38 protein-coding genes, 3 tRNA genes and 1 riboswitch are annotated in these 41,274 nt (G+C 63.8%); of the genes, 11 read left to right on the plus strand and 30 right to left on the minus strand.

The genetic code is table 11. The annotated features are described in order from the left end of the window. Positions 1-97 precede the first annotated feature (97 nt). Both EG19_RS06825 and EG19_RS06830 read left to right on the plus strand, forming a co-directional pair. A tRNA-Val gene (locus tag EG19_RS06825) sits at positions 98-173 on the plus strand. A gap of 29 nt (positions 174-202) precedes the next feature. Next, a tRNA-Asp gene (locus EG19_RS06830) sits at positions 203-279 on the plus strand. 459 nt (positions 280-738) lie between these two features. Here the strand turns inward: EG19_RS06830 and EG19_RS06835 are convergent. Both EG19_RS06835 and EG19_RS06840 read right to left on the minus strand, forming a co-directional pair. Continuing rightward, complete coding sequence (locus EG19_RS06835) at positions 739-1,665, minus strand: lysophospholipid acyltransferase family protein (protein WP_038049004.1); 927 nt, start codon at positions 1,663-1,665, stop codon at positions 739-741. Between the two features lie 9 nt (positions 1,666-1,674). Beyond that, positions 1,675-2,292, minus strand: coding sequence for a thiamine diphosphokinase (locus EG19_RS06840; RefSeq protein ID WP_038049006.1), 618 nt, complete (start codon positions 2,290-2,292; stop codon positions 1,675-1,677). A gap of 51 nt (positions 2,293-2,343) precedes the next feature. On the opposite strand from EG19_RS06840, the gene EG19_RS06845 reads away from it, so the two are divergent. Further along, the gene (locus EG19_RS06845; RefSeq protein ID WP_053335029.1) at positions 2,344-2,709 is read left to right on the plus strand and encodes a gamma-butyrobetaine hydroxylase-like domain-containing protein; all 366 of its coding nucleotides are present in this window, start codon (positions 2,344-2,346) and stop codon (positions 2,707-2,709) included. Further along, positions 2,693-3,244: an inorganic diphosphatase gene (locus EG19_RS06850; RefSeq protein WP_038049008.1), complete on the plus strand. Its 552-nt coding sequence runs from the start codon at positions 2,693-2,695 to the stop codon at positions 3,242-3,244. Before EG19_RS06845 ends, EG19_RS06850 begins: the two co-directional genes overlap by 17 nt. Positions 3,245-3,292: 48 nt before the next feature. Here EG19_RS06850 and EG19_RS06855 read toward each other — a convergent pair whose 3' ends face one another. The 3 genes from EG19_RS06855 to EG19_RS12605 form a co-directional block, all read right to left on the minus strand. After that, positions 3,293-3,601, minus strand: coding sequence for a helix-turn-helix domain-containing protein (locus EG19_RS06855; RefSeq protein ID WP_038049010.1), 309 nt, complete (start codon positions 3,599-3,601; stop codon positions 3,293-3,295). 646 nt (positions 3,602-4,247) lie between these two features. Next, on the minus strand, positions 4,248-4,502 hold the full coding sequence (locus EG19_RS14540) for an AAA-type ATPase lid domain-containing protein (protein ID WP_456119745.1): 255 nt from the start codon (positions 4,500-4,502) through the stop codon (positions 4,248-4,250). A 166-nt stretch (positions 4,503-4,668) separates the two neighbouring features. Beyond that, on the minus strand, positions 4,669-4,899 hold the full coding sequence (locus tag EG19_RS12605; RefSeq protein WP_053335031.1) for a sigma 54-interacting transcriptional regulator: 231 nt from the start codon (positions 4,897-4,899) through the stop codon (positions 4,669-4,671). 750 nt (positions 4,900-5,649) lie between these two features. On the opposite strand from EG19_RS12605, the gene EG19_RS06870 reads away from it, so the two are divergent. From EG19_RS06870 to EG19_RS06880, 3 genes are all read left to right on the plus strand, one after another. Then, positions 5,650-7,689 (plus strand): carboxypeptidase-like regulatory domain-containing protein, encoded by a 2,040-nt coding sequence (locus EG19_RS06870; protein ID WP_038049015.1) that lies wholly within the window; start codon positions 5,650-5,652, stop codon positions 7,687-7,689. A gap of 402 nt (positions 7,690-8,091) precedes the next feature. Next, positions 8,092-8,451, plus strand: coding sequence for a hypothetical protein (locus EG19_RS06875; protein WP_038049017.1), 360 nt, complete (start codon positions 8,092-8,094; stop codon positions 8,449-8,451). 140 nt (positions 8,452-8,591) lie between these two features. Further along, the gene (locus EG19_RS06880) at positions 8,592-8,849 is read left to right on the plus strand and encodes a hypothetical protein (RefSeq protein WP_038049019.1); all 258 of its coding nucleotides are present in this window, start codon (positions 8,592-8,594) and stop codon (positions 8,847-8,849) included. Positions 8,850-8,990: 141 nt separating this feature from the next. Here the strand turns inward: EG19_RS06880 and EG19_RS06885 are convergent, their stop codons facing one another. Genes EG19_RS06885 through EG19_RS06905 form a run of 5 tightly spaced genes read right to left on the minus strand, consistent with a single transcriptional unit; the run spans position 8,991 to position 14,982 of the window. Beyond that, positions 8,991-10,391 carry an undecaprenyl-phosphate glucose phosphotransferase gene (locus tag EG19_RS06885; RefSeq protein ID WP_038049021.1) on the minus strand — a complete coding sequence of 467 codons (1,401 nt, stop codon included), beginning with the start codon at positions 10,389-10,391 and terminating at the stop codon, positions 8,991-8,993. After that, entirely contained in the window at positions 10,388-11,473 is a 1,086-nt protein-coding gene (locus EG19_RS06890; protein WP_038049024.1) for a glycosyltransferase, read from the minus strand. The genes EG19_RS06885 and EG19_RS06890 overlap by 4 nt, the downstream gene beginning before the upstream one ends. Continuing rightward, complete coding sequence (locus tag EG19_RS06895; protein ID WP_053335032.1) at positions 11,470-12,591, minus strand: glycosyltransferase family 4 protein; 1,122 nt, start codon at positions 12,589-12,591, stop codon at positions 11,470-11,472. The genes EG19_RS06890 and EG19_RS06895 overlap by 4 nt, the downstream gene beginning before the upstream one ends. Positions 12,592-12,602: 11 nt before the next feature. After that, complete coding sequence (locus EG19_RS12610) at positions 12,603-13,709, minus strand: glycosyltransferase family 4 protein (RefSeq protein WP_053335033.1); 1,107 nt, start codon at positions 13,707-13,709, stop codon at positions 12,603-12,605. Further along, positions 13,693-14,982 carry a glycosyltransferase family 4 protein gene (locus tag EG19_RS06905; protein ID WP_081800003.1) on the minus strand — a complete coding sequence of 430 codons (1,290 nt, stop codon included), beginning with the start codon at positions 14,980-14,982 and terminating at the stop codon, positions 13,693-13,695. Before EG19_RS06905 ends, EG19_RS12610 begins: the two co-directional genes overlap by 17 nt. Positions 14,983-15,026: 44 nt before the next feature. Here EG19_RS06905 and EG19_RS06910 point away from each other — a divergent pair, with 44 nt between their 5' ends. Next, positions 15,027-15,800 carry an enoyl-CoA hydratase/isomerase family protein gene (locus EG19_RS06910; RefSeq protein WP_038049026.1) on the plus strand — a complete coding sequence of 258 codons (774 nt, stop codon included), beginning with the start codon at positions 15,027-15,029 and terminating at the stop codon, positions 15,798-15,800. Here the strand turns inward: EG19_RS06910 and EG19_RS13400 are convergent. The 6 genes from EG19_RS13400 to moaA all read right to left on the minus strand — a co-directional run bounded on the left by EG19_RS13400 (position 15,795) and on the right by moaA (position 20,782). Continuing rightward, positions 15,795-16,889, minus strand: a complete 1,095-nt coding sequence (locus tag EG19_RS13400; protein WP_053335035.1) for an ABC transporter ATP-binding protein — start codon at positions 16,887-16,889, stop codon at positions 15,795-15,797. The genes EG19_RS06910 and EG19_RS13400 overlap by 6 nt on opposite strands. Next, positions 16,886-17,710, minus strand: coding sequence for a molybdate ABC transporter permease subunit (locus EG19_RS06920; protein ID WP_081800005.1), 825 nt, complete (start codon positions 17,708-17,710; stop codon positions 16,886-16,888). Before EG19_RS06920 ends, EG19_RS13400 begins: the two co-directional genes overlap by 4 nt. After that, positions 17,647-18,375, minus strand: coding sequence for a molybdate ABC transporter substrate-binding protein (gene modA, locus EG19_RS06925; protein ID WP_053335036.1), 729 nt, complete (start codon positions 18,373-18,375; stop codon positions 17,647-17,649). Before modA ends, EG19_RS06920 begins: the two co-directional genes overlap by 64 nt. After that, complete coding sequence (locus tag EG19_RS06930; RefSeq protein WP_038049030.1) at positions 18,375-19,337, minus strand: MOSC domain-containing protein; 963 nt, start codon at positions 19,335-19,337, stop codon at positions 18,375-18,377. Before EG19_RS06930 ends, modA begins: the two co-directional genes overlap by 1 nt. Then, positions 19,327-19,812, minus strand: coding sequence for a cyclic pyranopterin monophosphate synthase MoaC (moaC, locus tag EG19_RS06935; protein WP_038049033.1), 486 nt, complete (start codon positions 19,810-19,812; stop codon positions 19,327-19,329). Before moaC ends, EG19_RS06930 begins: the two co-directional genes overlap by 11 nt. A gap of 1 nt (position 19,813) precedes the next feature. Then, positions 19,814-20,782: a GTP 3',8-cyclase MoaA gene (gene moaA / locus EG19_RS06940; RefSeq protein ID WP_038049035.1), complete on the minus strand. Its 969-nt coding sequence runs from the start codon at positions 20,780-20,782 to the stop codon at positions 19,814-19,816. Further along, positions 20,772-20,922, minus strand: a riboswitch (molybdenum cofactor riboswitch). It overlaps the preceding gene by 11 nt. Before the next feature lie 538 nt (positions 20,923-21,460). Here moaA and EG19_RS06945 point away from each other — a divergent pair. Beyond that, positions 21,461-22,555, plus strand: coding sequence for a hypothetical protein (locus tag EG19_RS06945; protein ID WP_038049038.1), 1,095 nt, complete (start codon positions 21,461-21,463; stop codon positions 22,553-22,555). Here the strand turns inward: EG19_RS06945 and EG19_RS06950 are convergent. From EG19_RS06950 to EG19_RS07015, 14 genes are all read right to left on the minus strand, one after another. After that, positions 22,540-23,730, minus strand: coding sequence for a molybdopterin molybdotransferase MoeA (locus EG19_RS06950; protein WP_038049041.1), 1,191 nt, complete (start codon positions 23,728-23,730; stop codon positions 22,540-22,542). The genes EG19_RS06945 and EG19_RS06950 overlap by 16 nt on opposite strands. Continuing rightward, positions 23,727-25,391, minus strand: coding sequence for a M28 family metallopeptidase (locus tag EG19_RS06955; RefSeq protein WP_038049082.1), 1,665 nt, complete (start codon positions 25,389-25,391; stop codon positions 23,727-23,729). The genes EG19_RS06950 and EG19_RS06955 overlap by 4 nt, the downstream gene beginning before the upstream one ends. Before the next feature lie 13 nt (positions 25,392-25,404). Then, complete coding sequence (locus EG19_RS06960) at positions 25,405-26,901, minus strand: B12-binding domain-containing radical SAM protein (protein ID WP_038049043.1); 1,497 nt, start codon at positions 26,899-26,901, stop codon at positions 25,405-25,407. A 286-nt stretch (positions 26,902-27,187) separates the two neighbouring features. Further along, positions 27,188-27,281: transfer RNA gene (locus tag EG19_RS06965), tRNA-Ser, on the minus strand. 51 nt (positions 27,282-27,332) lie between these two features. Further along, positions 27,333-27,818 carry a DinB family protein gene (locus EG19_RS06970; RefSeq protein WP_038049046.1) on the minus strand — a complete coding sequence of 162 codons (486 nt, stop codon included), beginning with the start codon at positions 27,816-27,818 and terminating at the stop codon, positions 27,333-27,335. Between the two features lie 26 nt (positions 27,819-27,844). Continuing rightward, positions 27,845-28,822, minus strand: coding sequence for a fatty acid desaturase family protein (locus tag EG19_RS06975; RefSeq protein ID WP_038049048.1), 978 nt, complete (start codon positions 28,820-28,822; stop codon positions 27,845-27,847). Between the two features lie 39 nt (positions 28,823-28,861). Beyond that, on the minus strand, positions 28,862-30,955 hold the full coding sequence (locus tag EG19_RS06980) for a S9 family peptidase (protein ID WP_038049051.1): 2,094 nt from the start codon (positions 30,953-30,955) through the stop codon (positions 28,862-28,864). 10 nt (positions 30,956-30,965) lie between these two features. After that, the gene (locus tag EG19_RS06985) at positions 30,966-32,435 is read right to left on the minus strand and encodes an Rne/Rng family ribonuclease (RefSeq protein WP_038049054.1); all 1,470 of its coding nucleotides are present in this window, start codon (positions 32,433-32,435) and stop codon (positions 30,966-30,968) included. Between the two features lie 33 nt (positions 32,436-32,468). Continuing rightward, a complete protein-coding gene (gene rodA, locus EG19_RS06990) occupies positions 32,469-33,545 on the minus strand; it encodes a rod shape-determining protein RodA (protein WP_038049055.1) in 1,077 nt (358 codons plus the stop codon). Continuing rightward, entirely contained in the window at positions 33,542-35,383 is a 1,842-nt protein-coding gene (gene mrdA / locus EG19_RS06995) for a penicillin-binding protein 2 (protein WP_053335038.1), read from the minus strand. Before mrdA ends, rodA begins: the two co-directional genes overlap by 4 nt. Further along, positions 35,380-35,883: a hypothetical protein gene (locus EG19_RS07000; protein WP_038049056.1), complete on the minus strand. Its 504-nt coding sequence runs from the start codon at positions 35,881-35,883 to the stop codon at positions 35,380-35,382. Before EG19_RS07000 ends, mrdA begins: the two co-directional genes overlap by 4 nt. Further along, positions 35,880-36,683 carry a rod shape-determining protein MreC gene (mreC, locus tag EG19_RS07005; protein WP_038049057.1) on the minus strand — a complete coding sequence of 268 codons (804 nt, stop codon included), beginning with the start codon at positions 36,681-36,683 and terminating at the stop codon, positions 35,880-35,882. Before mreC ends, EG19_RS07000 begins: the two co-directional genes overlap by 4 nt. A 1-nt stretch (position 36,684) precedes the next feature. After that, entirely contained in the window at positions 36,685-37,710 is a 1,026-nt protein-coding gene (locus tag EG19_RS07010) for a rod shape-determining protein (protein WP_053335039.1), read from the minus strand. A 4-nt stretch (positions 37,711-37,714) separates the two neighbouring features. After that, the gene (locus tag EG19_RS07015; protein WP_152543966.1) at positions 37,715-39,166 is read right to left on the minus strand and encodes a FecR domain-containing protein; all 1,452 of its coding nucleotides are present in this window, start codon (positions 39,164-39,166) and stop codon (positions 37,715-37,717) included. Positions 39,167-39,266: 100 nt separating this feature from the next. Here EG19_RS07015 and EG19_RS07020 point away from each other — a divergent pair, with 100 nt between their 5' ends. Both EG19_RS07020 and EG19_RS14435 read left to right on the plus strand, forming a co-directional pair. After that, positions 39,267-41,198 (plus strand): SurA N-terminal domain-containing protein, encoded by a 1,932-nt coding sequence (locus EG19_RS07020; RefSeq protein ID WP_038049064.1) that lies wholly within the window; start codon positions 39,267-39,269, stop codon positions 41,196-41,198. Further along, positions 41,195-41,274, plus strand: an 80-nt coding sequence (locus EG19_RS14435) for an OB-fold domain-containing protein (RefSeq protein ID WP_200867126.1), incomplete at its 3' end; no start/stop codon positions are given. The genes EG19_RS07020 and EG19_RS14435, both read left to right, overlap by 4 nt.

The raw sequence follows: 41,274 nt of genomic DNA on the forward strand, positions 1-41,274 counted from the left end.
CGCGAGCGGCCCCCCGCGTCGAATGTGGTGCCGCCGCTCCTGCGGCGGGTTGACAGCTTTTGCGGAAGCAGGTACATTCATGGTGGGCAGGCTGCGCGGGAGGTTAGCTCAGTGGTTAGAGCACCTGCCTTACACGCAGGGGGTCGCGGGTTCGAGTCCCTCACCTCCCACCACCCGCGGCAGTTCTGCGAACCCCACGGGCGGGGTCGTAGTTCAGTTGGTTAGAACGCCGGCCTGTCACGCCGGAGGTCGCGAGTTCGAGTCTCGTCGGCCCCGCCATGCCTTCTTCTTCGAATAAGGCCAGAGCGCCGAGCCTCGTTCTTGGCCCCCCGACCGCCCTCCCGCCAAGTGGCGAGTCTCGTCGGCCCCGCCATGCCTTCTTCTTCGAATAAGGCCAAAACGCCGGGCCTCGTTTTTGGCCCCCTGAGTCCGCTCCTTTACCGCCGGCAAAGCAGCATGCTGGCTTTCTGTGGGGCCGGCGCTCCTGCGCCGGCTTAAAAAAACACCCGTGCCGGACGCAGGCCCTACGGTCCTCTTTCATTGTGTCTCTGTGGCACGCGCGCCGCGCGTGCATTAATGGCTTTGCCAGAAGCAGGTCCCCCGGCCCTCTGGCCCTCGGAATAACAGCAAGCTGCTTCCGAGTGGGGGGTTCCAAGAGCCGTTGGGGAAAGCCAGTGGAAAGGCCCTGATTTTGGCTGTTGATTTCTTGGCCCGGCGCCGGCCCATGCGCCAGGTCGTTTATTGGGAACCCCAAAACGGGTAAAAGCAGTACCACTGCTCGGGGTAGGTACGCACGTAGCGCTCGAGGATTGCCACCCAGCGCTCCAGGTAGGGGCGAAGCGCTGTTTCTGAAACGTCCTCGGGCACCTCGAAAGGCTCCTCGTAAATCACCCGAAAGCGGCGGTCGGGCTCCACCAAGAAAAACGTGGGGATCACCAAGGCCCTGCCGCGAGCTGCCAGGAAAAAAGGTCCCGGCGGGAACTTGGTTTCCTTACCAAAAAAGACCACCGGCCAGCCTTGGTCGTTAAAATCGCGGTCGCCGTGGCAGGCCAAAATGCCCCCGGAGCGCAAAACCCGAAGCGCTGGAACCACCGACAGCGGCGAAGCGTCCACCGGAATGCCGCGGACGTTCCCCAAAAGGCGCATGCGGGTGCGAAACTCCTCAGCTTTTTCAAAGCGGTCCCGCCAGTACAGCACGTGTACCGGTTCCACGTGCTTGCCCAGGGCAATGGCCCCCACTTCGGGGTTTCCCATATGAGCCGTGAGAAGGAGCGTGCCGCGCCCGCTTTGACGGGCCTGCTGAAAAAAGTCCCAACCTTCTAAGCAGGCAATGTGCTCTTCCACCTTTTCTGGGGGCAGCTGCGCGTAGCGGAAAAAGTCAATCCAGTGGTAGGCGTGCTCCCACATCATATGCCAGGCGGCACGGCGCACCTGGGGGTGCTCAGGGGGTAGGCCCAAAATCCGGCTGAGGTTGCCGCTCACCGCCCGCATGTACTTGGGCCGCACCAGCACAAACGGGGCAATCACCAGCCATCGGGCCATCCAGTACATGAGCGAAAGCGGCCACCAGGTGGCCGCCCAGGCCAAAGCGGGAATCCAGAAGGCAAAGTACGCCCGGTAAAAGGCCTGAAGCCAGCGCGGGGAACCAGCCATTTTGAACTGCACGTCCCTATCCTAACAGGGCAGAAACGCCAGGAGCACCCCTCCCTCGACCTTCACGTGCACTTCAGGCTCCACCGCCCGGTTAGAAAGCGAAGTGCGGGAGACTAAGCTCAAGGGCTCCCCCGCCAAAGGCCAGGCCAAGCCCGAAAGCCACACCCGGGCACAGTGGCCCAGCGGCATGACGGACACAGTGGCCCCCACGGGAACGGCAAAGCTCGCCTGGGAAAACACCGGCACGATCCGCGTTTTTTCCTCCCGGATTTCGCAGGCCAGCCGCTCCCCGTAGCGGCCCAAAAGCCCCAGGTTTTCCAGGGCATGGTCGAGGCGTCCGCCGGTGGCCGCCAGGATGAGCACGCGGGAAGCCCCTTGTTCCAGGGCAAACAGCAGGGTTTTCTCCAAATCCGTGTGGTCTTGATCGGGACGCGGCACCACCCGTTCTTCCCCAATCCACGCCCGCACCTCGGGCGACACCGAATCCAAATCGCCCACCACAAAATGCGGGCGCAAGCCTACGTTGGCCAGGTGGTTTGCCCCGCCATCGGCGGCCAAAAGCAACCCGGCCTGCCGGGCCCGCCTCACGGCTTCAGGCCAAAACCGAAATGGGGCGTTGGCGACAATCACCGCGTCCATGCTTCCCTCGCCTCGCCGGAAACATTACCATGGTGGCGTTTGGAGATGGGGATGAAGGATCCCAAGTTTTCGGTGGAGCAAGCTCTGGTGGTGGGCCACGAGGTGGTGGTGCGGTGGCGGGACGGGCACGAGTCCTACTTCCCCGGGGACATGCTGCGCAAAGCTTGCCCCTGTGCTGGCTGCAAGGGGGAAAAGCACCTTTTCGGCAAAGCCACCTTGCCCACCCTCAAGCCCATGTCGGCCCAAGCATTTGTGCCGGTTGCGGTGCGGTTGGTGGGCAACTACGGCGTGCAGGTGGTGTGGGCCGACGGCCACGACCACGGCATTTACCACGTGGAGAACCTGCGCCGCCTGTGCCCTTGTCCCCAGTGCGGGGGCAGCCAAAACGAGGAGGAGCCCGATGCACCCCTGGCATGATGTGTACGTGGACGACCATGTCATTGAAAAGGCGTTTCCCGTGGTCATTGAAGTGCCCATGGGCAGCAAAAACAAGTACGAACTGGACAAGGAATCGGGTTTTCTGCGGCTGGATCGGGTGCTTTACAGCGCGGTGTATTACCCGGCCAATTACGGCTTTATTCCCCGCACGTTTTGCGACGACGGTGATCCTTTAGATGCACTGGTGCTTATGCAGGAGCCGGTGCATCCCCTCACCGTGGTGCAAGCGCGGGCCATTGGCGCCATGCGCATGCGGGATGAAAAGGGCCTGGATGACAAAATCCTGGCGGTGGCGGTGGACGATCCGGCCTTTGCCGACTACACCCATCACGGCCAGCTTCCCGCCCACACGTTGCGGGAAATCAAGCGGTTTTTCCAGGATTACAAGGCCCTGGAAAACAAAGAAGTGGTGGTAGAAGAGTTCATGGGGCCGGAGGAAGCGCTGGGCATTCTCCGGGAAAGCCTGGACCTTTACCGCCGTTTGCGCCGGGGGGAGCTTCCCCGCAAAGCGTAAATCTCGAACTTTGCCATGATCCGTGGGCGGTTTTGGGCCCGGCGGTTTTCAAAAGCGAGCGCTTGACTTCGCATCTGGGGAATGCTTTTCCAGCTTGCATTTAAGGGTGGAATGAGAAAGGCCCAGCACCCTGGCTGCGGCACGCAAGCTTCCGGTTTTTTCCATGGCCACGAAAATGGCTTTACTTTCTAATTCCTCCAGGGTTTCCGGAAGAGAAGCCTTGCCGGCGAGGATTTCGGCAACGAGTCGGTCCACCAACTCCCCCGGGGAGTGGTCGCCCTTTGCATGGGTGTGCTTGTCTTCGCGGATGCCCAAACCCGGATCGGTGGCAGGAAGGCCCAGGTGTGGAGCTTCCACGATTCCGCTTTTGCATTGACTTACGGCTGCCTCCAGGCCAAGGAATTCGTTCTGGGGGTAATGAGCCTTAGCGAGGAAACGTTCCGGGAGCTCAGCATCGCGCGGCTTCGCGAGCTCCTCAAAGGGGGAACATCCGAGAGGTGGGTTTAATGCCTCGGCGCTTACGTTTTCGAACTGTATCGGCGCCGTATTGAATCAAATTGATGCAGGGGAATCTTTGGTGACGGGGTGTGGGACCCCGCTATGCGGGCCGTACTATTATTATTGTTGCGGGGGTGCGGTTGCTTGGTACGCATCCGCGTTTATAGGGACTTGGAACGCATGTTCATGACGGATCCTTTGATCGCTTCATGGTCGCATTTCCTAGCTTTAGCGATCCCACTCGGGCTCGCAATCGAACGTATCGCCCACTTCAGGCAACGTGGAGCCAAGGCCTGGCTTATGGGTCTACCACCGGGACTGGGGAGCCTTGTCGGCGCATTCGACTTGGCTTTCTCAATCTCAGTGGGGGTGCTAGAAAAGGCTGTTGCTGGCCTGCTCGCGGTGGTTTGCGGCGTGGCCGCGGGGCTCTACCTCAGCGATTGGCCTCGCCTCGGCGGTAAAGAATGAACGACCCAGGCCTGAGAGAATTAAGGACGTTTTTTGTTCAAACCGTGGTGGCTAGCCAGCCACCCCTTGCTTTCTGGCCTTGAGGGCAAGCCAAGGCGCTGCGGTTCCATGCTCCCCTTTGTGAATTGACTAAGGCTTGCCTGTAGGCGATGAAAAACTCCCGGAAGTTGCCGGGCCAGGGGTGTTGGAGCATCAACTTTTCGGTCTCAGAGGAAAGCGCGATTTGCTTGCCGGTCATCTTCTCCAGCCACTGCCGTGCCACGATGAGCACGTCTTCACGCCGCTCGCGCAGCGGCGGTAGGCGGAGCGTGTGTCACCGCAGCCGGAAAAAAGTTTTCGCGGAAACTTCTTTCTGCGCCTTTTTCCTTGAGGTCCGTTCTGGCCGTTGCAATGAACCCGTGATCCACTGACTCAAACCGCTAGGTATCTCAGGGTCGCACGATTTCGGCTGCCAGAAGCTACAGAAGGCAGGCTTGCACGTCCAGTGGCACGTCGCCGATTTCGTCCAAAAACAACGTGCCGCCGTTGGCTGCCCGCACCAAGCCCTCATGCTCCTGGGCGCCGGTAAAGGCCCCTTTCTTGCACCCAAAAAGCTCGGAGTGGACCAGAAAAGAACGGTCGGTTCCGAGATCCACCGCCACCAAAGGGCCTCCCGCCCGCGGGGTTTGTTGGTGGATGAGCCGAGCCAAATGGCTTTAGCCGGTCCCGGTTTCCCCCAAAAGCAGCACGGGGAGGTGGGTTGTTGCCGCATCGGCCACAAAAGCTCTTTTTTTTTGCGTTGTTTCATGCACGAATGTGGCGGGACCTTTCCGCGTCAAGCCAAGCTTTGGGTATAAGCATCTGGGACTCGGTCTCAGCGTAGCTTGACAAGCAAAAAAAGCTTTCATCCCCGCGACACCAAACCCCGCGCCCGGACGCGGGGGGAAGGGAGGGTTGACAATCAGAAGAATGCGCCTGAGCAACTTGCGTTCCTTAGGACTTGGCTGGCTCCTAGCAGTGGCCTTGTTACTGCCACAGAAAGTGGCCGGGCAGGTCTGTTCGGCCTGCGGGCAGGACAAGTATTTGCCTGGTGGCCCGACGGTTGGAGCGCGAGGAATTTGTGAGCCGGCTTTTTCTGGTTTCGCGAGTTGCGATGCGGGAGAGCGATGCACCGTCAAAACGATCACGACCGAAAAGCCCGACCCAGCCAACCCTGGTAACACCATTAAAGAGACAAGGCAAATCAGGGAGTGCATTCCTCGTTGCAATGTTGAAGGGCTTTGCGGCAGCGGCGGGGGTGATGGTGGTACGGCGGCGCGGTTTGTTAACATGTGGGACGGAGGTCTGAGTTCTTGGTTTTGTCCTGCCGAGTATGCGGCTTGGCAGTGCGCGTAAATTTTTGGACGCTTGAGACCAATAGGCCCCTCCCGCACGAGGGGCCTTGCGTTTTGGAGGGTTTTATGAGGGCGGTTGTGTGGTTGTCAGCGGCGGTGCTTACCCTTGGTTTTGCAGCGGCAGGTGCTGTGGAAGTGGAGATCACCTTCTCCAGTTCAGGTACGGACATCGCCGGAAAAACTCGTTACGCAGCGGTGCTTCAGGGTAGAGCCCTGGTGGCGGAAGTGGAGCTGCCACCGGGGGAGGTTTCCTGGAAGCTTCGCCTTGAGCCGGGCGAATACACGGTAGCCTGTGGCGCCGAGGGGTACGGCAACAAGAGCCTCAGGATGGTCGTACAAGAGGGGAAGCAGCAAGCGGTGCGGTGTGGATTGCTGCCTTTGGTGGCGGTGAAGGGGCGGCTTGTTTCCAAGATCAACGGCAAACCCATAGCCGGTGGCACGGTAGGTCCCGCGTTTCTCGCTCTCCACGAGCTTCCCTTTGAAAGCAAGCTCCTCGAGAGGCACCTGCGCTTAAAACACGAAGGCGTAAGCGATGAGGAAGGGCGGTTTTCCTTTGGGCTTCTTCCCGGCGATAACGTTGTTCTCGTGGCCACAGCAGCGGAGCATGGGTTTCGCGTGATGGGCCCGCTGGTGGTGGGCTCCCAGGGGCTTGATTTGGGTGATGTGGCGCTGGAGGGTGGGGGGCGGGTGAGGGTGCGGGTGGAGCCCTGGGGACAGGACTTTGCCCAAGGGAAGTGGTGGGTGGATTTGGTTCCCTCCGGCCAGCTTCAGGAAAGCAGCTCGCGGCTATTGGATCCGCAAAGTGTAATTATGGCTTTGCTTTCCAAGCCCTTAGGCGAAAACGGCGAGGTCTCCTTTGAGGCGGTACCTGCGGGAACCTACGTGGCGCTTTTGAGCACGTTGCCGGAAAGGCTTTTGCGGCGCAGCGGCGGAAGCATTCCCGAAGGGATGACCTACCGGCCTTCCCATAGCACGTCGCCTTTTGTGGTGGCGGCTGGCAGTTTCCAAGAGGTCCTGTTGAGGCCCACGCGTTGGGAGGTGACGGTGAGCGTTTCGGGCCTTGAAAAGGGCCGCTGTGCGGACTTCGAACCCTGGGCGTTTTCTCCAGTGGTGAATTACACCGTTTCCGGCCATTGGGAAAACCAGAATGCTTGTGAGTTTTCGGTCCTTCTTGAGGCTTCCGGGCCGTGGATTTTGGGGTTGAGGCGGCGGGGAGGGGCGGGGGAAAGCGCTGTTCCCCTGGGAACGGTGGATATCCCGGAGGGCTCAGGGAAAAAGGAAGTTCAACTGACGGTTGCTATCCGGTCGGTGGAAGGAAAGGTTGTGGATGCTGCCGGTAACCCCGTGCCTTTCGCCGAAGTTCGCCTGAGCAACTCGCTTTCTTGCAGCAATCGAGGATTCAGTTGGCGCGGCAAGACAGACCGAAACGGGAGCTTCCTGTGCCCCGCAGCCCCGGCAGAGCCGCTGGTCGTCTGGGCGTATCGCTCGGATCTGGGCTGGGCCATGGAAGAAAAGGTCATGGACGAACCACTGGTCCTGCGCCTGGTGGCGGGCAAACAGGTGAGCCTTCGGGTGCTCAATGAGGAAGGAAACCCGGTGAGCGCCCAGCTTCAGTTTTCGCCCCAAGGCGCCGAGGGGCTTACGGTTGGTGTGCTGGACGAAAAAGGCGAAGCTGTCATCCGCCATATGCCCACTGTGGATGGCTCGCTTTTGGTGGCTCTGCTGAGCCCGGATGCCGAGGCAAAAAGCCTGGGTCATTTCAAGCTGTTTGTGCCGGCGGAAAAGCGCGGCTTTTTGGGGGTGTATCAAGCTCTACCCGGTGCCAAGGTGAGCTGGTGGCCCGGGAATTTGCCGAAAGGCGGTGCTTTTTGCGCGCTGGAAACGGAAGATGGCGCCATACTGGGCACGGATGCCTTTGAGGTTTTGACCTTTGGTAGCGATGCCTCCCGCCCCGGGTTGGTCTCCAAGCGGTGGGAGAGGTTGGCGCCAGGGCGTTTCCGGCCGGTGGTGACCGACGAAGCCTGCAAACCGATTTGGCGGGGCAAGTGGTTTGTGGTAGGCGCCGGTGAAACCGTTGAGCTCAGGGAAAAAGCACAGTTGCAGTAAGGCAAACGGTTCATTGTGCACTGGCACAATTGACCGTTGCGTTTTCTCGAAGTTTCGACTCCAAGCGGATGAAACCGAAAGGTTGTCCTTCCGTTTTTCACCCGGTGCCGGAGCTGGCTTGAGGTTTCCAGCTATGGGCGGTTGTCAAGTTCTTGCCGACAAGTTTTGGCGAACTTCAGAAGTGGTAATTGGTCTGGTGTTTTGCTGTGCGTGATTCGTTGATGGCGACCACTCCGTGGCTGTTGTTGGCAACGGCGGGAACGTAAGCGCACAACGCTCCGCCCCGTACGGAAGAAGGAGGATTGCTGGTACGAAGCGTGGTCCTTGGCCGGCGCGTTTTCTTGGTATTCTTGCCACCGCGATGCGAAGTGCGGCAATGCTGAATTCCGGAGGGTTGCTCCCATGTCAGTGCGCGGCTTGGGGTTGACCTCGGCGCTTCTGGCAGCGGTTGGTGTTTTGGGTGTTGCCGGGAAGGAAAGTGTTGGCTTTTGGGCATGGGCCTGTCTGGCTGTGGCCTTGGGGTTGGCGATGGCCATCCTGGTGGTGCAAGCAGCTCGGGATCCCTTGCTTCCTCGGAAACTTCTCGTGCTGGTGCTGGTAGCGCCGCTTTTTGCCGGCGGCTACGGGCTGGGTCGGATGCTGTGGGGTAAGGCTGTGAGCTTGGAGCAGTTGCTGGAGCTTACTGGGCTTTGGTTCCTGCTGTTTGGGGCGTTGGCCGTGGCTTTTCTGATGCTCAGAAAAACCTCGGCGAGGCCATCATGAAACTTGCAATTTTTTTCAGCCTCGCGATGGCGTTTTTATACTGGGCGAGGTGGCTGCAACTGCCCGTGGAACCGTGAACATGGCGCGCGTGTACTTTTCCTCAGGCCCTTGGGTCTGGGATTTCAAGGGAGGAGGTGCCCATGAGCATTGGAACCCCTGAATTGGCCCTGATGGTGCTCTTGGCCCTGGCGGGATTCATTTTCTTCCGTCGGCGTTCCCACCGGCGTTCATGGGTAGTCACTGTGCTGGTTGTGGCGTTTTGCCTTGTAAGTCTCGCCATTTCCCAGCTCTTTCCTGAGCGTCGTGTGCTCGCCGTGGGCTTTCTCCTGGCAGCCATAGCCACAGGGCTGGTGGGTGGGTTCTTGCGGTTTTCAGCTGGGCAAACCCAAAAGCAATAAGCGCGCTTTTTTGCCTCAAAAGGACGGCAGGCTAGGAACGTTTCATTCCGAGCGAAGCGAGGAGTCTGCTTTGCCTTTGCCGTGCAGCTCTGTTTCGATCAGGCTGCTTTTTTACCGGGTTAACTTGGATACACGAAAGCCTCAATAGGCATGGCGGTGGCGCCAAAAGCGCAAAAGTGTGAGCATCAAGATTTTGAAATCAAGGGCCAGCGACCAGTTGTCAATGTAGTAAAGGTCGTAAGCGATGCGCTTGCGCAGGGAGGATTGGCCCCGCAGGTCGTGCACCTGCGCCCAGCCGGTAATGCCCGCCTTCACGCGATGGCGGGCCATGTACTCGGGGTAGCGGGCGCGGAAGCGGGCCACAAACTCCGGTCGCTCGGGCCGCGGCCCCACCAGCGACATTTCGCCTTTGAGCACGTTCCAAAGCTGAGGCAGCTCGTCCAGAGAGTAGCGGCGGAGGAAGGCCCCCAGCGGAGTGACCCGCGGGTCGTTGGGTTGGGCAAAGCGGGGCCCCGTGTGCTTTTCCGCATCCACCACCATGGTGCGGAACTTCAAGATCCAGAAGGGCCGGCCGTCCAGGCCCATGCGCAGCTGGCGGTAAAAGACAGGGCCGCGATCCTGCAGGTACACGGCAAGAGCAATCAAAGCTAAAAGCGGGGACAACAGCACCAGCCCTAGAAACGAAAAGGTGAGGTCCACGAACCGCTTGACGAAGGAGTTCCAACCGGCCAGGGGGATGGCGGTGAGGTTGATCACGGGTATGCCGTCCAAATCCTCCACTCCAGCCCGTAAGGCGTAGTACTGCAAAAGGTCCGGCACCACCCGCACGTCCAAAAGCAAAGGCTCGGCAATCCGCAGGATCTTCACCACCTTGTGCTGGCTGCGCATGGGCAGGGCAATGTACAAAAGCTCTATTCCGTGGGTTTTGACGATACCTTCCAGCTCGCCAATGCCGCCAAGCACCGGCCACTGCCCCACCTTGCCGCTGGCGCCGCCGTTTTCGTCCACAAACCCCACCACGTCCAGGCCCAGCTCCCGGTGCTGGGCAAGCTTTTCCGCCACGGCTTTGGCCAGCTCCCCGGTGCCGATGACCACCGCCCGCTGGCGCCGGTGGGGCGCAGCCCAAACTTTGCCCATGGCGTACCAAAAGAAAAGCCGCCCCAGGGCCACGAAGACCACATCGAGCCCGGCAAAGATGGCCAGGGCCAAACGGGAGTAGGTGAACTCTCGATAGAAGGCCAGGCCGGCGTTGAGCACCACCATGGCCAGCACCACGGCGGTGAAAACGCCCAGGATCTCATCAATACGGGAGCGCCGCGGGCGGCCTGTTAAAAGCCCGCGGAAGTAAAAGACCACTGGCCAAATGAGGGTGATGATGGGAATGAGCGCGAGGTACGGTTCAAAAGGCGGAACGCCTTTGGTCACCGGCATGATGGGCCAGGTAAAACGCAGGTGGTAGGCGAGGATCAGCGCGGCGTAGGTGAGGGCCAAATCCAGGGCCATGACCAGCGTGCGTTGGATGCGGAGTTTCTGGTAAATCATAAGCTGACGCCCACGCGCTCCAATAGGTAGCGGAACCGGCGGCGGAAGCGAGCGCGGGAAAAGCTTTCCGCTCGCTCACGGCAGGCAGCCGGAGAAAAGGAACGGGATAGGGCCTGGCTGCAGGCGGAAGCGAGGGCTTCCACGGTGGGTTCTTCCACCAGGAGCCCGTGTTCCCCGTGAATCACGATGTCGGCGGTGCCGGAGGCGGCTAGCCCCACCACCGGCGTGCCGCAGGCCAACGCCTCCACCGTGGCCATGCCGAAGTCCTCCACGTTGGGAACCAGAAGCAGCGCCGCTTGGCGGTACTCGTCCCGCAGCCGCTCGTCGCTCACCCGCCCCAAAAACCTCACGTTTGCAGGGGAAAAGCGCTCCAGCGTCCGCCGCAAGTGCCCCTCGCCCACGATCCTCAACTCACGCCCCAGCGCTTTGGCCACGGCAATGCCCACCTCTACCCGTTTATACGGAACCAGAGCCGCCACCATCAGCAGGTGCTTGCCTTTGCTGTCACCGGGGGTGAAGAACTCGGTGTCCACCGGCGGCGGGATGACCTCCGCTTCCCGGCGGAAGTAGTGGCGGATGCGCCGGGCCACCAGCTGGGAGTTGGCCACAAAGTGGTCCACCCGGGCGGCGGAAACCACGTCCCACAGCCGCAGGTAAGCCAGGCGGCGCTTGAGCAAGCCGCGCAGGACCCAGGGGACCCGCGCCAGGTAGGCCTCCCGCTGGTCCCAGGCATAGCGCATGGGGGTGTGGCAGTAACACACGTGCACCGCACCCGGTGGCGGGATCACCCCCTTGGCCACGCAATGGCTGGAGGAAATCACCAAATCGAAGCCCGAAAGGTCCAGCTCTTCCACGGCCCGCGGCATGAGCGGCAAAAGCGGGCGGTAAAACCGTCCCCCCAGGGTCCAGGGTTGCAGCCAGCTCACACGGATGGGATGTCGGGAAAGCTCCCCGGAAACGCTTCCTTTGCGGTAAAGCAAGGTAAAAATTGGGGCGTCGGGGAAAAAGCTGGCCATTTCTGAAAGCACCTTTTCCCCGCCCCGCATGCCGGTGAGCCAATCGTGAACGAAGGCAACCTTCATGGCGTTTCCCCCAGCACCCGGCGGTACACGCCCAGGGTTTCCCGGGCGGTTTGCTCCCAGCGGAAGCGTTGGGCCCGGGAGTGAGCCGCCGAGGCCAGCTTCTTGCGGGTTTCGGGCTCCTGCCAGAGCCTGCGCATGGCTTGCGCTTGCTCCACCACGTCCCTGGGGTTCACCTTCAGCACCGCATCCGCCAGCACCTCCCGCACCGCCGGGATATCCGAAGCCATGATGGGAAGCCCGCAGGCGGCCGCCTCCAGTACCGGCAGTCCGAAACCTTCATAAAGCGAAGGGCACAGGAAAGCCAAAGCGCCCCGGTACACGGCCCGCAGCTCATGGCGGGGTAAAAAGCCCAGGAAGCGGACCTTGGAGGCCAGGCCCATGGCCTCCACCCGGGGAGCCAACGGGCCGGTGGGGGTGAAGCCGCCGGCCAGCGCCAGATGCGGGACTTCGTCCCCGGCTTCGTTAACGAAGAGCTGATAGGCCTTGAGCACCGCTTCCACGTTTTTGTGTGGCTTGTGGTTGCCCACAAACAGGAAGTACGGCCTTGAAAGCCCAAGCCGGCGGCGATGGGCCTCGTCCTCGTTTCCGTCATGGTCGGCAAAGAACTCCGCCTCCACGCCGTTAGGGATGACCTCCACCTTGTGGGCGTTGGCCCCCAAAAGGGTAGCCAAGTCCTGAGCCGTGGTGTGGGAAACGGCAATGACCCGCCGGGCCCGCGCCACCGCCGCCCGAATCATAAACGTGGCGTAAGCGTACCCCGCCGGCTTGGGGAGGAACTCGGGAAACAGCACGTGGATGATGTCGTGAATGGTGACCACCATCCTTCCCACGTAGCTTAGCGGGATCACGTAGTGGGGGATGTGAAAAAGCCGCGGACGAAGGGTAGAAAGCCGCCAGGGCAACAGCAGCTGCTCCCGCACCGTGTAGCCTTTGGCTTCTACGTGCAGCACGCGCACGTTGGGCGGAAAGGCGGGCAGCATTTCCCGCCCTTCCGCCGTGACCAAAATCGCCCAGCTCCACTCCGGCGCCATGGCGGGCAGGTGGCGCAGAAGCGCAGCTACGTAGCTGCCGATGCCAAAGTCGGGCAGCTTGCGGGCGTCGAGGGCAACGGTCACCATCCGGCGGCATTCTAGCCCGGGCTTCCCGCAAGTTCTGAGAGCAGCAAGACCCACTGGGGCCAAACCCTGTCCCAGCGCAGCTCGGGAGCCCGTACCGCTGCCCTTTGACGCAAATCCGCCTGCACCTCCGGGCGCAGGGCTGTGCCGAGGGCTTGGGCCAAAGCCTGCGGGTCCCGGGGAGGGACGTGGAGGGCCGCACCAGCCGCCACCTCCACCAGCGCCTCCTCGTTGGAGGCCACGCAGGCCGCCCCGCAGCACAGGGCCTCGGCCAGAGGCAAGCCGAACCCTTCCTCCTCGGAAGCCAGCACCACCAGTTGCGCGGCACGCAAAAGCGCCCGTGCTTCCTCGCGGGTGACGTAGCCGGGGCAATGCACCCGCTGGGGCTGCCGGTGACGGGCCAGGGCTCGCTCCACGAAGTCCCCGCCCCAGCCCCTACCCCCCGCCAACACCAAATCGGGGGCCTGGGGGTTTTCGGCCAGCAGCAGGTCATGGGCCAGGATCAAGGTGTCTACGCCCTTGCGGGGCTCCAGGGTGCCCAGCTGTACGATGAAGGGCCTTCCCTGGGCGAATTTCGCCTCCACCGCTGCCCTGTCTTCCTCTCCGGGGGAGAAAAACTCATCCACCGCCAGAGGGATGACCCTCACGTCCCGGGCCCACCCCGGGAGCAGCGTGGCCAGGCGGTGGGCGGTGGCGTGGCTGGAGCACACCACCACATCGGCCTGGGCCAGGGATTCCTCCACGTAAGCGTTAAAGCAAAAGCGGTTGGCCAGGCGGTGGTGGTGAGGGCGGCTGCGGGGGGTCAAATCGTGGAGCACCAAAACCGAGGGCGTTTGCAGACGCCGGGGCAAGATCCCCAGAGTTCCCACGAAAATATCGGCCCCCTGCACCTGGCGGGCGGCTGTGGTGACGAGCCAAAGGGTGCCCGGGAGCGGCAAGCGCGGGGCCAGCACCGGCAGCTCCCGGGGAAAGCCCCGCAGGCCCACTTCAGCGGGTCTTGGCAGGTGCAGCTCCAGCGCCCAGGGCGTGGCCTGGGCCAAATGGCGCAACAACCCCTCCAGCCAAACCCCCACCCCGGTGCGGGCTCCCAAAAGCGGGCGGGCATCAAACGCAATACGCATCGGGAAAACCGGTTTCTTGTCCTGCCACCCGGTGAAAGACCCCGGCGGTGGCCCGGGCCGCCTCCTGCCACTGGAAGAGCTGGGCCCTTTGCTTGCCCTTTTCACCCAGTTGGATTTTAAGCCTGGGGTCCGAGGCCAGCTTGAGGATGGCCTGCGCCAGGGCTTCCGGCTTGGCCGGGTCCACCAACAGCCCCGCATCCCCCATCACTTCCGGCAAGGAGGACGTATTCGAGGCAATCACCGGCACCCCGCAGGCCATGGCCTCCACCACCGGCAATCCAAACCCCTCCAGCCACGAGGGCATGAGCAGGGCTTCCGCCTGCCGCAAAACCGCAGTGAGGGCGGCCCGGGGCAGGTAGTCGAGATGCAGGATGCGCTCCCGCACCGGTGAGCGGGCCAGCTCCTCTTGCGCCTCTTCCGTTCGCCACCCCCAGCGGCCCACCAGCACCAGATGGCCCGGATAGCCCCCTTCCACCGCTTGCTGAAAGCCCCGCAAAAGCCCCAGGAGGTTTTTGCGCGGCTCCAGCGTGGAAACGAAGAGAAGATAGCGCGGCGGGATGTGGGCGGGTACTTCGCCGGGTTCGCGCAAGAACAAAGGATCCACCCCTTCGTGGATGACGTGAATGCGGTGCGGGCGTATGCCCAGAAGCTGCTGAAGGTCTTTCGCGGTGGCCTGGGAAACGGCAATGATGGCCGCGGCTTTGGCCAGGGTCTCGGGCAAACGCGAGTGCAGGTTGTCGAGCGTTTCCTGCTGCACGGTGTGGGGCAAGCGCAGGAAGGCCAGATCGTGCACGGTGACCACCAGCTGCCGGATGGCTGCCTGGTGGCGGCGGGGAGGGAAGAAGTTGGGCGCAAAAAACAGATCGTTGCCATCGAGAAAGAAGAACAACGGCTCCACCACCGTGCGCAGGAACGCGATGGTGGGCTTGACCGGCAGCAAAAAGCCGGCAGGAATATGGTGAAACCGAAAGCGGGTGCGGGGGGAAAGGGGCAAAGGCGGAGGGGCCGGCTCATCGGGTGCCGCGAAGGTGTGGGCGTAAAGGTTGAGGCGCAGCTGGGGATCCACCTTGGGCAGCTCCAGAAGCAGGTTCCAGGCGTACCAGCCCACGCCGGTCATGCGCTCGAAAAACGGGAAGATGTCCACTCCCACCACCAGCTCCGCTTCGCCCTTCACCACCCGGCGGTAAAACCGCCGCCAACGGGAGAAAAAGGTTCCCAGCAAATCCCGGAGCAGGTGGGCCCAAAAGGCCAGGGTCACGCGCCACCGCCACATGGTTGCAAAGCCTACACGAAACCGAGAGGTGTTAGCATGAGCGCATGGAGCCGGTACGCCTCACCAGCCACGGACCCGTGGCCATCGTGGAGTTGGCCCGGCCGGAAGTGCGCAACGCCCTTTCCCGGGAAACCGTGGATCTGCTCACCTCCTACCTCTCGCGTTTACGGTCTGAGCCTCTTCGGGCGTTGATCCTCACCGGCGAGGGTGGACACTTTTGCGCCGGGGCGCACCTGGGTGAGCTTTCGGAAAGCCTCGACCAGCCGGGCGCGGGTCAAAAGGAAGCCAGCCGCTTGGCCGCCCTTTACTCCGCGCTGTTGCACTTCCCCTACCTCACGGTGGCGGCGGTGGAAGGCTCGGCCTTTGGCGGCGGAGCGGGGCTGGCCTGCGCCTGCGATTTTGTGGTGGCTTCCCCGGAGGCGGTGCTGCAGTTTTCGGAGCTGCGGCTGGGGTTTGTTCCGGCGTTGATTAGCGTGTTTTTGGACCGGCGGGTGGGAAGTGCCCGCCTGGCCCAGCTTTTCCTAAACCCCCGGCCGCTTTCGGCGGCGGAAGCCCAGAGCTTGGGGTTGGTGGACGAGGTAAACCCCAACCCCCTGGCCCGAGCTCAGGAGCTGGCCCTGGAAGTGGCGGCCAAAACCGCTCCTTCGGCGGTAACGGCCTGCAAGCGCTTGCTCCTGGAGCTTTCCCACCCCCAGCTCGACCAGCAGCTGGCGCGGGCCGCCCAGGTCAACGCCGTGCAGCGGGAGCAGCCGGATTTCCGCAGGGGGGTGGAGCACTTTTTGACCCACAAGCGCTTCCGCGACTGGTTGGGTTCATAACTCCGGGCTCGCCTCGTTTGGGGGGAGGAGAAACAAGGAGCGGGGCTTAAGGCAGAGCTGCACCTCCTGTCCCACCTTCAGCCCCCGATCCAGGGCGGTGCAGAGCGGCACCCGGGCGGTGACCGAAAGCCCCTGCTGGGTGGTCATGTTCACCTGCGCCTGCCCATCCAAAAACACCAGATCCCGCACCGTGGCCGGGAAAAGGTTGTGCTGCACCTGCGGTCCCAGGGGGCGGTGGGGGTCAATGATGGCCACCTCCTCGGGGCGGATGCCCACAAACGCCGCGGGTCCCCGGCGGGCCACCTCCAGGGTCACCGGCACCGCGAGGGTCACCCGCAGCCCCGACCCCTCCGGGGTGGCGGAGGCCACCGGCCAGAGGTTTTCCGGGCTCAAGAACTGGGCGACGGCCAAGGTGGCCGGTTGGTGGTAAAGCTCCTGGGGGGTGGCCAGCTGGTGCAGCTTTCCGGCCAGCACCACGGCAACCCTTTGCCCCAGGAAGAAAGCCTCGTTGCGGTCGTGGGTGACGTGCACCACGGTACAGGAAAACTCCCGGTGCAGGGTGCGCAAGAGCTGCCAGAGCTCCGGCTTGCGGTGGGGGTCCAGGGCGGTGGAGGGCTCATCCAAAAGCAAGATGCGGGGACGGGTGAGCAGCGCTTGCGCCAAAGCCACCCGCTGCTGCTCACCCCGGGATAGGGTCCGCACATCGCCCCGCTCCAGGAGGCCTTCCAGCCCCAGCATGGCCACCAGGTGCTGTAGAAGCTCCCGATCAGGGCTTTCACCCCGACAGCGCACGCCAAAGGTGAGGTTTTCCAGCACCGAGCTGCGGGGAAGCAAGGGCAAATGCTGGGAAAGGTAAGCCATGCGCCGCTGCCGGGGGGGGACCGCCAACACCGGCTGCCCCTGGCACAAAACCGCGCCTTCTGCGGCTGGATGCCAGCCGGCCATGGTTTCCAAAAGCACGGTTTTGCCGGCACCGGAAGGACCCAGCACCACCAGGTACTCGCCGGCAGCCACGGTGAGGTTTACGGGCCCTAGCTGGAACGACCCGCGCCGCACCACAAGCCCTTGAAGTTCCAGCGCCGGGTTCACCGTTTCTCCCAGTACCGCACCGCAGCCAGGGCCAAAGCGGCCGCCAGCACCAAAACCAAAGCCAGTTGGGCAGCCAACCGCAGCTCCCCGGCGCTTAACGCCATGTAAACCCCGGTGGCCAGGGTTTCGGTGCGCCCGGGGATGGTTCCGGCCACGGTAACGGTGGCGCCAAACTCCCCCAAGGCCCGACCAAAGGCCAGCACCGCTGCAGCCAAAAGCCCGGGTTTGCTGGCCGGCAGCGTGACCTGGGTGAGGACGAACCAGCGGGCTGCCCCGTAGGTGATGGCGTGTCTTTCCAGCTCCCAGCTCGCTTGCGCAAAGGCAGCGGCGGCGGTGCGCACCACCAGGGCCAAGACCACCGTGAACTGGGCCAGCACCACGCCGGGGAAGCGGAAGGTCACACCGATGAGCCTTTCCAAAAGCGAGCCGGGGGGGAACTGCAGAAAAAGCAAAAGCGCTGTGCCCAAAGCCACCGGGGAAAGCACCAGCGGCAGGTCCAAAAGCAGACCCACCCAGCCCCGTCCGCCCCAGCGGCTGCGGGCCAGCCACCAGGCGGCCGGCACCCCCAAAAGCAGGGCCAACAACGTGGCCAAGCTGGCCGAGGCCAAACTCAAACCCAGAGGGACCAGGATGGCGGTGGCCGGCTTTCGGCCAGGTCCCACCAGGGCCAAGCGCGCCAGGCCGGCCAAAAGCCAAAGCACGAAAAGGGCCAGCACCACCGCCGAGCTGGTGGCGGCAAGGCCGAAGGGGGACTGCCCTAGGGCTCGGTGCGGTAGCCGTACTTGCGCCAAATGGCCTTCCCTTTGGGTCCTGCCAGCCACCGGAGCACCTCCAGGGCTTTTCTGGGGTGTTTGGAGAACACCGAAACGGCGCCGGCCACCGAAGCTTGCTCCGGGGTGAGCTCCGGCGGAAGGGGCACTTCTTCCACTTCGCCGGGGAACCAGCGCACGAAGACGTCCCAGCCCAGCACCGCATCCACGGTTTTGGTGCCCAGGAGGTTGGCCACCGCCTCGCAGGAATGGGCCCGACCCAACCTGGGCATGATCCGCTCCCACTGCCCGGCGCGCTGCAGCACCTTTTCCCCGTACTCCCCCACGCACACGGTGCGGGGATCGGCAACCGCGGCGCGGATGTCCTCCCGGGCCAGGTCCGCAAGCCCCCGCACGTTTTTGGGGTTGCCTTTCAGCACCAAAAGCGCCGGGCGCAGGAAGACAAAATCCACCCGGGTTTTGGCATCCACCAGCTTTCGTTCGATGGCCCGCTCCAGCCAGTCGTGGCTGCCGGGGATGTAGATGTCGCCCTTTTGGGCCAGCTCCATTTGCGAAAGCACGGTTCCCGAGCCCCCGTAGGAAAAGGTCAGCCTGATCCCCAAATCCTGCTGGATAGCCACGGCGGCTTCGTCCAGAACCGGCTTGCTGGCGGCGCCGGCAAAGACCAAAAGCTCCGGGGGAGGGGCCGCGAGGCTCAAAACGAGCGCGAAAAGCATCAGGCCAGGGCCTCCTGCCTTTCCCGGTCGGTCTCCGGGTGGGCGGTGTGCCCCCGCAGTAAAGCAACGGCGTGGGGCAAGAGGGGCAGGATGACCTCCAGGTTTTCGCAGGCCGCCCGCCGGGACCCGGGGAGGTTGACGATGAGCGTGCGCCCCACAACCCCGGCAACCCCCCGCTGCAGCCACGCCCTGGGCGTCCTTTGGGCGGAAGCGGCGCGCATGGCTTCCGCAAGACCCGGCACCTCCCGCTGGATGACCCCCCGGGTGGCTTCGGGGGTCACATCGCGAGGCCCCAGGCCGGTGCCGCCCACGGTGAGGATGAGGTCCAAACCCCGGCTGGCCAGGTCCCGGAGGGTTTTTTGGATCACCGCCAGCTCATCGGGGACCACCGCAGCTTCGGCCACGAAGGCCCCAAGCTTTTCGGCCAGCAGCGCCTGTACTGCTGGACCGGCGGTGTCCGCTGCTTCCCCGCGGCTGGCGGAATCGGAAACGGTGACGACCGCAGCCACCGTGGCCTCCCGCGGGACCAGCCGTTCCACCTGGATGCTTTGCCCCGGGGCCACCGGGCCTCCCCGCACCACCCGGGCAAAAAGCCCGGCCCGGGGCATGATGCAGTCGCCGGTCTTGTAGTAAATGGCACAGCGGGTGTGGCACTCCTTCCCGACCTGGGTGATTTCCAGGCGGGCTTCGCCAACGGCCAGGCGGGTGCCAATGCCCAGCGAATCCAGGGACAAGCCCCGCACCACCAGGTTTTCCCCAAAAGCCCCGGGTTTGAGGTTTAAGCCCTTACTGCGCATGAAGTCAATGTCCGCCTCATCGAGCAAGCTCACCTGGCGGTGCCAGTCACCGCCGTGGGCATCGCCGGCCAAGCCAAAGCCGGCCACCAGCTCCCCGGAGGGGATGGCGTGCTTCGGGGTGCCCTTCTTTTCCGAAATGCAAACGAACGCCACTTCACCCTGCATGGCTTTCCTCCCGTCGCCAAAGGCCGGACTTGCCGCCTTCCTTTTCCAAGAGCCCCAGGTTTTCCAAAACCATGCCTTTGCCCAGCGCCTTGAGCATGTCGTAAAGCGTCAAACCGGCCACGGTCGCCGCGGTGAGCGCCTCCATTTCCACACCGGTCTTGGCAAAAGCCTTGGCTTCCGCGCGAATGTGGATGCGGTCGGCTTCCAGCGCGAAGTCCACCTGCACCCAGTCCAGGGGGAGCTGGTGACAGAGGGGGATGAGCTCCCAGGTGCGCTTGGCGGCGGCAATGCCGGCCAGGCGAGCCGCTTCGAACACGTTGCCCTTGGGTGTTTTGCCTTCCCGAACGGCCCGGGCAATGGCCTCCCCCACCACCAGGGTGGCGGCGGCCACCGCCCGCCGGTGGGTTGGGGCCTTTTCCCCCACGTCCACCATCCGCGTGCGGCCCTGCTCATCCAAATGAGTAAGCTCGCTCATGCTAGCCTCCCACGGCGCTCATGGGGAGCTGGGATTGCATGGCCGCCGGCGGCTTTTTGTCCGCCAGGTACGGCCAAAGCTCCGCCAGGGCCTTTTTCTCCCCCTGGCGCAGGAGCGCCACCAGGGGCACGGTGTAGGGGTCCATCAGGCAGCGCCGTAGCCTCCCCTGGGCATCCAAACGCAACCGGTTACAGGCATCGCAGAAGCTGTGGGAAACCGGGGTAATCCAGCCCAACAGCACCTCGCCACCGGAAAAGCGGAACAGCGTGCGGCGGGCCGGGCCGTTCGCTTGCCCCACCAGCGGGATAAGCTCCCCCTGTTGAGCAAGAAACGCCTGCACCTTTTGGGCGCTCACGTACTCCCGCTCTGCCCAGGCGGCCTCCGTGCCGGTGCGCATGAGCTCGATGAAGCGCAGCTCAAGCTTTTGGGCGCAGGCGTAAGCCAGAAGTTCCGGCACGTCCTCCCGAAAGGTTGAGGCCCGCAGCACGGCGTTGAGCTTCACCGGCGAAAGCCCTTCCCGCTGAGCAGCAGCAATGCCCGCCAGCACCTCGGTGACATCTCCACCGCGGGTGAGCTCCCGGAAGCGCTCGGGGTTTAAGGTGTCAAGGGAAACGTTCACGCGGGCAAGCCCTGCGGCTTTGAGCTCGGCTGCCAGGGCCGACAAGCGGGTGCCGTTGGTGGTCATGGAAACTTCCTCGATGCCGGAAAGGCCCGCTAGCATCGCCACCAGCCCCACCACGCCCTTGCGCACCAAAGGCTCACCGCCGGTGAGCTTCACCCGGTTCACCCGCAGGTGCTGCACCAGAAAGGCCACGGCCTGAGCGAGCTCTTCCAAGCTCGGGAGCTGGCTGTGGGGGATAAAAGCCACCCCTTTGGCCGGCATGCAGTAGCGGCACCGCAGGTTGCAACGGTCGGTGAGAGAAAGCCTTAACGTTTGGGGCTTTAAGGAAGGTGGGGGTTGAGCGGTCACGTTGCCTCCTTTCCAAAGCCGGGAGGTCGCCCCGTTTCCAGGACGGCCCTTGGGGTCCACCGGCCCCTTGGCCGGTGCCCACCGCCCGTCCGCCTTGGGCGCAAGCCTTTAGGCGGCCCGGGTCGGAGACAATCACACTATGGGGCTTTTATCAGCAAAAGGCAAGCTGCTCGTGAAGTAAGACGCAATCTAAAAAAGACCCAGCGCCGGCACCGCTTCCCCGGCGCCATAAGCGCGCCCTGGCTCCAACCGCACCAACAGGTTGGCGGAAGCGGCAGCTTTAAGATCGTGGGAGCTTTAAGTGTACTTTCTTCGCAACTGCTGACCACTGACGCGATAAGTCCGGGGTCCCGCGGGTTGACAACAAAAAAAAAGGCGTGGTACTGTCCCGCCGAAAAAAAGCCCGCGCCCGGGAGCGGGGCAGGAAGAAGGGAGGAAAGGTTATGACGAAAGCGTTGCGAGGTGTTTTCTTGAGCTTGGGAGTAGTGGCCGGGTTGGCTGCTCCTGCCGTAGCTTAAATTGACGTATGCCATACGGAGCGCGTAGGTAATTGCACCAAGCAGGTCTGCCACAAGTTCCAGGGAGAACGGCTGGTGAGGCTCGATGACGGGACATATTCCGTGGTTTACTACGGATACCTGGGTACGGTGACAGTGACCTACTGTTGAGAAGACTGAAATGAAGCTGGTGTTCTCTTTTCTGGTTTTCTTTTCGTCGTTGGCTTTTGGCTTGGAAGACGGCGGCTGTCTTGCTTTGGGGGAGGGGGTACCACGCCCCCTCCCCTACGCGGTTGATAAAGACTCCGATGATCTTCCCTTTTTGGCTGTTACTGGCTCTTGGGTGGCGGTGGTCTACGTCCCACAAAAGGAGCTTGCCGAGCCGAGCCATGTGCGCGTACAGCTCTTTCACCATGGCAGAAGGAACGAAGAGCGTATTCTCTGGCTTCGGGGGTTATTGCCGTCGCCCCGCACGGTGGAGGATCAAAGCGGCAAAAAGGTAACAATAGGCGTTCAGCAGGTCAGCGTGGGTCCGGGCGCTGAGCTTGTGGCCTTGGTCTCAGGTTCTCGCATCTTGGTATTTCGCGCGGAGGCTTTCTTGGGTAGCGTGGATGCTTCACCGCCGGCGGACCCAGTGTTAACTCGCGACCGGCTTTTTTGGGCACCGTGGGCTGCAGAAAAGGGAGACGTGGTGCTTTGGCAGTGGGGGTTGGACCCTTCTCTTCCGCCGGAGCCGGTTCTCCGTCATGAGCGGGAAGGGGAGCCCGGGAAGAAGTGGGTGGCAGTGAGGGAGGACGGGGGCTTGTGGGTGGTGGATGGATTTACCGGTGAAACCACGCTTTTAACGGCGACCGGTGCGAAAAAGCGGCAATTTGCTGCTCCTATTCGGCTTCCAGTTGAGCCCGATGAGCGAAAAGCGAACCGCGCTTTGGAGCTGGAGAAAAGCCTCGCTGCCGAGCTTAAAGACGCCACGCGCCGGCCACCCCAGGTGGAACTGAGGCCAGCGCCGCGGGAACCGTGGGTGGCCTGGGTTGGTACCATGGGGAAGGATTTGCTGGTAAAGCCTGCGGGTGAGGCAAAGCTCCTTTACTGGCTTGCCGACGGTGCGCAGGGCTGGCAGTGCTTGCAAATCGATTCCAGCCGTCCGGTGAGCGCGATCCGCTCGTTCCCCGATGGTTTTTGGTTGGTGCACGCCGAAGGGAGCCGGTTTTTTAGCGTGGAAGACCTGAGGGGTTTGCAACAAAAACGGCAGGCTTCAAGCTACCGTGGGCGGTAAAGCTCCACTGCCAACACCCTGTCCCCCGCTTGGCCGGCAAAGCCGGCGTCCAGGCGGGCGAGATGGGTGGCTTGCGCGGCGGCTTTGAGGTCGTGGGAGCCTTTCCAGGGGAGCACCTCCACCGCTTTGCCGGTCTCGCTGGGAAGCTCTCGCGCGGGGCGAAACTGCACCCGCTGGCCGCGGTTGCTCACCGGTCCGGCCAGCGGCAGGGGTGTCCACGGCTCGTGGAAGGCCTGGGCAAATCCGGCCAAAGCCCGCAGCAGCGGCAAGGCAAAGAGGCGGAAGCCCACCAAGGCGGAAACGGGGTTGCCGGGAAGGCCGAGGATGAAGCGCTCCCCAACTTTAGCAGCCAGCACCGGTTTGCCCGGCTGCATGGCGACCTTGTGGAAAATCACCTCCCCGCCCAGCTCCTGCACCGCTTGCGGGAGCAAATCCAAATCCCCCACGGAAACCCCGCCGGTGGTGATGACCACATCGGCGTGGGCCAAAAGACTGGTAAGGGTTTTTTGAAGCGCATCCAGTTGATCGGGCACCCGGGCTTTGGCCGCCACCGCAAAGCCTGACAGCAAAAGGAAGCTTTCCAGCATGGGGGTGTTGCTGTCGAAGATTTTGCCGCGGGTAAGCTTTTCATCCGCCAGCTCCGAGCCGGTGGCCACTACCGCCACCCGGGGCTTGGGATGCACCACAAGGCGCTTTTTGCCGGCCGCGGCCAGGAGGGCGAGGTGCGCCGGGGTGAGCACCACCCCGGCTTCGGCCAAAACCTCACCCTGGGCGAAAACCTCGCCCTTCTGGCGGATGTTGTCCCCCGGAGAAATTTGGGCGGGGAAGCGCACCTGCCCGCCCACCAGCTCCACGTCCTCCTGGGCCACCACGGCCGTGGCTCCCTCGGGAACCACCGCCCCGGTGAAAATGCGGGCGCAGCCCCCCGCTGGCAAAGGGGGAGGATCGTCCCCGGCGGCCACTGTGAAGAGCATGGGCAAAGCCTGACCGCAGGCTTCGGGGAGGCGTACCGCGTAGCCGTCCATGGCTGCCACCGGCGCCGGGGGAAAGGAAACCCGGGCCCGCACCTCCTGGGCCAGCACGTGACCTGCTGCCCGGCTGAGGCTCACCGCCCGGGCGGGCAGGGGTTTTGCCGTGGAGGCCAGAAGCTCCAGGGCGTGGTCAGGGTGGATCATGGGCGTTCCTGGCCGGTGGCCATCGCTTTGAGGGCCTGCTCCCGTGCGGGAGCAAACTCGTCCTGGGGAACCCACTGGGGAAGGGCAGGGTCGTTGGCCACCCGCAAAGCGCACCAGAAGCCCAGCTCGGTATCCTCCACCATGCCGGAAAAGTCCCAATCGGGGGTGAGCTCATCCGAGGGGCGGTGGTAGTGCTGGGCTTCCCACTGTTCGGCCATCTGCCTGCCCCACCCAGCGGGCTTTCCCAGGTAGTCGGTGCCGGATTTGAAGTAAAGGCCGGGAACGCCAATGCGGGCAAAGCTGAAGTGGTCGGAGCGGTAAAAAGAACCGCGGTCGGGGAAGGGGTCCCCCACCACCGTGCGCCCCTGCTGCGCGGCGGCGAGCTCCAGCACCGCATCCAGGCTGCTCTTCCCCCGGCCAATGTGGGCCACATCGCGGGTGCGGCCAAAGATGTTGCCGCCGTCAAAGTTCACGATGGCCGCAATTCTCCCCGGGGGGACCGGTGGGTGCGCTGCCAGATAGGCCGAACCCAGAAGGCCGTACTCTTCCCCATCCACGAAGGCCACCAAAATCGAGCGTTTAGGCCGGGTGGGGAGCTCCGCCAGAGCCTTGGCCATCACCAGCACCTGCGCGCAGCCGGCGGCGTTGTCCCGGGCCCCGTTGTAAATCCTGTCCCCGCGGGCGTCGGGAAGCCCCACGCCCAGGTGATCGTGGTGCGCCGAAAGCACCACCAGCTCCTCTTTGAGCTTTTCATCGGAGCCCGGGAGCAAACCCAGGACGTTGGCCCCCTCCACCTGGCTCAGCTTGTTTTCCAACACGAGGCTGGTGGTGACCCCCAAGCTTTGCGGGCGAAACTCCCGGCTTTTGGCTTTGGCCAAAAGCTCCTCCAGTGACTTGCCACCCAGGGCAAAGAGCTTTCGCGCCGCCTCTTCGGTGACCCACGCCTTCACCGGCACCCGCGGCTCGTCCCGGGCGGGGAGCTCAAACTGCGGCCCGCTCCAGGAGCTCACCACCACCTCCCAGGGGTAGCCGGCGGAAGGGGTGGTGTGGATGATGATGGCCCCGGCGGCTCCTAGCTTTGCGGCCATCTCGTACTTGTACGACCAGCGGCCGTAGTAAAGCCGGGTTTGGCCGGCAAAAAGCTGAGGATCCCAATCGGGGTCGTTGTTGAGGAACACCAGCACCTTGCCGCGCACGTCCAAGCCTTTGAAATCGTCCCAGGCAAACTCAGGGGCCACGATACCGTAGCCCACGAACACCAGCTCGGAAACGGGGAGCACCACCTTGTCCTGCTGCAACCCCGAAAACACCACGAAGTCCCTGCGGTTTTCCAAAGCCAGCTGGCCCTTGGCTCCGGCAAAGGACCAGCGAGCCGGGGCCTGGGTTTCCACCCCTACCATGGGCACCCTTTGCTCATAACTGCCGTTGTCCCCGGCGGGAAGATAGCCGAAAGCCTCCAACTGGCTGGCCAGGTAAGCCCGGGCCACCTGCCCTCCCCGGCTGCCCGGTGCCCGCCCTTCCAGCACATCTGCGGCCAAAAACCGCACGTGGGCCCGCAGCTCCCGCTCCGCTTGCGCCCCCAGGCGCGGGAAGTCTGAAGCGGTTGCTGCCAATCGCGGCAAGCTTAACAGCGCCAAAGCCAGAGCATGGATCGTTCTCACAAGCACCCCCCGCCTAGTGTACTGAACGACCCTGGGTTTGGTTTTCCTGCGGGCCTGGGGTCCATCCGGCCCTGGCGAGATGAGCCGCCATGTGCCGCAGGTGCGCCAGGTAACGGCGGTGGGCCCACTCCACCCGGAGTACGTGGCCGGGGTGGAGCGGCACCCGGGTTTGCCGCAGCGGGTGACGGGGGGCGGCCACATGGTGGAGGCGGGCAAAGCGCCGGGCGAACTGATCCAGGGGTAAGGTGGTGGGGGTGAGGGGGTGCATGCAGTCGTATACCACAAACGGGTCCTCGACCCAAAAGCGTGCTTTTTCCTGCTCCCAGTTGGGGGTCCCCGGGGAAGGGCAGCACACCGTGAAGCTGGTTTCCGCCGGTGGCATTTCCCGCAGGTACGCTTCGAGGGTATCGAAGTCCTCATGGGTAAACCCGGGCAGGGCCATAAAGGCCCCGTGCACGGCAATGCCCAGCTGCCGCAAGAGCTCGTGGGCCCGGAGGTTGTGGTTCACGGTGGCGCCCTTGTTCACCGCCCGTAGCTCCCGGTCGGTAGCAAACTCAAAGCCCACAAACACGCAGTCCAGGCCCACCTCGCGAAACGCGCGGAGCACCTCGGGGTTTTTCAGCACGGTGGTGGAGCGCACCCAGGCAAAGTAGCGTTTCCGCACGCCCTTTTTCGCCAAAGCCTCAGCTAACTGGAGGGAAAACTCCCGGTCGAGGAAATTCTCGTCGTCGGAAAAATAAACGCAGTCCACCGGAAGCTGGGCAATTTCCTCGGCTACATCTTCGGGGTCCCGGGGCCAGTGCTTGCCTCCAAACAGCACCGGCACCGGGCAAAAGCTGCAGCGCATGCGGCAACCAAAGGAGGAGCGCACCATGGCCACCGGGCGCCAGAGGGGGGCAAAGGCCCGGGGGTTTTCGTGGGTCCAGACGATGGCGTAGCGGGAAAGATCCCAAAGGTCATGGCGGGGGCGGGGAAGTTGGGTGGCCGGAGGAAACACCGGGGGAGGCAGCTTTGCCAGCTCCTGGAAAAGCTCGCCGGTGGGGAGCAGGGCAGCGGAAGGCTCCGGCAGCTCGTTAGCAGCCAGGGCCGCCACCAGCTGGGAAAAAGGCCCGCACCCTTCACCCCGCACCACCCAGTCCACCGCGTGCGGGTGGTTGAAGCTATCGGGATGGGCGGTGGCGTGGTGTCCGCCCACCACCACCGTCACCTTTGGCAGTGTCTTCTTGGCCAGCTGGGCCAGAGCCAGAGCCTGGCGGTACTCGTGGGAAAAAGCGGTGATGCCCACGAGATGAGGTTCAAAGTCCTTCACTTCGCGCACAAACCTTCGCCAGGGGCGGTAGGACAGGCGCAAATCCAGCCCGCGTACCGCATGGTACGGCGGCAACGCCCCCGCCAGGTACGAAAGCTCCAAAGGCTCCAGCCGCTGAAAGCGCTCCAGGGCGCGAATGGTGGCAAGCTCCGCCGGAGGTTTCACCAACAGGATGCGCAGGGAGCGGTTGGTTTTGCCCACGGCGTTGGCCCCTGAAAGGATTGTACAAGCGTTCAAAAACAGCGGTACCAGTTCGGGTTTTTTTCGCCCTTTTGGCGAACACGCGCGGGTTCGCCGGTCCGGGCCTGCCGCGAGGAATGTGGGGCCGCCGCGAGGAATGTGGGGCCGCCGCTCCGCGGCGGCAAACAGAAAAAAGACCTGCGACGGAGCGCAGGTCCCACATTTGGGGTGCGGGTGCCACGTTCACCAGGCGTTGCGAGTGCTGCTAAGGATCTCCTTCGCTTTGAAAACAGCCAGGTTTTGTCATTGGCGGAGAGGGGGGGATTCGAACCCCCGGTCCCGGGATTACCCAGGACAACTGCTTAGCAGGCAGCCCTGTTCGACCACTCCAGCACCTCTCCGCTGCCAGACAAAGCCTAGCAAAACTCCTGGGGTGGCTCAAGGTTAACCGCCTAGACTCGTGCTGTAAGTTTCTTGAGAAGCTGGATTTGTCCGGCGTGGTAAAGATCGTGGGCAGCTACCCCGGAGAGGGTTTGCCACACGCTCCATTCTCCCGCCCGCGCTTGGAGGTCGTGCGGTTCCAAGGCAAGTGCACGGCGGCGAAGGCTTTCGTGGTAAACGTGAAGGCAAGCCTTGGCCGCCTCCCAATCCTCAGGTGTTGGTGCGGCGGGAAGGTGAGGCCAGTTAGCAGGCTTGAGCAGGAAAGAGCCTCGTTTCATACCGGGGGGGAGCTTCCTCAAGGCTACGTACTTCCAATAGGCGCAGTGGAGCACGATTTCCCAAATGCAATGGCGCTGGGGACCCGGTCGCTCCAGGGCCCGCTTCCAGCTGACCCCCCGCAGGGACCCCAGCAAGTTGGGTCCGTGCCAGGAGCGGTGGTCGTAAGCCTGGTCCAAAAGCGCCAGGAGCAAGGCGAGCGACGGGTCTTCTTGGCTCATCGTTTTTTCCAGGGGGGATTTTACGCCTAGCCCACCAGCATTTCCTCTTCCCAGTTGGCGTGGGGCGGGCAGTTGCGGACGAACCAATCGTAAAGCAAGGAGCGGTAAGTGCGGGGGCGGATGCCCCGCCGGGCAAAGAACGGCTCCAGAGCCTGCCGGAGCTTAGGCAGGTTGTACGCCGGCACTGCCGGTAAGTAGTGGTGCTCCAGGTGGTAGTTGGAGAAGAGGAAGAGCAGGTCCCAAAGGTACGGTGAGCGAACCATGAGCGTGCCCCACTGCGCCGGGTCTTTGGGGTCAATGGCGTAGTGCTGGCCCAGGCGGTTTAAGGCAAACCACACGGGGAAAGCCACAAACAGGGGCAGGGCGTGGACCCGCAGCCACAACCCCCAGCCGGAGAGACTCACCAAGGCAAAGGCCAAGGCCAAATGCCCGGCGGTGAAGCCCAACCGCTCCCAGAGGATCCGCCGGCGCAAACCCCGGTCGTACCTTTGGGCCTCCCGGCGCGCCGCCCGAAAGTAAATGAAGAACAGCGCCGGCGTCCAGTAGGCAAGCTTGACCAGGCGGGAGTTGCGTTTGGGGGAAAGGTGATGGCGCTTGGGATCGCTTTCCGGGTCCCCCAGCTCGGCGTGGTGGTCCAAATGCCAGCGGGTGAACTGGGAGGGGGAGATTCCGCAAGGGGCCGAGTAAAGGAGGGCCAGCAGCCGTTCGACCCTGGGGCGCCGGCGGGGGAACACCAGGCCGTGCAACACCTCATGGAGCAGGACCGTGCCGTTGAAGGCGAAAAGGCCGAGCAGAGCAATCCCGAAAGGCCAAAGAGCGGGCTGGACCCCTTGCACCGCCAGCACCAGACCCAGGACGCCGCTCCCCAACCACCCCAGGGCCAGCCCCCCGTGCTTGAGGGGTTTTTTGGTTTGCAGCTTCCGTAGCCTCTCCCTTCCTAGCTCTTCGGTGAGCTGGCGGATGAGCCCGGAGGCCGCCTTTTGCCAGAAACCCTTCTGCTCCATGCCATTGGTGCTAACGCTTGGCGGGTTTCCCGTTGTTCCCTAGGGCTTCTTTTCGAAAACCTGGTTGCGCAAGAACTGCTGGATGTCCCAGGGAGGGGGATCGCCCCCCAGGTAGCGGTGGAACCAGTCGGCATGGAGGAGGTAGTAAAAGGCCATGTCGTACCAGGAGGGCCAGTGACTGGCGTTGGGGAAAACCACCAGGCGCGCGGGCACACCCTGCCGACGCAGGGCGGTGAAGAACTCCAGGGACTGGGTGTAGGGAACGCGGAAGTCCTTTTCCCCGGTGATGACCAAGGTGGGGGTGCGGAAGTTTTTGGCAAAGCTCGAAGGGGAAAACTTCCGGTAGTCCTCGCTGGCCCAAGGGAGGCCACCCAAATCGTGCTCGGGGAACCAGAGCTCCTCGGTGGAGCCCCAGAACGCTTCCAGGTTGTACACGCCCATCATGGCTGCCAAGGCGGCAAAACGCTGGGTATGCCCGGCAAACCACATCATCATGTAGCCGCCGTAGGACCAGCCCATGGCGCCCATGCGGTTTTTGTCCACAAAGGGCAGCTTTTCCAGGTAATCAGTGACCGCCATGAGGTCTTCAAAGACCCTCCCCCCCCAATCCCGGGCAATGGCGTCCACAAAGGCCTGGCCGTACCCGGTGGAGCCGGTGGGGTTGGCAAAGGCCACCAGGTAGCCCAGGCCGGGGTACACCTGCCAGTCCCCCCGGTAGGCATCGGCCCACTGGGACTGGGGGCCTCCGTGCACGTTGAGGATGAGCGGGTACTTTTTGTTGGGGTCAAAGTTGTGCGGTTTCACCAGGAACACGTGGATTTTGTAGCCGCGACCTGAGTCCACCCACAGCTCTTCGGCCGGGCGGATGTCCACCTCGTCCTTGAGGGCCTGGTTGTGCTGGGTGAGTTGCCGGCGGGAGCGGGTCTGCAGGTCGAAGGCGTAAAGCTCCGGGGGCTCGCCCACCGAGCGCCGGGAGTAAAGAAGCTGGTTTTGCGGGCTCACCACCAGGGCGTCAATGGTGGCGTCGGTGAGGATTTTGGCGAAAGAGCCGCTGGCCAAATCCAGGCGGTACACCGGCGTGCGTCCGGCCTCTTCGGCTTTGAAGAAGATGGCCTTGCCATCAGAGGAAAAGGCATGGTCCACGATCCAGTTGTCGAAGCTGCCGGAAACCACCCGCGAGCTGCCGGTTTTAAGGTCGTACACCGCCAGGCGGAAGAGGTCCGATTCGTAGCCTGGCGTTTTTTGGGTGCGGTAGGCCAGAAACTTGCCGTCCGGTGAAAACACCGGATGTCCGTCCCAGCCTTTGTTGGCGGCGGTGAGGTTTCTGGCTTCGCCCTTGGGGTTTCCTTCCCCGTCCAGGGGTAGCCACCAGAGGTCGGCGTTGGTGGAAAGGGCGGGGTCAGGGTCGTGGTTGGAAACGTACACCAGTGCTTGACCGTCGGGGGAAAAGGCGTAGCCCGGATCGCCACCCAGAGAAAAGGTGGGGGCGTCAAAGCTTCCCGGGGTGAGGTCCACCAGGGTGCCGTCGGCAACCCGCACCAAAAGGACGTGGGTGTAAAGCCCGTCCCGCCAGCTGTCCCAGTGCCGGAACAGCAGGTCATCGGCCAGGTGGGCGAAAAGCGGGCCTTTTTCCACGCCTTCGGAAATTTTCTTGTGGCACTCCACGTTGGCACCGCATTCCGGGTAAACCTGGGCTGTCACCGCTAAGAACTTGCCCGAGGGGTGCCAGATGGGATCGCTCACGCCCCCAGGGAAGCTGGTGAGCTTGCGGGGCTCGCCGCCGGCCATGGGGAGGAGGTACACCTGCGGGGTTTTGTCCTCGCGGTTGGAAACGAACGCCAAGAACTTGCCGTCTGGCGAGAAGGCGGGGCTGGAGTTGGCAAATTCCCCCTGGGTGAGCTGGCGGGGGGTGCCGCCGGCGGTGGGCATAAGCCAGATGTGGCTCCAGCGTTTACCCCGCTCCAGGTCGGTGTGGTTGGTGACGTAAGCCACCCAGGCTCCGTCGGGGGAAACCTGGGGGTCGGCCACCCCCACCACCCGGAAGTGGTCAGCAATGGTAAAGGCGCGTTTTTCCCCAGCGTAGGCTGCGGTGGCAAGCGTCAGCACGATGGTAAGGAAGGTCTTTGCTTTCATGGTTGCCTCCTTAAGCTTTGGGGATGAGCTCGAAGTGCGCCGGGTGCGGGTCTGAACCGGGCGCCAGCTCCACCCGCAAGCCATACCCCTGCTCCAGGGTTTGCAGCAACGGCGCCAAATCGCCCTTGAGGAGCTTCACCACCTCGGGGTGCGCCCGCACCGCAAAAACGCGTGCCCCCAGCTCCTGGGCTCGATCCAAAACCAGGCGGTAAATGTCCAAGGCCACGGTTTCCGGGGACTTGATGCGACCAAGGCCCTGACAGAAGGGGCAGGGGGTGGTGAGGGTTTTCCAGAGGGAAGCGGAGGTGCGCTTGCGGGTCAACTGCACCAAACCAAAGGGACCCACGGGACCCAGCAGGGTCCGGGCGCGGTCCCTGGCCAGCTCTTTGCGGAAGGCTTCCAAAAGCGCGTTGCGGTGCTCGGGGTCTTCCATGTCTATGAAGTCCACCACCACGATCCCGCCCAGGTTACGCAACCTGAGCTGCCGCGGGATCTCCCTGGCGGCTTCCAGGTTGATGTGGAACACCGTTTCTTCCAGGTCTTGGCCCTTGGCGTAGCGCCCGGTGTTCACATCGATGACCACCAGCGCTTCGGTTTGCTCAATCACCAGCGACCCCCCGGAGGGCAGGTCAACCCAGGGGGAAAGGGCCTTGCTGATTTCCTCCTCCAGGCCAAAGGCAAAAAACATGGGGGTGGTGCGGGTGTACAGCTTCACGGTGGAAACCAGCTCCGGTTGCACCCGCTGGAAGAACTCCACTACCCGTCGAAAGGCCCCGGGGTCATCCACCCAGAACTCCCGCACGTTGTCCCGGGCCACATCCCGGGCCACCCGCAGCAGCAGGTCAAGCTCGGAGTACAGCAGGGCGGGCGCCGCGGTGGTGTCCCAGCGTTGGCGGATGTGCTCCCAGGTGGCTTGCAGGAAGGCCAGGTCCTGCTCAAAGTCGGCCAGGCTGCGTCCCTCGCCGGCGGTGCGCACGATCACGCCCCCCGGTTTGGGTAGCTCCCCCAGCAAGGCCCGCAGTCGTTCCCGCTCCTTTTGGTCGGTGATGCGGCGGGAAACCCCCACGTGGCTTGATCCCGGGATGAACACCAAAAAGCGGCCGGGGAGCGTGATGTGCGAGGACGCGCGGGGGCCTTTGCTGGGTCCCAGCTCGCGGGTAATTTGCACGAGGATCTCCTGGCCGGGTCGCAGCAGGTCCTGAATGGGGGTTTGCGCCCGCACCTCCTGGAGATCCACGTCCTCCTCTTCCAGCGCTTCCCCCACGTCGTCCACGTAAAGGAATGCGTCCCTCTCCAGGCCCACGTCCACAAACGCCGCCTGCATGCCCGGCAGCACCCGGGAAACCCTGCCTTTGTACAGGTTGCCCACGATGGAGCGCTCCTTTTCCCGCTCCACGTGTAGCTCCACGAGACGATCGTCTTCCCGCACCGCCACGCGGGTTTCAAAAGGCAGGACCGAAGCGTAAATGGCGGTGGTCACCGTTGCACCCCAGGGCAGTGTAGCAAGCCTCCCTCACACGTTGGCAAAGCGCAGCCGCCACACGCTTTGCACCAGTCCCAGGGCTAAACCCGTGGCCAAAGCCGAGGAGCCCCCGTAGGACAAGAGCGGCAAGGTAATGCCGGTGGTGGGCATGATCCCCAGGTTCATGCCGATGTTCACCAGGACTTGCGCGGCCATCACTGCGCCCACGCCCCCCGAAAGCAGCAACCCCAGCCGGTCGCGGGCTTGCAGACCGGTGTAAAAAACGCGAAACAACAGGAGCCCATACGCAAAAACCAACAGCGCGCTACCAGCAAAGCCGGTTTCCTCGGCCCACACCGCAAAGATGAAGTCGGTCCTTTGGGCGGGGAGAAAGCGCAGCTGCGACTGGGTGCCGGATTTCAAGCCCTTGCCGGTGAACCCCCCCGAACCCACGGCGATTTTTGCCTGCCGCTGCTGGTAACCGGCGGTAAGGGGGGCACGGTCGGGTTGGAGAAAGGTAAGGATGCGTTCCTTTTGGTAGGGCTTGAGCAGGGAAAAAAAGGCCACCACCGCAAGAACGGCAGCGGCGGTCCCCAAAAGGGCCCATACCCTGGTGCGCAACCCCCCCAGCCAAAACACCGCAAACAAAGCCGGGAGGAAGGTGAGGGCCACCCCCAGGTCCGGTTGCAGCAGCACCAGGCCCATGGGCAAAGCAGTGAGGCCAAAAAGCTCCAGCGCCTTGCGGGGCGCAAGCAAAGCCTCCTGGTGGACCGAGGCCACCGCCGCTAACGTTAAGATCACCACCACCCGGGCAAACTCCGAAGGCTGGACGGTAAAGGCCCCAATCACCAGCCAGGACCTGGTGCCCGCCCGCACCGGAGCAAGCACCAGAGTAGCGATCAGCACCAGCACGCTGGCGGTGTAAAACAGCGGCCAAAAGCGGGCCAGCACCCGGTAATCCAGGGTCCCCACCAGCACCATGAGGGCAAACCCCACCACCAGCCAGGCCAGCTGCCGGAAGGCAAACCCTGGCCGGTCCAGGGCTTGGGCGGTGGAGGACTGGGCTAAGTAGCTGGCCGCGGAAATGGCCATCACCGAAAGCAGCAACCAGGGGTCCCAGCGCTTCACGGCTGTCCTCCGGGGAGTTCCGCAGGCCCTTCGGGAAGTGACACTTCGGCCACGATGATTTTGTCCACCAGCTCCTCCGGGACCCCTAAGGCTTTGGCGAGGATGCGGCCGGCCACCGGCGCCGCCACGCTGGCGGCGTCACCGCCGTGCTCCACCACCACCGCCACCACCAGGCGCGGGTCCTCAGCCGGGGCGTAGCCCACAAAAAGCGCGTGGTGGCGCTGCTCCCAGGGCAGCTCCCGCCAGGTGACCCCTTCTTTCTTGCGCATCACCTGTGCGGTTCCGGTCTTGCCGGCCAGGCTCGCGGGGAGCGCCCCCAACCGGCGGGCGGTGCCGCGGTTCCCCTGCACCACCCTCTCCATCCCCCGGCGAGCGACGGCCAGCGCTTCCGCCGGAAGCCCCAGCGGTTTCGGAGGCTTGCCCTGGCCTTCCACCAGGTGAGGGGTCACCAGGTAGCCGCCGTTCACCAGGGCCGCATACGCCACCGCCAGCTGCAACGGCGTCACCAAAATGGGCCCTTGGCCGATGCCCACGGAAATGGTTTCGCCGGCGTACCAGGGCTGGCCACGGACCCTGCGGCTCCAAGCATCGTCGGGCACCAGCCCGGAAGCTTCACCGGAAAGCTCAATGCCGGTGGGGGAGCCCAGGCCGAAAAGCCGAGCCCAGCTGGCCAAGCGGTCTATGCCGGCGTCCCGGGCCAGGTAGTAAAAGTACGTGTCGCAGGAAGCTTCGATGGCTTCTTCCAGCGCCACGTGCCCGTGCCCGCCCTTAAGCCAGCAGCGGTAAGGGTGGCCGTAAATGTTTACAGCACCGGTGCAAAAGACCCCTTGGGAGGGCGTGCGCACACCGGAAGCCAACGCGGCGGCAGCGTAAAGCGGTTTGATGGTGGAGCCCGGGGGGTAAAGGGCCTGGAGGGCGCGGTTGTTCAAAGGGTGCAGGGGGTCGGCCACCAGCTCCTGCCATTTTTGGGGTTCCAGATGTCCGGCAAAAAGATCGGGATCGAAGGCCGGCTGCGACAAAAGCACCCGCACCGCGCCGGTTTTTGGATCCAGGGCCACCACCGCCCCCACCTGGGGGCCTAAAGCTTTGGCGGCTTCCCGCTGCAAGCTTGAGTCCAAGGTGACGGTGAGGGGCCTTCCGGGAACGGGTTTTTCCTCCTCCAAGGTGGAAACCTGGCGCCCCAGAGCGTCCACCACCACCACCACGTTGCCCTGCTCACCGCCCAGCACGTGCTGGTAAGCCCGCTCCAGCCCCGAGCGTCCCACCAGCTGCCCGGGTCGCAGCTCGGGGTTTTGGGCCAGCTGCTCGGGGGTTACCTCCCCCAGTTGCCCCACCACATGGGCCACCACCGGGCCTAAGGGGACACGGCGGCGGGTTGTGGGGTGGACCTCCAGCTCCTTGTGCTCGGCGCGGTGGGCGGCAATGGCAGCCACCTGGGAAAACGTGAGGTTGTCGGCAATGACCGAGGGCAAAAAAGAGGTTTTGATGGCCTTTTTAAGCCGGCTACCTACCTCCTGCTCGCTGGCAATGCCGATGCTGGCCAAAAAGCGCGTGGTTTCCTCCAGGTCCTTCATTTCCTCGGGAAACACCAGGAGCTGAAAGGCAGGGCGGTTGTCCAGGAGGATTTCCCCGTTGACGTCCTTCACCGTGCCCCGGGGGGCTTCCAGCGGCACCTTGCGCAGCCGGTTGGATTCCGCCAGGCGGCGCCAGCGTTCCTGCTGCAGCACCTGCAGCACCCAGAGCCTGGAAAGCAAAATCAAAATGCCGAAAAGCGTAAGCAAGAGCAGCGCCGCCAAGCGCCTTTGCAGCGGCCGCAGGTCGTCGCGGACGTAGCTCATCGCCGGCGCAAGGCCCGGCGCCGGCGAGCCTGCGGGGAAAACACCCGCCCCCACCACCACTCGCTGGCTGCCGTGACGAAGCCCAAAAACGCGGTGCCGGCCACGGCTGCGGCGGCACCCACCCAACCGTGGGGGGGCCGGGCTCCCAGGGTGAGGTAAACCAGAGCCAGAGTGCCCTCAGCCAACCCGGAAGCCAGGAGTGTCCCCACCACCCAAAAGAGCGGTCCGGAAAGCTCAAAAACCACGCTGGCCCGCGCCACGGTGGCGCCGGCCACCGCTCCGGCAATGCCGGAAGGCCCTAACGGCCAGCCCCGCACCCCATCGGCGGCGAGACCGGCCAGTAACCCGAACCACCCCGCTTGGCTTCCGGGGAGCCTCTGGGCCCGACCCACCACCACCACCAGCCAAACGTGCACGCTGGACAGAAACCACGGCACCTGCTGGGCGGTGAGGGCCGCTTGCGCCGCCAGGGCCAGGACCAAGAGCAGGAAAAACCTCACGGCGCCCTCCGGGAGCGGGGGATCACCAGCACCGAAACGGCCTTTTCCGGGCGGGCCACCAGGGTCACCGGCACCACCGTAAAAAGCGCCTCGTTCCTGGCTTCCCCGCTGATGCCCAGGGGCAGCCCCGGTGGGTAAATGCCCTCCGAGCCGGTGGTGAGCACCGGAGCTTGAGGGGGGACCGTGGTGTAAGGTGGGAAGCCCTCCAGGCGCGGGCGTTCACCGCCCACCAGCAGCGCTTCCCCTTCCACCCCCACCACCTGCGCTGCGGCGGCGGCCGCCGGGTGGGAGAGGAGCTGCACGCGGGAGGCGTCCTCCCACACCAGATCCACCCGCCCCAGAACTCCGTCGGCCGCCAGCACCGCCGCATCCCGCTCCACCCCGTGCCGCCTTCCCCGGTCCAGCACCAGGGTGTGGCTCCCCAGCACGTCCCGGGAAACCACCGAAGCGAGGATGGCTTGCGCTTGCAGGGAAGGGTAGGCGGCCAGCACGGCGTTGGCCTGGCGCAGGGCCAAAAGCTCGCTGGTGAGCAGTTGGTTTTCCCGGGACAAGCGCTCCACCTGGCGCTCCAGCGCTTGCAGATGGGCCAGGGTTTCGCGCCAGTTTTGACGGCCGAGCTTGAGGTCCCCGGCCACCAGCAAGGCGCGGTTGGCCATGGCAACGATGGGTTGGGTGAAGGCGCGGTGGGCGATGGCCAAAGCCGTCTCCGCACCGCTTCGCACCTGCGCCGCTGCCGCCACGTACAAGCCCAGGCAGGCAACGGCAAGGCTCAAATCGGGGCGGAGGGCGAGGCGAGCCACGTCATTCGAGGGCGATTTTCTTCAAAAGGCTCATGTCGGTGAGCATCATGCCGGTACCCCGCACCACCGCGGAAACCGGCTCGTCGCAGTGGGAAACGGGGATGCCCGTTTCCTCCCGCAGCCGCTGGTCCAGGCCGCGAAGCAGCGAACCGCCCCCGGCCAGCACGATGCCCTTGTCAATGATGTCCGCGGAAAGCTCCGGCGGCGTGCGTTCCAGGGCGGTGCGCACGGTGTCCACGATGACGTTCACGGTTTCCGCCAGGGCTTCCCTCACCTCCTCGTCGGTGATGGTGAGCGTCTTCGGGATGCCTTCCACCAGGTCCCGCCCCTTCACCTCCATGGTTCGTTGGTTGCCGTCGGGGTAGGCGTTCCCCAGCTCGATCTTGATGGCCTCGGCGGTGCGCTCGCCGATGAGCAGGTTGTACTTGCGCTTGATGTAGGAAATGATGGCTTCGTCCATTTCGTTGCCGGCCACCCGCACCGATTTGGAGTAAACGATGCCGGCCAGGGAAATCACCGCCACATCGGTGGTGCCACCGCCAATGTCCACGATCATGTTGCCGGAAGGTTCGGTGATGGGCAGCCCGGCTCCAATGGCCGCGGCCATGGCCTGCTCCACCAGGTAAACCTCGCTGGCCCCCGCCCTGAGCGCCGAGTCCTTCACCGCCCGCTTTTCCACCGGCGTGATTTCCGAGGGAACCGAAATGATGATGCGCGGGCGCACGAAAAACGAGCGGCCGTGAGCTTTGCGGATGAAGTACTCCAGCATCTTTTCGGTGACTTCAAAATCAGCAATGACCCCGTCCTTCATGGGGCGGATGGCCACGATGTTCCCCGGGGTTTTGCCCAGCATTTCCTTGGCCGCTTGCCCAACGGCTTCCACCTTGTTGGTGATGCGGTTCACCGCCACAATGGAGGGCTCGAAAACCACGATGCCGCGAGCGCGTGTGTAAACGAGGGTGGTGGCTGTCCCCAAATCCACCGCCAGGTCGGAGGAAAACAACGAGAAAAGCGAGGAAAGTCCCATGGCCTTAGTCCACCTCCACGAAAACCGTCTCCTTATGCTCGGCGGTGTTGCCCGCGGCGTCGGTGGCGCGAATCACAATGACGCTCTTGCCCTCGCGGTTGATGGCCACGGCTTTCTTGAAGCTGCCGTCGCCAGCCACCGCTACCGCTTCGCCGTTGATGGTCACCGTGGCCCCCGGCTCGGTGACCCCCTGGATCAAGAAGAAGTTACCCATTTGCTGGGGCTTTTGCACGGAAAGCACAGGCGGTGTGGTGTCCGCCAGCTCCTCCACGCGGGTGCCGGTGTAAGCCCGGAACGAGCGGGGGGAGCTCCACTCCGAGGCGGTGCGCTCCGGTCCCACCGCTGCCACCCGCCAGTAATAGGTCCCCGGGAGCCGCAAGCGCAAAGTTACCGAGGGTTCCAAGCGTGTGGCTTCCACCTCGATGTTGGCGGGAGCAAAAAGGCGGGAGCGGCTCACCTGAACCTTGTAGCTTTCCGCCCCTGGAACCGGGCGCCAGGAAAGCGTGACGCGGTTTGTTTGGTCCATGTTGATGAGGGTGTTGGCCTGGGGTGCTTCCAGCTGCGGCGGCTCGGGCACCGCCCGGCGGGCGGAAAGGGAACCCTCGCGGCTGGCGGTAACCGCTTGCCGGTCGGCCAGGTCCACCGCTTGCCCGCTGCTCCCCGTGACCCGGGCGCGGCCGGCGTAAGCGGCCACGGTGGTGGTGGCATCCTCCGCCACCTCCACACCCACCCGCGACTCCTGGTGGATGCGTACGCCGGCGGCGTCGGTGACCACCGAGGAGGGGTTGAGGGCGGTGGAAACGTTCACCTGACCCACCCGCACCTTCACCTCTCCCGGCTCGGACTTGGGCCCGGTCCTGGCTTCCCGGTGGATCTCCAAGAGCGAATCAGGGCCCACGCGGTACACGGTGCCGTCGGCAAACAAGAGCTCAGCCACGGCGTCGGCGGCGGTTTTCAAAAAATCGCCGTTGTACAGAGCCTGGCGTTCTTTGGCCTTTTCCCAGGTGGTTTGGTTGGCCCGCTGCACTTCCACCCGGCCGGAAACCGCGATGATTTGCGCGGCCCCCACAAACTCCCGGTTCACCAGGCGCAGGAGCAGCTCAAAGCGGTGCAGGGCATCTTCGGCGCGGGCAGCGGCGGCTGGGAAATCGCGGTTTTCAAAATCGCGCTTGGCCTGAGCGAGCAGCTTGGTGCCCTGCTCAAACTCGCTGGCCAGCCCTTCCGAAACCCCAGCTCGGTGCAAATCCTCCTCGTAAGCCGTGGCCTGTTGGATAAGGCGGCGGGCCTTTTTTTCCACCGGCTCGTGGAAAAGCGTCCAGCACACAAACCCCAGCCCTCCGGCCAAAAGCACCAGGAGCAGGGAAAGCCCCCATTTGCGGATGCCGGTGACCGGAACCACAACCCAGTCCACTTCCAGGCGGGGACGAGACGATGGCCGCATACGCCGAGCGTTCACGTTAGCACTCCTTCCCTTCAGGTGCAACGCTTCCTTGCCAGGGGTGACCGCTTAAGGGTAGAATCCTCCGCCTTCGGGCAGGTAGGGAGGCTTTCGAACGATGCTCAAGATCATGCGCGAGAACCTCAAGAACCTCAAGTGGATCTTGTGGTTCGTGGTGTTCATCTTCGTGCTTTTGATTTTCGTGGACTGGGGGACCGGACGTCTGCGCGGCGGCAGCATGGAGCACGTAGCCGCGCGGGTGGCCGGCATCGAGATTTCCGAGCGGGACTTTTTGCGCGAGGTGCGACAAACCGACGAGCGCTTGCGCAGCCTGTACGGTCAGCAGTACGAGCTGATCCGCTCGCAGCTGGACCTGGGGCAGCTGGCGCTTTCCAACCTCATCAACAACGCGCTGTTGGTGGAGCAGGCCAAAAAGCTCAAGCTGCAGGTGAGCGATCAGGAGCTGGCCGAGCGCATTCTCTCTTTCCCGGTTTTCCGCAAGGAGGACGGCAGCTTCGTGGGCGAAGAAATTTACGCCCGCATCTTGGCGGCCAACCAAACCACCCCGGAGGAGTTTGAAGCGGAGCTGCGGGAGGGTTTGCTCATTGAAAAGCTGCAGAAGGTCCTGCGGCAGGGGATCGTGATCCCCGACGCGGAAGTGGACCGGGAGTACCGCAAGCGCAACGAAAACGCCAGCTTCCAGTTGCTCTTCGTCACCGCCGAGCGCTACTTCCCCAGCACCCAGGCCACCGAAGCCGAAGCCAAGGCCTACTACGACAGCCACCAAAGCCAGTTCATCCATGGGGAGCAGATCCAGCTGCGCTACCTGCTGGTGGACCCGGTGCGGTTGCGGCAAAACATGCCGGTGGATGAAGCGCGCGTGGCTGAGTACTACCAGAGCCACCTTTCGGAGTTTCAAGAGCCGGAAACCGTGCACGCCCGCCATATCTTGGTGCGCCCCGAGGGTGATGGTGAGGATGCTTGGCGTAAGGCCCAGGAGCGGGCCATGGCCGTGCTCCGCAAGGCGCAAGCCCCCGGCGCCGATTTTGCTGCGCTGGCTAAGGAGTTTTCCGAGGACCCGGGGAGCAAGGAAAGCGGCGGCGATTTGGGGTGGTTTGAGCGGGGGCGCATGGTGAAGGAGTTTGAAGACGCGGTCTTTGCCATGCAGCCCGGCGAGGTGAAAGGCCCGGTGCGCTCGCAGTTTGGCTACCACATCATCCTCCTGGAAGGCAAAAGGCCAGCGCGGCAAAAGCCGCTTTCCGAGGTGCGGGACGTGATCCGCTTCAAGCTCACCGAGGGGCTGGCCGATGCGGAAGCCTCCAAGCGCGCCACCGCCCTGAAGGAAAAGATCACCGCCGGCAAGCTGACCACCGAAGAGCAGTGGCGGGGCCTTGCCGACGAGGTGGTGTCTTCCAACGTCACACCGTTTTTCTCGCTGGATGAAGGGGTGGTTCCCGGCTTGGGGCGGGAGCCCGGGTTTTTGGAAGAGCTCAAGAAGGCCAAGGAAGGGTTTGTGGGCGGTCCCCGGCGGACCCCCCGGGGCTGGGTGGTGTACCGCGTGGAGAAGACCCGCAAGGCCGGCCAAACCCCCTTTGCCGAAGCTAAGGACGAAGCCATGGAAGGGGCGCGGCGGCTGAAGGCGCTGGAGAGGCTCAAGGCCGAGCTGGCCGCGCGCCGTGGGGAAGGGCTTGCCAAGCTTGCGGCCACCTACGGTGTGCAGGTCACCCCGGTAAAGGACCACTACCGCGGCACCTCGATCCCCGGCGTGGGCGTGGCGCAGGTGCTGGAAGAAGCGGTGTTCGCCACCCCGGTCGGGGCCTTAACCGATGTGGTCGTGGTGGGGGAAAGGGGTGTGGCCCTGGCGCAGGTGGAAGCCAAGAAAGTGGTCACCCCTGCAGAAGTGGCGGCCGGGCGCGAGGCGCTGCGCAAGAGCATGGTGGAAGACGAGCTGCAAAAGCTTATTGACGCCATGCTGGCGGAAGCCAAGCGCAACCAGCCCATGACCCTCAACCGCGACCTGGTGGAGCGCTTCAAGCCGGCCCAAGGATGATCGCTTACGTAAGCGGGCGGGTTTTGGCCCTGGCCCCCGGCAGTGTGGTGGTGGAGGCGGGAGGGGTCGGGTACAG

This window comes from Thermoanaerobaculum aquaticum (assembly GCF_000687145.1).
GTDB classification, from domain to species: Bacteria; Acidobacteriota; Thermoanaerobaculia; order Thermoanaerobaculales; family Thermoanaerobaculaceae; genus Thermoanaerobaculum; species Thermoanaerobaculum aquaticum.

Bases quoted from the DNA above. Each gene is read 5' to 3' on its own strand.
- EG19_RS06840 (WP_038049006.1), bottom strand. From the start codon at position 2,292: ATGGACGCGGTGATTGTCGCCAACGCCCCATTTCGGTTTTGGCCTGAA.
- EG19_RS06845 (WP_053335029.1), top strand. From the start codon at position 2,344: ATGAAGGATCCCAAGTTTTCGGTGGAGCAAGCTCTGGTGGTGGGCCAC.
- EG19_RS06850 (WP_038049008.1), top strand. From the start codon at position 2,693: ATGCACCCCTGGCATGATGTGTACGTGGACGACCATGTCATTGAAAAG.
- EG19_RS06870 (WP_038049015.1), top strand. From the start codon at position 5,650: ATGAGGGCGGTTGTGTGGTTGTCAGCGGCGGTGCTTACCCTTGGTTTT.
- EG19_RS06875 (WP_038049017.1), top strand. From the start codon at position 8,092: ATGTCAGTGCGCGGCTTGGGGTTGACCTCGGCGCTTCTGGCAGCGGTT.
- EG19_RS06880 (WP_038049019.1), top strand. From the start codon at position 8,592: ATGAGCATTGGAACCCCTGAATTGGCCCTGATGGTGCTCTTGGCCCTG.
- EG19_RS06885 (WP_038049021.1), bottom strand. From the start codon at position 10,391: ATGATTTACCAGAAACTCCGCATCCAACGCACGCTGGTCATGGCCCTG.
- EG19_RS06890 (WP_038049024.1), bottom strand. From the start codon at position 11,473: ATGAAGGTTGCCTTCGTTCACGATTGGCTCACCGGCATGCGGGGCGGG.
- EG19_RS06895 (WP_053335032.1), bottom strand. From the start codon at position 12,591: ATGGTGACCGTTGCCCTCGACGCCCGCAAGCTGCCCGACTTTGGCATC.
- EG19_RS12610 (WP_053335033.1), bottom strand. From the start codon at position 13,709: ATGCGTATTGCGTTTGATGCCCGCCCGCTTTTGGGAGCCCGCACCGGG.
- EG19_RS06905 (WP_081800003.1), bottom strand. From the start codon at position 14,982: ATGTGGCGGTGGCGCGTGACCCTGGCCTTTTGGGCCCACCTGCTCCGG.
- EG19_RS06910 (WP_038049026.1), top strand. From the start codon at position 15,027: ATGGAGCCGGTACGCCTCACCAGCCACGGACCCGTGGCCATCGTGGAG.
- modA (WP_053335036.1), bottom strand. From the start codon at position 18,375: ATGCTTTTCGCGCTCGTTTTGAGCCTCGCGGCCCCTCCCCCGGAGCTT.
- EG19_RS06930 (WP_038049030.1), bottom strand. From the start codon at position 19,337: ATGCAGGGTGAAGTGGCGTTCGTTTGCATTTCGGAAAAGAAGGGCACC.
- moaC (WP_038049033.1), bottom strand. From the start codon at position 19,812: ATGAGCGAGCTTACTCATTTGGATGAGCAGGGCCGCACGCGGATGGTG.
- EG19_RS06945 (WP_038049038.1), top strand. From the start codon at position 21,461: ATGAAGCTGGTGTTCTCTTTTCTGGTTTTCTTTTCGTCGTTGGCTTTT.
- EG19_RS06950 (WP_038049041.1), bottom strand. From the start codon at position 23,730: ATGATCCACCCTGACCACGCCCTGGAGCTTCTGGCCTCCACGGCAAAA.
- EG19_RS06970 (WP_038049046.1), bottom strand. From the start codon at position 27,818: ATGAGCCAAGAAGACCCGTCGCTCGCCTTGCTCCTGGCGCTTTTGGAC.
- EG19_RS06975 (WP_038049048.1), bottom strand. From the start codon at position 28,822: ATGGAGCAGAAGGGTTTCTGGCAAAAGGCGGCCTCCGGGCTCATCCGC.
- EG19_RS06980 (WP_038049051.1), bottom strand. From the start codon at position 30,955: ATGAAAGCAAAGACCTTCCTTACCATCGTGCTGACGCTTGCCACCGCA.
- mrdA (WP_053335038.1), bottom strand. From the start codon at position 35,383: ATGAGCTACGTCCGCGACGACCTGCGGCCGCTGCAAAGGCGCTTGGCG.
- EG19_RS07010 (WP_053335039.1), bottom strand. From the start codon at position 37,710: ATGGGACTTTCCTCGCTTTTCTCGTTGTTTTCCTCCGACCTGGCGGTG.
- EG19_RS07020 (WP_038049064.1), top strand. From the start codon at position 39,267: ATGCTCAAGATCATGCGCGAGAACCTCAAGAACCTCAAGTGGATCTTG.